Annotated in this window: 53 protein-coding genes, 2 pseudogenes and 1 riboswitch (1 of these 56 cut by a window edge); of the genes and pseudogenes, 18 read left to right on the top strand and 37 right to left on the bottom strand. The window is 71.7% G+C overall.

Translation table 11 applies throughout. The features are described 5' to 3' along the window. The 3 genes from ABD329_RS27940 to ABD329_RS27930 all read right to left on the bottom strand — a co-directional run. Window positions 1–245 carry the 5' portion of a (2Fe-2S)-binding protein gene (locus tag ABD329_RS27940; RefSeq protein WP_198278597.1) on the bottom strand. 19 nt of this gene lie to the left of the window's left edge, so the window shows 245 of its 264 coding nt (coding positions 1–245); the start codon lies at window positions 243–245; its stop codon lies off the left edge, out of view. 164 nt (window positions 246–409) lie between these two features. Further along, a complete protein-coding gene (locus tag ABD329_RS27935; RefSeq protein ID WP_198278598.1) occupies window positions 410–1,759 on the bottom strand; it encodes a class II 3-deoxy-7-phosphoheptulonate synthase in 1,350 nt (449 codons plus the stop codon). 65 nt (window positions 1,760–1,824) lie between these two features. Next, window positions 1,825–1,983, bottom strand: a complete 159-nt coding sequence (locus tag ABD329_RS27930) for an ATP-binding protein (RefSeq protein WP_198278599.1) — start codon at window positions 1,981–1,983, stop codon at window positions 1,825–1,827. A gap of 29 nt (window positions 1,984–2,012) precedes the next feature. Between ABD329_RS27930 and ABD329_RS27925 the strand changes: the two genes are divergently transcribed. From ABD329_RS27925 to ABD329_RS27915, 4 genes are all read left to right on the top strand, one after another. Further along, window positions 2,013–2,600, top strand: coding sequence for a Uma2 family endonuclease (locus tag ABD329_RS27925; protein WP_198278600.1), 588 nt, complete (start codon window positions 2,013–2,015; stop codon window positions 2,598–2,600). Window positions 2,601–2,775: 175 nt separating this feature from the next. Next, window positions 2,776–3,312, top strand: coding sequence for a hypothetical protein (locus ABD329_RS27920; protein WP_198278601.1), 537 nt, complete (start codon window positions 2,776–2,778; stop codon window positions 3,310–3,312). A gap of 15 nt (window positions 3,313–3,327) precedes the next feature. Beyond that, entirely contained in the window at window positions 3,328–3,384 is a 57-nt protein-coding gene (locus ABD329_RS48315) for a trp operon leader peptide (protein WP_198268090.1), read from the top strand. A 93-nt stretch (window positions 3,385–3,477) separates the two neighbouring features. After that, window positions 3,478–5,409, top strand: a complete 1,932-nt coding sequence (locus ABD329_RS27915) for an anthranilate synthase family protein (protein WP_198278602.1) — start codon at window positions 3,478–3,480, stop codon at window positions 5,407–5,409. 151 nt (window positions 5,410–5,560) lie between these two features. On the opposite strand, the gene ABD329_RS27910 is transcribed toward ABD329_RS27915, so the two are convergent. The 4 genes from ABD329_RS27910 to ABD329_RS27895 form a co-directional block, all read right to left on the bottom strand. Continuing rightward, window positions 5,561–6,589 carry a 6-phosphofructokinase gene (locus ABD329_RS27910; RefSeq protein ID WP_198278603.1) on the bottom strand — a complete coding sequence of 343 codons (1,029 nt, stop codon included), beginning with the start codon at window positions 6,587–6,589 and terminating at the stop codon, window positions 5,561–5,563. Between the two features lie 181 nt (window positions 6,590–6,770). Continuing rightward, window positions 6,771–7,451 (bottom strand): response regulator, encoded by a 681-nt coding sequence (locus ABD329_RS27905; RefSeq protein ID WP_344317083.1) that lies wholly within the window; start codon window positions 7,449–7,451, stop codon window positions 6,771–6,773. Then, window positions 7,448–8,692, bottom strand: coding sequence for a MacS family sensor histidine kinase (gene macS, locus ABD329_RS27900; RefSeq protein ID WP_425574391.1), 1,245 nt, complete (start codon window positions 8,690–8,692; stop codon window positions 7,448–7,450). The genes ABD329_RS27905 and macS overlap by 4 nt, the downstream gene beginning before the upstream one ends. Before the next feature lie 91 nt (window positions 8,693–8,783). Beyond that, a complete protein-coding gene (locus ABD329_RS27895) occupies window positions 8,784–9,524 on the bottom strand; it encodes a lysophospholipid acyltransferase family protein (RefSeq protein WP_344317091.1) in 741 nt (246 codons plus the stop codon). A gap of 125 nt (window positions 9,525–9,649) precedes the next feature. On the opposite strand from ABD329_RS27895, the gene ABD329_RS27890 reads away from it, so the two are divergent. Next, a complete protein-coding gene (locus ABD329_RS27890; protein WP_344317082.1) occupies window positions 9,650–10,468 on the top strand; it encodes an alpha/beta hydrolase in 819 nt (272 codons plus the stop codon). Continuing rightward, window positions 10,461–11,084, top strand: a complete 624-nt coding sequence (locus ABD329_RS27885; protein ID WP_344317081.1) for a hypothetical protein — start codon at window positions 10,461–10,463, stop codon at window positions 11,082–11,084. Before ABD329_RS27890 ends, ABD329_RS27885 begins: the two co-directional genes overlap by 8 nt. 47 nt (window positions 11,085–11,131) lie before the next feature. Here the strand turns inward: ABD329_RS27885 and ABD329_RS27880 are convergent, their stop codons facing one another. From ABD329_RS27880 to ABD329_RS27855, 7 genes and pseudogenes are all read right to left on the bottom strand, one after another. Further along, complete coding sequence (locus ABD329_RS27880) at window positions 11,132–11,965, bottom strand: endonuclease/exonuclease/phosphatase family protein (protein ID WP_344317080.1); 834 nt, start codon at window positions 11,963–11,965, stop codon at window positions 11,132–11,134. Window positions 11,966–11,981: 16 nt separating this feature from the next. After that, window positions 11,982–12,923 carry an ROK family glucokinase gene (locus ABD329_RS27875; RefSeq protein ID WP_020872028.1) on the bottom strand — a complete coding sequence of 314 codons (942 nt, stop codon included), beginning with the start codon at window positions 12,921–12,923 and terminating at the stop codon, window positions 11,982–11,984. A gap of 57 nt (window positions 12,924–12,980) precedes the next feature. Further along, complete coding sequence (locus ABD329_RS27870) at window positions 12,981–13,448, bottom strand: DUF5304 family protein (protein ID WP_344317079.1); 468 nt, start codon at window positions 13,446–13,448, stop codon at window positions 12,981–12,983. A gap of 121 nt (window positions 13,449–13,569) precedes the next feature. After that, window positions 13,570–13,767, bottom strand: a pseudogene (locus ABD329_RS48310) (ArsA family ATPase); the annotation flags it as partial. Between the two features lie 360 nt (window positions 13,768–14,127). Beyond that, window positions 14,128–14,973: pseudogene (locus tag ABD329_RS48305) on the bottom strand (ArsA family ATPase); the annotation flags it as partial. 125 nt (window positions 14,974–15,098) lie between these two features. After that, window positions 15,099–15,539 carry an SRPBCC family protein gene (locus ABD329_RS27860; protein ID WP_198281446.1) on the bottom strand — a complete coding sequence of 147 codons (441 nt, stop codon included), beginning with the start codon at window positions 15,537–15,539 and terminating at the stop codon, window positions 15,099–15,101. A gap of 66 nt (window positions 15,540–15,605) precedes the next feature. After that, window positions 15,606–16,367 (bottom strand): metallophosphoesterase family protein, encoded by a 762-nt coding sequence (locus ABD329_RS27855; RefSeq protein ID WP_198281447.1) that lies wholly within the window; start codon window positions 16,365–16,367, stop codon window positions 15,606–15,608. 252 nt (window positions 16,368–16,619) lie between these two features. On the opposite strand from ABD329_RS27855, the gene ABD329_RS27850 reads away from it, so the two are divergent. Further along, on the top strand, window positions 16,620–18,416 hold the full coding sequence (locus tag ABD329_RS27850) for an AMP-dependent synthetase/ligase (protein ID WP_198281448.1): 1,797 nt from the start codon (window positions 16,620–16,622) through the stop codon (window positions 18,414–18,416). Between the two features lie 241 nt (window positions 18,417–18,657). On the opposite strand, the gene ABD329_RS27845 is transcribed toward ABD329_RS27850, so the two are convergent. The 6 genes from ABD329_RS27845 to ABD329_RS27820 form a co-directional block, all read right to left on the bottom strand. Then, window positions 18,658–19,800, bottom strand: coding sequence for a glycosyltransferase family 4 protein (locus tag ABD329_RS27845; protein ID WP_198281906.1), 1,143 nt, complete (start codon window positions 19,798–19,800; stop codon window positions 18,658–18,660). Between the two features lie 448 nt (window positions 19,801–20,248). Continuing rightward, window positions 20,249–21,523 carry a hypothetical protein gene (locus tag ABD329_RS27840; protein ID WP_425574386.1) on the bottom strand — a complete coding sequence of 425 codons (1,275 nt, stop codon included), beginning with the start codon at window positions 21,521–21,523 and terminating at the stop codon, window positions 20,249–20,251. A 31-nt stretch (window positions 21,524–21,554) separates the two neighbouring features. Then, the gene (locus tag ABD329_RS27835) at window positions 21,555–22,718 is read right to left on the bottom strand and encodes a C40 family peptidase (protein ID WP_344317076.1); all 1,164 of its coding nucleotides are present in this window, start codon (window positions 22,716–22,718) and stop codon (window positions 21,555–21,557) included. Window positions 22,719–22,938: 220 nt separating this feature from the next. Further along, on the bottom strand, window positions 22,939–23,970 hold the full coding sequence (locus ABD329_RS27830) for a C40 family peptidase (protein WP_344317075.1): 1,032 nt from the start codon (window positions 23,968–23,970) through the stop codon (window positions 22,939–22,941). Between the two features lie 457 nt (window positions 23,971–24,427). Next, window positions 24,428–25,789, bottom strand: coding sequence for an NYN domain-containing protein (locus tag ABD329_RS27825; RefSeq protein ID WP_344317073.1), 1,362 nt, complete (start codon window positions 25,787–25,789; stop codon window positions 24,428–24,430). Window positions 25,790–25,806: 17 nt separating this feature from the next. After that, window positions 25,807–26,052, bottom strand: a complete 246-nt coding sequence (locus ABD329_RS27820) for a hypothetical protein (protein WP_344317072.1) — start codon at window positions 26,050–26,052, stop codon at window positions 25,807–25,809. 153 nt (window positions 26,053–26,205) lie between these two features. Here ABD329_RS27820 and ABD329_RS27815 point away from each other — a divergent pair, with 153 nt between their 5' ends. Both ABD329_RS27815 and ABD329_RS27810 read left to right on the top strand, forming a co-directional pair. Beyond that, complete coding sequence (locus ABD329_RS27815; RefSeq protein ID WP_344317071.1) at window positions 26,206–26,940, top strand: rhomboid family intramembrane serine protease; 735 nt, start codon at window positions 26,206–26,208, stop codon at window positions 26,938–26,940. Then, the gene (locus ABD329_RS27810; RefSeq protein ID WP_020872014.1) at window positions 26,937–27,218 is read left to right on the top strand and encodes an Lrp/AsnC ligand binding domain-containing protein; all 282 of its coding nucleotides are present in this window, start codon (window positions 26,937–26,939) and stop codon (window positions 27,216–27,218) included. The genes ABD329_RS27815 and ABD329_RS27810 overlap by 4 nt, the downstream gene beginning before the upstream one ends. A 625-nt stretch (window positions 27,219–27,843) precedes the next feature. Here the strand turns inward: ABD329_RS27810 and ABD329_RS27805 are convergent. From ABD329_RS27805 to ctaE, 6 genes are all read right to left on the bottom strand, one after another. After that, on the bottom strand, window positions 27,844–29,244 hold the full coding sequence (locus ABD329_RS27805) for an aminotransferase class V-fold PLP-dependent enzyme (protein ID WP_198277323.1): 1,401 nt from the start codon (window positions 29,242–29,244) through the stop codon (window positions 27,844–27,846). A gap of 205 nt (window positions 29,245–29,449) precedes the next feature. Then, a riboswitch (SAM riboswitch) is annotated at window positions 29,450–29,568 on the bottom strand. A 226-nt stretch (window positions 29,569–29,794) separates the two neighbouring features. Next, entirely contained in the window at window positions 29,795–30,868 is a 1,074-nt protein-coding gene (trpD, locus tag ABD329_RS27800; RefSeq protein WP_198277322.1) for an anthranilate phosphoribosyltransferase, read from the bottom strand. Between the two features lie 186 nt (window positions 30,869–31,054). Continuing rightward, window positions 31,055–32,692 (bottom strand): cytochrome bc1 complex cytochrome b subunit, encoded by a 1,638-nt coding sequence (qcrB, locus tag ABD329_RS27795; protein ID WP_198277321.1) that lies wholly within the window; start codon window positions 32,690–32,692, stop codon window positions 31,055–31,057. Beyond that, a complete protein-coding gene (qcrA, locus tag ABD329_RS27790) occupies window positions 32,689–33,744 on the bottom strand; it encodes a cytochrome bc1 complex Rieske iron-sulfur subunit (protein WP_198277320.1) in 1,056 nt (351 codons plus the stop codon). Before qcrA ends, qcrB begins: the two co-directional genes overlap by 4 nt. Then, window positions 33,741–34,550 carry a cytochrome bc1 complex diheme cytochrome c subunit gene (gene qcrC / locus ABD329_RS27785; protein WP_191067294.1) on the bottom strand — a complete coding sequence of 270 codons (810 nt, stop codon included), beginning with the start codon at window positions 34,548–34,550 and terminating at the stop codon, window positions 33,741–33,743. Before qcrC ends, qcrA begins: the two co-directional genes overlap by 4 nt. Before the next feature lie 69 nt (window positions 34,551–34,619). Next, entirely contained in the window at window positions 34,620–35,240 is a 621-nt protein-coding gene (gene ctaE, locus ABD329_RS27780) for an aa3-type cytochrome oxidase subunit III (RefSeq protein WP_020872008.1), read from the bottom strand. A 211-nt stretch (window positions 35,241–35,451) separates the two neighbouring features. Here ctaE and ABD329_RS27775 point away from each other — a divergent pair, with 211 nt between their 5' ends. Continuing rightward, on the top strand, window positions 35,452–35,853 hold the full coding sequence (locus tag ABD329_RS27775; RefSeq protein ID WP_198277319.1) for a hypothetical protein: 402 nt from the start codon (window positions 35,452–35,454) through the stop codon (window positions 35,851–35,853). Window positions 35,854–35,884: 31 nt separating this feature from the next. Here the strand turns inward: ABD329_RS27775 and ABD329_RS27770 are convergent, their stop codons facing one another. From ABD329_RS27770 to ctaC, 4 genes are all read right to left on the bottom strand, one after another. Next, window positions 35,885–37,132 carry a L,D-transpeptidase gene (locus ABD329_RS27770; RefSeq protein WP_198277318.1) on the bottom strand — a complete coding sequence of 416 codons (1,248 nt, stop codon included), beginning with the start codon at window positions 37,130–37,132 and terminating at the stop codon, window positions 35,885–35,887. Between the two features lie 176 nt (window positions 37,133–37,308). Next, a complete protein-coding gene (locus tag ABD329_RS27765; RefSeq protein WP_086884099.1) occupies window positions 37,309–37,707 on the bottom strand; it encodes a cytochrome c oxidase subunit 4 in 399 nt (132 codons plus the stop codon). Further along, window positions 37,704–39,443 (bottom strand): aa3-type cytochrome oxidase subunit I, encoded by a 1,740-nt coding sequence (gene ctaD, locus ABD329_RS27760; RefSeq protein ID WP_182468899.1) that lies wholly within the window; start codon window positions 39,441–39,443, stop codon window positions 37,704–37,706. The genes ABD329_RS27765 and ctaD overlap by 4 nt, the downstream gene beginning before the upstream one ends. Next, window positions 39,440–40,402 carry an aa3-type cytochrome oxidase subunit II gene (gene ctaC, locus ABD329_RS27755; protein ID WP_198277317.1) on the bottom strand — a complete coding sequence of 321 codons (963 nt, stop codon included), beginning with the start codon at window positions 40,400–40,402 and terminating at the stop codon, window positions 39,440–39,442. The genes ctaD and ctaC overlap by 4 nt, the downstream gene beginning before the upstream one ends. Window positions 40,403–40,925: 523 nt before the next feature. Here ctaC and ABD329_RS27750 point away from each other — a divergent pair. Then, on the top strand, window positions 40,926–42,350 hold the full coding sequence (locus ABD329_RS27750; protein WP_198277316.1) for a cysteine desulfurase/sulfurtransferase TusA family protein: 1,425 nt from the start codon (window positions 40,926–40,928) through the stop codon (window positions 42,348–42,350). Window positions 42,351–42,526: 176 nt separating this feature from the next. Here the strand turns inward: ABD329_RS27750 and ABD329_RS27745 are convergent, their stop codons facing one another. Beyond that, window positions 42,527–43,501, bottom strand: coding sequence for a carbohydrate kinase family protein (locus ABD329_RS27745; RefSeq protein ID WP_198277315.1), 975 nt, complete (start codon window positions 43,499–43,501; stop codon window positions 42,527–42,529). 171 nt (window positions 43,502–43,672) lie between these two features. On the opposite strand from ABD329_RS27745, the gene ABD329_RS27740 reads away from it, so the two are divergent. Further along, on the top strand, window positions 43,673–43,900 hold the full coding sequence (locus ABD329_RS27740) for a hypothetical protein (RefSeq protein ID WP_198277314.1): 228 nt from the start codon (window positions 43,673–43,675) through the stop codon (window positions 43,898–43,900). A gap of 91 nt (window positions 43,901–43,991) precedes the next feature. Beyond that, window positions 43,992–45,464, top strand: a complete 1,473-nt coding sequence (locus tag ABD329_RS27735) for a hypothetical protein (RefSeq protein ID WP_198277313.1) — start codon at window positions 43,992–43,994, stop codon at window positions 45,462–45,464. A gap of 87 nt (window positions 45,465–45,551) precedes the next feature. Here ABD329_RS27735 and ABD329_RS27730 read toward each other — a convergent pair whose 3' ends face one another. Next, window positions 45,552–45,905, bottom strand: a complete 354-nt coding sequence (locus ABD329_RS27730) for a HesB/IscA family protein (protein WP_020871998.1) — start codon at window positions 45,903–45,905, stop codon at window positions 45,552–45,554. A 228-nt stretch (window positions 45,906–46,133) separates the two neighbouring features. On the opposite strand from ABD329_RS27730, the gene nadA reads away from it, so the two are divergent. Next, window positions 46,134–47,321, top strand: coding sequence for a quinolinate synthase NadA (gene nadA, locus ABD329_RS27725; RefSeq protein WP_198277312.1), 1,188 nt, complete (start codon window positions 46,134–46,136; stop codon window positions 47,319–47,321). Between the two features lie 120 nt (window positions 47,322–47,441). On the opposite strand, the gene ABD329_RS27720 is transcribed toward nadA, so the two are convergent. The 4 genes from ABD329_RS27720 to ABD329_RS27705 form a co-directional block, all read right to left on the bottom strand. Further along, window positions 47,442–48,119: a response regulator transcription factor gene (locus ABD329_RS27720; RefSeq protein WP_198282444.1), complete on the bottom strand. Its 678-nt coding sequence runs from the start codon at window positions 48,117–48,119 to the stop codon at window positions 47,442–47,444. Beyond that, complete coding sequence (locus tag ABD329_RS27715) at window positions 48,116–49,411, bottom strand: sensor histidine kinase (RefSeq protein ID WP_425574385.1); 1,296 nt, start codon at window positions 49,409–49,411, stop codon at window positions 48,116–48,118. The genes ABD329_RS27720 and ABD329_RS27715 overlap by 4 nt, the downstream gene beginning before the upstream one ends. Window positions 49,412–49,515: 104 nt before the next feature. Beyond that, the gene (gene pspAA, locus ABD329_RS27710; RefSeq protein WP_020871994.1) at window positions 49,516–49,794 is read right to left on the bottom strand and encodes a PspA-associated protein PspAA; all 279 of its coding nucleotides are present in this window, start codon (window positions 49,792–49,794) and stop codon (window positions 49,516–49,518) included. A gap of 40 nt (window positions 49,795–49,834) precedes the next feature. Continuing rightward, complete coding sequence (locus tag ABD329_RS27705; RefSeq protein WP_185058022.1) at window positions 49,835–50,620, bottom strand: PspA/IM30 family protein; 786 nt, start codon at window positions 50,618–50,620, stop codon at window positions 49,835–49,837. A gap of 249 nt (window positions 50,621–50,869) precedes the next feature. On the opposite strand from ABD329_RS27705, the gene ABD329_RS27700 reads away from it, so the two are divergent. Then, window positions 50,870–51,466, top strand: coding sequence for a DUF3043 domain-containing protein (locus tag ABD329_RS27700; protein ID WP_198281138.1), 597 nt, complete (start codon window positions 50,870–50,872; stop codon window positions 51,464–51,466). Window positions 51,467–51,525: 59 nt separating this feature from the next. Next, entirely contained in the window at window positions 51,526–52,260 is a 735-nt protein-coding gene (locus tag ABD329_RS27695) for a methyltransferase domain-containing protein (RefSeq protein WP_198281140.1), read from the top strand. Window positions 52,261–52,339: 79 nt separating this feature from the next. On the opposite strand, the gene ABD329_RS27690 is transcribed toward ABD329_RS27695, so the two are convergent. Then, the gene (locus tag ABD329_RS27690) at window positions 52,340–52,543 is read right to left on the bottom strand and encodes a hypothetical protein (protein WP_046084445.1); all 204 of its coding nucleotides are present in this window, start codon (window positions 52,541–52,543) and stop codon (window positions 52,340–52,342) included. A gap of 140 nt (window positions 52,544–52,683) precedes the next feature. Between ABD329_RS27690 and ABD329_RS27685 the strand changes: the two genes are divergently transcribed. Together ABD329_RS27685 and cobT are read left to right on the top strand one after the other, a co-directional pair. After that, entirely contained in the window at window positions 52,684–53,883 is a 1,200-nt protein-coding gene (locus ABD329_RS27685; RefSeq protein ID WP_198281139.1) for a bifunctional adenosylcobinamide kinase/adenosylcobinamide-phosphate guanylyltransferase, read from the top strand. Between the two features lie 815 nt (window positions 53,884–54,698). Then, on the top strand, window positions 54,699–55,748 hold the full coding sequence (cobT, locus tag ABD329_RS27680) for a nicotinate-nucleotide--dimethylbenzimidazole phosphoribosyltransferase (protein WP_198280321.1): 1,050 nt from the start codon (window positions 54,699–54,701) through the stop codon (window positions 55,746–55,748). Window positions 55,749–56,200: the final 452 nt, after the last annotated feature.

Here is a 56,200-nt window from a genome sequence, read left to right as displayed (position 1 = left end):
GTCGACCCCGGGAGCGAAGCGGCGGCGGACGCCGTCGTCACGGCCGTGGTCAGGACGACCGGGTCCAGCGCCTCGCGCCGGGGGCAGGCTCCGCGGCCCAGCAGCGCCTGGATCTTCCGCACGCACGATCCGCAGTCCGTGCCCGCCTTGCAGGCACCGGCGATCTGGCGCGGGGTGCACGCGCCCGTTTCCGCGTGCTGACGCACCTGCTGCTCGGTGATCCCGAAGCATGAGCAGACGTACACGGACTCTCCAGCGGTGGCGTCGACGATGGCCTTGATCAGTGAGGTAACCCTTACCTTACCTGCCGCGCCTGACCCCCACAACGCACAGTGGGCGCGGATCCATGTGATCCGCGCCCCACCCGCGTCTTTATGATCTCTGCTGGCCAGGCTCTACTGGCCGGTCCCTACTGGTCCCGGTACATCTCCGCCACCAGGAACGCCAGGTCCAGCGACTGGCTGCGGTTGAGCCGCGGGTCGCACGCCGTCTCGTAGCGCTGGTGCAGATCGTCGACGAAGATCTCGTCGCCGCCGCCCACGCACTCCGTGACATCGTCGCCGGTCAGCTCCACATGGATGCCGCCCGGATGGGTGCCGAGCTCCTTGTGGACCTCGAAGAAGCCCTTGACCTCGTCCAGCACGTCGTCGAAGCGGCGGGTCTTGTGTCCGGAGGCCGCCTCGAAGGTGTTGCCGTGCATCGGGTCGCAGACCCAGGCGACCTGCGCACCCGAGGCGGTCACCTTCTCCACCAGGTTGGGCAGCTTCTCGCGGATCTTGTCCGCGCCCATCCGGGTGATGAAGGTCAGCCGGCCCGGCTCGCGGTCCGGGTCGATCCGCTCGATCAGCGACAGCGCCTCTTCCGGCGTGGTCGTCGGGCCCAGCTTCACGCCCACCGGGTTGCGGACCTTGGAGGCGAACTCGATATGCGCCCCGTCCAGCTGCCGGGTGCGCTCGCCGATCCAGACCATGTGGCCGGAGACGTCGTACAGCTCACCGGTGCGCGAGTCGGTGCGGGTCATCGCCGTCTCGTAGTCCAGGACCAGCGCCTCGTGCGAGGAGAAGAACTCGACCGTCTTGAACTCCTCCGGGTCCACCCCGCAGGCGTTCATGAAGGCCAGCGCCCGGTCGATCTCGCGCGCCAGCGCCTCGTAGCGCTGACCCGAGGGCGAGGACTTCACGAAGTCCTGGTTCCAGGCGTGCACCTGCCGCAGGTCCGCGTAGCCGCCGGTGGTGAAGGCGCGCACCAGGTTCAGCGTCGAGGCCGACGCCTGGTACATCCGCTTCAGCCGCTGCGGGTCCGGGATCCGCGCCTCGGGGGTGAACTCGAACCCGTTGACGGAGTCGCCACGGTAAGTGGGCAGGGTCACCCCGTCCCGGGTCTCGGTCGGCTTGGAGCGCGGCTTGCTGTACTGCCCGGCGATCCGGCCCACCTTCACCACCGGGACGGACCCGGCGTAGGTCAGCACGGCGCCCATCTGGAGGAGCGTCTTGAGCTTGTTCCGGATCTGGTCGGCGCCCACGCCGTCGAATGCCTCGGCGCAGTCACCGCCCTGGAGCAGAAACGCCTCGCCCCGCGCCACGGCCCCCAGGCGGTGCCGCAGCGCGTCGCACTCGCCCGCGAAGACGAGCGGCGGATAGGACTCGAGCTCAGCGATCACATCGCGCAGAGCCGCTCGGTCCGGCCAGTCGGGCTGCTGCGCCGCGGGAAGAGACTGCCAGGTGTGGCCACCGGCGTGGGTTTCAGCGTTCACGGTCACCCGCACAAGGTTACGGGGTCTCCACGGCCGTCCAGCCCGCTGCCCACGGTGTGAGACGGCGCCCCTCACGCTTTGAGCTCGAACCACACCTTCCTGCCAGGTGCGCCCTCGGCGCGGTCGATGCCCCAGGCGTCCGCGATCAGCTCCACCATCGCGAGCCCTCGTCCGCTCTCGCCCCACGACTGAACGACCGTGACCGCCCGCCCTCGCGGACGGGCGGTCACGACACCGATTCCCGCGTACGCTGTCCCCCATGAGCGCCGCGCCGCTGCCGGACTGGGTGATCCCACCTCCCGGCGGATTCACCGCCGAGGATCTCCTGCGGCTGCCCGAACTTCCCCCGCACACCGAGCTCATCGACGGGAGCCTCGTCTTCGTGAGCCCGCAGGAAAAATGGCACAGCCGGGTGATCAATCTGCTGGTCGCGGAGCTGGACCGGCAGGCCCCGGACGGACTGCGGGCCGACCGGGAGATGACCGTACGACTCGCGAAGCGCCAGGCCCCCGAGCCGGACGTGGTCGTGGTGACCAGCGAGGCGTACGACCGCGACGAGCCGTCCACGTACTACGTCCCCGAAGACGTCGTGCTGGCCGTCGAGGCCGTGTCGCCGGACTCGGAGGAGCGGGACCGCGACACCAAGCCCCGGAAGTACGCGAAGGCGGGCATCCGGCACTACTGGCGGGTGGAGAACGACGCGGGGCGGACCGTGGTCTACGTCTACGAACGCGACCCGGCCAACGAGTGCTTCGCCTTGACCGGTATCCACCACAACCAGCTCAAGTGCACGACGCCGTTCACCATCGACATCGACCTCACCTCCGTGGGCAAGCGCTCCGCGTGACGAAGGTCCGCACCAAGCACACGCAGGACGCGTCGCGCAAGAACGGGCGTCCGGGCATCCTCTGGCCGTTTACGGTCATGTCGTGAAGATGTCGTGATGGAACCGTGCATTCCTCGGACGCTGTTCGGGTGACCGGCCCACCCCCGTGGCCGGTCCTCATCCGAAGGAGTGCCCCATGAGGAAGTTGCTCCGCCGCGGTGCCGCCGCCTTCGCGGCCGCCGCCTCGCTCGTACTGATATCGCTGGGCGCCACCCCCGCCCAGGCGGACTCGTCGGCCATCCCGTCGGGGATGACCTGGACCGTGCTCGCGAAGGGGACCGACGGCACGCTCAGGGTGGGCGCGGACTCCGCGACCGACGCGTACAACGGTGACACCGCCGCCACGGCGACACTCCCCATGCTGTGCCTGAGAGTCAATGGCAGCGCCGTGCCCAGTGGGATCACCCCGGACTTCTACGCGGGCTGGGCACGCGGCACCGTGGCCGCGACGCCGCCCGTACTGGGCAAGTCGCTGACCAGCCGGGCCGCGGCGGACGCGATCTGTGCGCGGTACTACGGTGCGGACTGGCGGGAGGCCGAGTTCCACGACGGCCGGTACGGCGCCAACCTGGAGGCGAGCGGTGGCTGGTCCTTCTGGGCGTACGGCTATGTCCCGGACGGCACCCGCTTCTGGACCGCGATCGACGACCAGCCCGCCAACCCCTGGAACTGAGGTAGAGTCCACGGCATGCACGCGCGACTGACCATGACCTGGTGGTGGACCGCTCATCCGGCGGCCCACTGAATCGCGCACTCCCAAGATCTCGCGAAGGCCGCCCGAGGGGCGGCCTTCGGCGTTTCCGCGGGTCGTTCCTCATTCCGGAAGGAACCACCCGCCATGCAGAACCCCCATGCCCAGGCCGTCGTCGCACGGCTGCTCTCCGAGGACGCGCCGCCCTTCGCCCTGCTGCACCGCCGCACCCCCGGCCGGACGCCCGACACCGTCGAGGTGCTGCTCGGACCGGTCGGCGAGGTGGCGCGGCTGACCGACATCCCGCTGCCCACCGGGGCCCCGCGGGACGGCGCCCCGGTGGCGGACGCCCTCGCGCTGGTGCCGTTCCGGCAGATCCATGAGCGCGGGTTCGAGGTGCGCGACGACGGCACACCGCTGGCCGTGCTGCGCCCGGAGGAGCGCTACGAGCTGCCGCTCGCCGAGGCACTGGAGGCGCTGCCCGGGCATCCGGTGCGGGTCGAGGACGGGGCGTTCGACGTGGCCGACGACGCGTACGCGGAGATCGTGAACCGGGTCATCGAGGACGAGATCGGCACCGGGGAGGGCGCCAACTTCGTCATCCGGCGGACCTTCCGGGGCGAGATCCCGGGGTTCGCGAGTACCGACGCGCTCGCGCTCTTCCGGCGGCTGCTGGCCGGGGAGCGGGGCGCGTACTGGACCTATGTCGTGCGGCTGGCGGACGGGCGGACGCTGGTGGGGGCCAGTCCGGAGGTGCATGTGCGGATGTCCGGGGGCACGGTGGTGATGAACCCGATCAGCGGGACGTACCGCTACCCCGAGGGCGGGCCGAGCGCCGAGGGGCTGCTGGAGTTCCTGCACGACCGCAAGGAGGTGGAGGAGCTGTCCATGGTCGTGGACGAGGAGCTGAAGATGATGTGCACCGTCGGCGACATGGGCGGCACCGTGATCGGGCCCCGGCTCAAGGAGATGGCGCACCTCGCGCACACCGAGTACGAGCTGCGCGGCCGCTCCTCGCTCGACGTCCGCGAGGTGCTCCGCGAGACGATGTTCGCGGCGACCGTCACCGGCTCCCCGGTGCAGAACGCGTGCCGGGTGATCGAGCGGTACGAGCCCGGCGGCCGCGGCTACTACGCCGGGGCGCTCGCGCTGATCGGCCGGGACGGCGGCGGTGCCCAGACCCTGGACTCGCCGATCCTGATCCGCACCGCCGACATCGACGCCGGGGGATCGCTGAAGGTGGCCGTCGGCGCCACGCTGGTCCGCCACTCGGATCCGCGCGGCGAAGTGGCCGAGACCCATGCGAAGGCGGCCGGGGTGCTGACCGCGCTGGGCGTGCGGCCCGCGCCCGTACGGCCCGAGGCGGAGGGCCCACGGCCGCGGCTCACGGACGATCCGCGGGTAAGGGCGGCGCTGGACGCGCGGCGGGCGGACCTGGCGCCGTTCTGGCTGCGGATGCAGGCCCCCGAGGAGCCCCAGGCCGGGGGGTTGTCCGGGCATGCCCTGGTGATCGACGCCGAGGACACCTTCACCGCGATGCTGGCGCATCTGCTGCGCAACTCGGGGCTGACCGTGACCGTGCGGCGGTACGACGAGCCGGGGGTACGGGAGGCGGCGCTGGCACACCAGGGGCCCGTGGTGCTCGGCCCGGGTCCCGGCGACCCGGGCGACCGGGCCGACCCGAAGATGCGGTTCCTGCGGGCGCTGGCCGCCGAGCTGGTGGCCGGGCACCGCCACGGGCTGCTGGGGGTGTGCCTGGGGAACGAGCTGATCGCGGCCGAGCTGGGGCTGGAGATCGTGCGCAAGGACGTGCCGTTCCAGGGCGCCCAGGAGCGGATCGACTTCTTCGGGCGCGCGGAGACCGTCGGCTTCTACAACACCTTCACGGCGCGCTGTGACGAGGCGGCGGAGACGGAGCTGGCGATGCACCGCGTGGAGCTGAGCCGGGATCCGGCGACCGGCGATGTGCACGCGCTGCGCGGGCCGGGCTTCGCCGGGGTGCAGTTCCACCCGGAGTCGGTGCTGTCGCGGGACGGGGCGGCGCTGGTGGCGGAGCTGCTGGCGGCCGTCACGGTCTGAAGGGGCGGCGGGCCCGAGGGGCGAGCTGCTCCGAAGGCCCCCGCCCGAGGGTCCGCTGGTTCGACGGGCCCACCGGCCCGGAGGGCGGCGTGACGATGGGCCGGGCGCGGTTTCCGCGCCCGGCCCATCGCCGTACTGCACCCAGACGGCCTCAGCCGAAGAAGACCTCGGCCTCGGCGTAGAGCGAGGGATCGACCGTCTTGAGCCGTGCGGTCGCCTCGGCAAGCGGTACCCGGATGATGTCGGTGCCGCGCAGCGCGACCATCTTTCCGAAGTCCTCGTCCCGGACCGCGTCGATGGCGTGCAGCCCGAAGCGGGTGGCGAGCCAGCGGTCGAAGGCGCTGGGCGTGCCCCCGCGCTGGACATGGCCGAGGACGGTGGTGCGGGCCTCCTTGCCGGTGCGCTTCTCGATCTCCTTGGCCAGCCACTCGCCGACCCCGGAGAGCCGGACATGGCCGAAGGAGTCCAGCGTGTCGTCCTTGAGGACGGCGTCGCCGTCCCTGGGCATCGCGCCCTCGGCGATGACCACGATCGGGGCGTAGCGGATCTTGAAACGGGACTCGACCCAGGCGCAGACCTGGTCGACGTCGAAGCGCTGTTCGGGGAGGAGGATGACATTGGCACCGCCGGCCAGCCCCGAGTGCAGGGCGATCCACCCGGCGTGACGGCCCATCACCTCGACGACGAGCACGCGCATATGCGATTCGGCGGTGGTGTGGAGCCGGTCGATGGCCTCGGTGGCGATGTTGACGGCGGTGTCGAAGCCGAAGGTGTAGTCGGTGGCGGACAGATCGTTGTCGATGGTCTTGGGGACGCCGACACAGCGGATGCCGTAGTCGCCGGAGAGCCGGGCGGCGACGCCGAGCGTGTCCTCGCCGCCGATCGCGATCAGCGCGTCGACCTCCTGCTTGGCCAGGGTCTCCTTGACCCGGCGGATGCCGTCCTCGCTCTTGAGCGGGTTGGTGCGGGAGGAGCCGAGGATGGTGCCGCCGCGCGGCAGGATGCCGCGCACCGCGCGGATGTCGAGGGGAACGGTGTCGTTCTCGAGAGGGCCGCGCCAGCCGTCCCGGAAGCCGATGAAGTCATAGCCGTATTCCTGTACGCCCTTGCGCACGACGGCGCGGATGACCGCGTTGAGCCCGGGGCAGTCACCGCCGCCGGTCAGCACTCCGACCCGCATCGTTTCTTCCCTTCTCCCGTGGAATCCCGTGATTGGGCCCGGTACGGAGAGCCACGCTAACGGTGATCCAGGTCACACGGGATGGGGCGTCGGACGATTCCCGTGCGGATCAGGGGAGTTGGTTTTGAACTTCACCCGTACGAGGGGGTGACGCGCTGTCACCGGACGCGGCCGGACGGCGTCAGGCGTCGTCCAGGCCGCGCTCGATGGCGTAGCGGACCAGCTCCACGCGATTGTGCAGCTGGAGCTTGCCGAGGGTGTTCTGGACGTGGTTCTGCACCGTGCGGTGCGAGATGACCAGCCGCTCGGCGATCTGCTTGTACGAAAGCCCCTTGGCCACCAGCCGCAGCACCTCCGTCTCACGCTCGGTGAGCTGCGGGGCGGCGGGCCGGTCGGCGGCGGTGGGGGTGGGCTCGCCCGCGAGCCGCCGGTACTCACCGAGCACCAGGCCCGCGAGGCCGGGGGTGAACACCGGGTCGCCGGCCGCCGTGCGGCCCACCGCGTCCAGCAGCTCCTCGGTGCTGGCCGACTTCAGCAGATAGCCGGTGGCCCCGGACTTGACCGCCTCCAGGACGTCCGCGTGCTCACCGCTCGCGGAGAGCACCAGCACCCGCAGTTCGGGGCGGTCGGCGAGGACCTCCTTGCACACCTCGACCCCGGGCAGCCCGGGCAGGTTGAGGTCGAGCACCAGGACGTCGGGCCCCGCGGCCTTGGCCCGGCGGACCGCCTGCGGTCCGTCCCCGGCCGTGGCCACCACGTCGAACCCGGCCTCGGCCAGGTCCCGGGCCACCGCGTCACGCCACATCGGATGGTCGTCGACCACCATCACCGTCACCGGGCGGCCGTCGTGCTGAGCGGTCATCGTGCCGCTTCCCCCTTCTGCTTCGCCTTCTTCGCCGACGCCTTCGGAACCGTCAACTCCACCTCGGTGCCCTGCCCCGGCGCCGAGATCCACTCGGCGGTGCCGCCGAGGTCGCGCAGCCGCCCCCGGATCGACAGGGCCACCCCCAGCCGCCCCTCCGCCTCGGCGTCCGCCAGCCGCCCCTCGGGGATGCCGGGGCCGTCGTCCCGTACGGTCACCATCACCGCGTCCGGCTCGTCCTCCAGCAGGATCCAGGCGTGGGCGTCCTCCCCGGCGTGGACCCGCACGTTGTCCAGGGAGGCGCCGACGGCGGCGGCCAACTCCCCGGCGACGCCCGCCGGGAGGAGCACCGGGGCGCCCGGCTCGGAGAAGGTGACCCGGGAGCCCGCGTGCGGGGCCAGCAGGGCCCGCAGATCGCAGGGGCCGCCGTCGGAGCGCTCGGGGTCGGGCGGGCAGGGCGCGACCGGCGGGTCGTCGGCGTCCGGGAGGGCGCCCGGGTCGGCCGCGGCCTCCGTCCCGTCCCCCGTACGCGGCCGGGTCACCAGACCGGTGGAGACCAGGGTGCGCAGCGCGATCTCCTGCTCCCCCGCCATCCGGCCGAGTTCGGCCGCCTCGCCGCCGATCGCGGCGCCGCGCCGCTGCACCATGGCGAGCACCTGGAGCACGCTGTCGTGGATGTCGCGGGCCAGCCGCTCCCGCTCCCGGGTGGCCGCCTCGATGCGCAGCGCGCGGGCGAGGGTGCGCTCACTGGCGCGGGCCACCTCGACCACATAGCCGATGCCCACGCTCGCCACCCACACCAACGCCAGCATGTGGACGGTGTCCTGGGCGAATCCGCCGCGCTCGATCACATTGGCGGCGCAGACCACGGTGGAGGCCGAGGCGCCCCAGCGCCAGCCGCCCTTGATGGCGAAGCCGAGGACCGCGCCCATCGTCCATATGGAAGGCAGCGTGGGCGTGCCCTCGGCGATCCGGTCGTGGCTGTCCACGAGCGGGGTGAGCAGAATGCCGGTCACCGCGATGCCGAGGTCGCCGACGAGGAACCGCCGGGTGCAGCGCTCGGCGGAGGTGACCATCCGGAAGGTGAGCGCCGTCCACAGCGTCAGCACCGCCATGTAGACGACGGCGCCGATCGGATGGTCGTAGTCGTCGAAGGAGTAGACGCACAGGCCGAGCGCGTAGAGCAGGGTGAGTACCCGGTAGGCGGTCAACGCCTGCCACAGCGGCTGTTCGACGGACATCCGCACCACGCGCTCGCCCCCGGCGCGCTCCCGTCCGGACCGCTCCCTGGACCGCTCCGTCAACGTCCCCCACCCCCGGTGCCGACGCGGCTCAAGCGCCGGACTTGTGTTTGTCCTTCTCCTTCTCGGCCTGCTTCTTCTCGGCCTGCTTCCGGGCCGTCTCCGCCTCCGCGATCTGCCGCTTGGCGGCGGTGGCGTAGACGTCCACGTACTCCTGGCCGGAGAGCTTCATGATCTCGTACATGACCTCGTCGGTCACCGAGCGCAGGATGAAGCGGTCGCCGTCCATGCCGTGGTAGCGGCTGAAGTCCAGCGGCTTGCCGATCCGGATGCCGGGCCGCATCAGCTTCGGCATGACCTTGCCGGGAGGCTGGATCTTCTCGGTGTCGATCATCGCAACCGGGATCACCGGGGCGCCGGTCGCGAGCGCGACCCTGGCCAGACCGCCCGGCTTGCCCCGGTAGAGCCGGCCGTCGGGCGAGCGGGTGCCCTCGGGGTAGATGCCGAAGAGCTCACCCCGCTTGATCACATCGATGCCCGCCTTGATGGCGGCCTCACCGGCGCCGCGCGAGCCCGAGCGGTCCACCGGGAGTTGCCCGACGCCCTTGAAGAAGGCCGCGGTGAGCCGCCCCTTGACCCCGGGGGTGGTGAAGTACTCCTGCTTGGCGATGAAGGTGACCTTGCGGTCGAGCACCGCGGGCAGGAAGAAGGAGTCGGAGAAGGAGAGGTGGTTGCTCGCGAGGATGGCCGGACCCTCGGCGGGGACGTGCTCCAGCCCCTCCACCCAGGGCCGGAAGGTGAGCTTCAAGGCGCCACCCACCGACAGCTTCATTGCGCTGTAGAACAACCGGGACCTCCTGTATCCGACGAGGAGACCTTAACCTGCCTACCCCGTATGCGGCGCGCCGCGTACGCTGAGGACGTCGAGCCCGCTTCCCCAGCGAACGGAGATCCGTGGTGCCGCTCCTGCCCGGAGCCGAGCCGTTCCGCCACGACGGCGGAGAGATCGGCGTCCTCGTCTGTCACGGATTCACCGGCTCCCCACAGTCCGTCCGGCCCTGGGCCGACCATCTCGCAGCACGTGGTCTGACCGTCTCGCTGCCGCTGCTTCCCGGCCATGGCACGCGCTGGCAGGATCTCGCCGTCACCGGCTGGCAGGACTGGTACGCGGAGGTGGACCGCGAGCTGACCAGGCTCTCCCGGTCCTGTGAGCGGGTGTTCGTCTGCGGGCTCTCGATGGGCGGGGCGCTGGCGCTCCGGCTGGCGGCCCAGCACGGCGCGGCGATCAGCGGCGTGGCCGTGGTGAATCCGGCCAACCGCATCCACGATCCGCTGGCCGTGGCCCTTCCGGTGCTGCGTCATCTGGTGCCGTCGGTGAAGGGCATCGTGAGCGACATCGCCAAGCCGGGGGCGCGGGAGTCCGGCTACGAGCGGATGCCGCTGCACGCCGTGCACTCGATGCGCCGCTTCTACCGGGTGGTCGACGCCGAACTGCCGCAGGTGACCCAGCCGCTGCTGGTGATGCACAGCCCGCAGGACCATGTGGTGCCGCCGGCCGACTCCGAGCGCATCCTGAGTCAGGTGTCCTCGCGGGACGTCACCGAGCGGCTGCTGGAGCGCAGCTACCACGTGGCGACGCTGGACCACGACGCCGAGTTCATCTTCGAGGAGACGGACACGTTCATCACCCGGCTGACGGCGGGTATGGGTGAGGACACCACCCGGACCGGGCTCGGGAAGGGCAGTGGAAAGGAGGGGGCGGCGGCCAGTGGCTGAGCGCGACTCGAATGAGAACGAGGCGGACGCGCGGCGGGACGACGACGCCGCCTTCGCCGCGATCGTCGCCGCGTACGGGGAGGAGCCGCCGGACCCGCCGGGCGCCGAGCGATGGCCCGCCGCCGAGAACCTCAACGAGGACCGGGACCGGGACCGGGACCGCCGGTCCGCGGCGGACGGCGACACCGACACCGACACCGACGCCGAGGCCGACGGGTCCGGTGGCGGCGAGGCGGCCACGGGCGGGCTGACCAAGCCCGACAAGACCGGGAAGCCGGGCGGCTTCATCGTCTACGCCCCGGGGGTGGGCCCCCGCGACTGGGAGCCCGAGGAGCCGTCCGAGGACGACTTCGACGAGACCGACGAGGGCCACTTCGTCCCGCCCGAGCCGCCCCCGCTGCCCGAGTCCGACACCACCTCCCGCTTCGCCTGGCTCGGAGTGCTGGGCGGGCCGCTGCTGCTGCTCGGAGTGGTGCTGTTCCAGGTGGAGATGGTCTGGTGGATCGCCACGCTGGGCGTCGGCGGATTCCTGGGCGGCTTCGTCACACTGGTGCTGCGGATGAAGGACGACGACGAGGACGAGGACGAGGACCCGGGGCGCGGCGCCGTCGTCTGACCGCTCCGGAGCCGGGCGCGCCCCGGCTCCGGTTCACACCCGGCCGCTCAGACCGGGGACACCCGGGGCAGTCTGAGCGCGGCCAGCACCGGAAGGTGGTCCGTGGCCGCGCGGAGGTCCGCGTCGGTGACGCCCGGCAGCCCGGCCGGGACCCCACAGCCGATGATCTCGATGCCCTCCGAGGCGAAGATCCCGTCGATGCGCTGGTGCGGGTCCGTGGGGGAGAAGGTGGCCTCGCTCCCCCAGGGCTCGGTGGCCCAGCCGTCCCGCAGCTTCCCCGCGATCCGGCGGAAGGCGCGGCCGTCCGGTCGGTCGTTGATGTCACCGGCCGCGAGGGCGTACGGGACGTCCAGCCCGGTCAGATGGTCCAGCAGCATCCCGGCCTGTTCGTAGCGCTCGGCCTCGGCGAGGCTCAGATGGCAGCTGACCACGCCGAGCCGGACGCCGTTGCCACCCCCGTTCTCCGGGCGGCCGCTGTCGCGGAGGCCAATGTCGCGCAGGCCGGTGTCGCGGTGGCCGCCGCCGAAGCGCAGCACGGCGGTGGCGAAACCGCGGCGGTGCAGTCCGGGGACGCGCGGCAGCAGGGTGTCCTCGGCGCGCTCCACATGGGCGCGCAGCGAGGTGAGGATCATCGGGCCGGCGGCGGTGGCCCCGCCCGTGGTGTAGACGAGGCCGGTCTCCCGGGCCAGCCAGGCGGCGGCCTTGCGCCAGCGGAAGAAGCGCGGCGCCTCCTGGACGCAGACGACATCGGGGGCACAGGCCCGGATCACCCGGGCCAGCGCCTCGCGGTCGTCCCGCATCGAGCGGATGTTGTAGCTGAGCACCCGCACCACCGCCGCTTCCGGGCCGGTGGTGGATCCGGGCAGGTCCGCGAGCGGCACGTTCCCCCCTCGCGTCTCAGCCCTGGCGAGCCAGGTCGGCGGCGCCGACGAGCCCGGCCTTGCCGCCGAGCTGGGCGGCGAGCACCTGGGCGTGCGGACGCCACTGATTGCCCACCAGCCAGCGCCGGAAGGACTTGCGGATCGGCTCCAGGACGAGATCGCCCTCGTCGGAGACCCCGCCGCCGACGATGAACGCCGAGGGGTCGAAGAGCGAGGCGAGGTCGGCGAGCCCGGCCCCGGCCCAGCGGGCCAGCTCGCGGAAGGAGTCGATGGCGACGGGGTCGCCCTGGCGGGCGGCGTCGCTGATGTGCTTGCCCTCGATGCCCTCGGAGGTGCCGTCGCCGAGGCCGAGCAGGACCGTGGCGTTCTCCGGGGTGGCGGCGGCGCGCTGCTTGGCGTAGCGGACCAGGGCGCGGCCGGAGGCGTACTGCTCCCAGCAGCCCTGGCTGCCGCAGCCGCACAGCAGTCCGTCCGGGACGACCCTTATGTGGCCGAACTCGGCCGCGACGCCGAACCGGCCGCGGTGCAGCTTGCCGCCGATGATGATGCCGCCGCCGAGGCCGGTGCCGAGGGTGATGCACACGACGTCGTCATGGCCGACCCCGGCGCCGAAGCGGTACTCGCCCCAGGCCGCGGCGTTCGCGTCGTTCTCCACCACGACGGGCAGGCCGACGCGCTGCTCGACCTTGTCCTTGAGCGCCTCGTGCCGCCAGTTGATGTTGGGCGCGAAGAGCACCGTGGCGCGCTTGTCGTCCACATAGCCGGCCGCGCCGATGCCGACGGCCTCGATCTCATGCCCCTCGCTGACGATGCGCACCGCGTCCGCGATGGCGTCGACGACTCCCTCGGGAGTGTGCGGGGTCGAAACCTGGCTCGTCTCGAGAATCGAGCCCTCTTCGTCGACCACGCCGGCCGCGATCTTCGTGCCGCCGATGTCGACGCCGATGGTGAGTCCCATGAGTCCCTCAGTTATTTGGTCGAACCCCGCCGAGGCTAACGGTACCGGAGGTGTCGCTCAGTCGAGGTCGATGTGTTCACTACTCGAACTCTCGGATTTCTCGCCGTCGCCCTTGGGGTCACCCTCCGTGCCCTGGGTCCAGCGTCGCTCCTGGCCGGTAACGGCGGCGCGATAGGCGGCGAGCAGCTCGGATCCGGCGCTGGCGAGATGTTCGAAAACCTCTGGATTGCGCTCTATGACCGGTTCTACGCCGGCTTTCGCCTGTGCGATCAATTGTTGTACGGCCCCCTGAACTGCCGTCCCGGCGATCGGCGTCTGGGCGACCTTCTCGGCGAGCGCGTCGGCCAGCTTGAGGAACTCCTCGGCCACGCTTCCCGGCTCCTCGGTGGTCTGCCGGGCCCGCTGCCTGGCCCGCTCGGCCGCGAGGTCCTCCTCACAGGCCCGCTCCCAGGCGTCGGGATCGATCTCGGTGACCGGCACTTCGGTGACCGGGGGCTCCGGGGGGCGCTCGGTGGCATCGCTCATGGCGAACTCCTGCGGCGGGGATGCGGGCTGCCCGGTGACGTTCATCCGGGCTTGTGACCGACGTTACCCGAAGGAGGGGGGTGGGGTCAGAGCCGGAGACCGGCCGTCGTGGACGCGGGTGTCAGAGCCGCTTCGGCCACAGGTCCAGGTCGGGGGTGAAGCGCACCTGGAGCCATCCGTCGCGCAGCCCGGCGCCGGACACGGTGCAGCGGCGCAGCGCGGACGGCAGCGGCAGCACCCGGTGGAACGGCGCGACGGTGACGATCAGTTCGTCGCCCCGGCGCACCAGGGAGAGCCCGTCGCGGCCGGCGCCGGGCAGCGGCAGCCGCCACAGCAGCACCCCGGCCTCGGCCAGCCGGTCCTCGACGGTCCAGGGGTCGGGGGCGGGGCGGTCGGGCCGCGCCCCGGGGGCCCCGACGGCCCCGGCGAGGTCGGCGAGCCCGGCCGGGGCACGCCGGACGCCGTCGCCGGGGTGCGGCTCGGCGGAGTACGGCTCGGCGGAGTACGGCTCGGCGGAGTACGGCTCGGCGGAGTACGGCTCGGCGGAGTACGGCTCGGCGGAGTACGGCTCGACCGAGTGCGGCTCGGCGGGCCGCGGGTCGCCGAGGCCGTGCGGATCGCGGCCCAGATGCGGCAGCTCACGGACCGGGATGGCCGGGGCCCACTGCTCGTACAGCTCCTTGAGCGCGTCCTGCTGCTGGCCCGACAGCGCGGCGAGCCACGGGTCGGAGGTGCCGGTCGGCAGCAGCCGGTTGGCGATCACCGCCTCCACCCGGCAGCCGTGCAGCGCCAGCCCGGCGCGGGCGGTGCGCACCGCCCGGTCGGCGAGCGGCCCGGGCTCCACGACCAGCCGTACGGTGGTCGCCTCGGACTCGATCACACCCTGGACGGCGGCCAGCTCCCGCTCCCAGCGCTCGGCCGTCTCGTACAGCTTCTGCGCGGGCATCGGCACCCCCGCCAGCTGGGCCAGCATCGGCCGCAGCGCACGGGCCGCCTGCCGCTCGGCGGGCAGCAGCCGCCGCAGATAGCGCCGCAGCTGCTCGGGCAGCGCCAGCAGCGCGACGGTGTCCGGCGCGGGTGGCATGTCGACGACGAGGACGTCCCAGCCGGTGCCGGGCGGGGCGGTCTGGGCGGCGCGCAGGGCGCGCAGCAGCGCGATGGCCTCCACCCCGGGCAGCGCGGTCAGCTCCTCGCCGTCCAGCGGGGTGGCGCCGAGCAGGTCGAACAGGCCGTGGCCGCGGTCCTGGAGGGCGGTCAGCTCACCGCGGAACCACTCGTCCGTGACGATCCGCGCGGCCCACAGCCCCGGCGCCGGCTCGACGGGCACGGACCACGGCAGCCGGTCCGCCGGACGCCCGGGTACGGCCCGCGGCGCGCCGATGCCGAGCAGCGCCTCGGGGGTGCCGTCGGAGTCGGCGGTGAGCAGCAGGGTCCGCTGCCCCTCGCGGGCGGCGGCGAGGGCGGTCGCGGCGGCCACGGTGGTGCGCCCCGCGCCGCCGGTACCGGTGACGAGGACCGTACGCATGTGGAGAGCCTCCGGCAGGGGGGTCGGTGTGCGCGGCGCGGGTCCGGTGATCCGCACCCGCCGGAGCGTACCCCGCGCCGTGGAGCACCCCGGGCACCGTCGGCGCCCGGGGTGGTCCGGGCGGGTCAGGCGCCCTCGACGCGCTTCTTCAGCCCCGCGAGCGCGCGGTCGATGATGACCTTCTCGGCCTTGCGCTTGATCATGCCCAGCATGGGGATCTTGACGTCGACCGTGAGCTGGTACGTCACCTCGGTGCTCTTGCCGCCGTCGCGCGCCGAGAGCCGGTAGGAGCCGTCAAGGGTGCGCAGCATCTGGGACTTGACCAGGGACCAGTTGACCTGGTCGTCCCCGGTCCAGCTGTACTGGAGGGTGTAGTCGTCCTTGATCGCGCCGGCGTCGAGCAGCATCCGCACCTGCTCGGCGCGCCCCCGTGCGTCCTTGGTGAGGATGTCGGCCTCCTTCACCTCACCGGACCACTCCGGGTAACGGTCGAAGTCGGCGATCACCTCCATCACGTCGGCCGGGGCCGCCTCGATCGTGATGCTCGAGCTGGTGTGTTCCGCCATCGCCGTGGCTCCTCCGTACCGGTCCGCCGCATGGGTCCTCTGCGGCTGAAGGCTACCGCGCGCGGGTCACCACTCCAGGGTCCAGGGGGTGCCGGAGGAGGCGAAGTGTCCGACATTGACGCACTCGGTGGCCCCGATCCGCATACGGCGGGCGAGCGGCTGATGGACATGGCCGAAGAGGGAGTACTTGGGACGGACGGTGTGGATCGCCTCCAGCAGGGCGGCGCTGCCGCGCTCGAAGCGGCGGGCGACGGTGTCGTAGCAGAGGTCGGGCACCTCCGGCGGGATGTGGGTGCAGATCACGTCCACCTCGCCGAGCGCCGCGATCTTCGCCGCGTAGGTCTCGTCATCGATCTCATAGGGGGTGCGCATCGGCGTGCGCAGCCCGCCGCCCACGAAGCCGAAGACCAGCCCGCCGATCTCGACGCGCTCACCGTCCAGGACGGTGGTGCCGGACTGGGCGTACTCCGGCCACAGTGACGGCATATCGACATTTCCGTAGGTGGCATACGTCGGGGTGGGGAACGCGGCGAAGAGCTCGGCGTATTGGCGGCGGATCCCGGCCTCTATCGCCGCGTGGCGATCGAGCCCCTCCCACAGCCGGTTGCCGAGCGCCCGGGCCTCCTCGAAGCGGCGGGCGGTGCGCAGTTCGACCAGCCGGTCGGCGTTCTCGACCCCGAAGAGATCGGGGAAGATGCCACGTGAGTGGTCGGCGTAGTCGAGGAAGAGAACGAGGTCACCGAGGCAGATCAGAGCGTCCGCACCGTCACCGGCCTTCTCGAGGTCCTCACTGTTGCCGTGCACGTCACTCACCACGTGGACTCGCATGCGTGTCACCCTAAGACGTAAGGGCCCGCGCCCGTAAGGTGTTCTGGCCGCACCGCCCCGCGTCTACCTGCGGTTCCTTAGCGGACGCGGCGCCCGTCGACTAGTCTGCGGGCAGCACGAAGGCGGTGTGTGACGCATCAAACATCTGGGCAGGAACCCCTATCCCGGAAGCGTACCGATGGGTAACGTCCGGGCCGTCCACCACCCCCCATGCCCTGTAGCGGCGCCGGCGCCCCACGAGGAGCAGCAGTCTTGCGCGAGTTCAGCCTTCCGGCCCTGTACGAGGTTCCGGCCGACGGCAATCTGACGGATCTCATCCGCCGCAATGCCGCACAGCATCCCGATGTCGCCGTGGTCGGCCGCAAGGTCGACGACCGATGGGAGGACGTGACCGCGACCGCGTTCCTGGCGGAGGTGCGCGCCGCCGCCAAGGGACTGATCGCGGCCGGAGTGGAGCCGGGCGACCGGGTCGGCCTGATGTCCAGAACCCGCTACGAGTGGACGCTGCTCGACTTCGCCATCTGGAGCGCGGGCGGGGTCACCGTGCCGGTGTACGAGACGAGTTCACCGGAGCAGGTCCAGTGGATCCTCAGCGATTCGGGCGCGGTGGCCGCACTGGTCGAGACCGGTGTCCACGAGGCCGCCGTCGAGGCCGTCCGGGACACCCTGCCCGACCTGAAGCACGTCTGGCGGATCGAGGGCGACGCCATCGGGACGCTGCGGAAGCTGGGCGAGCACGTGGCCGAGGAGAAGGTGGACGAGCGCTCCTCGATCGCCAACGCCGACTCCCCCGCCACCATCGTCTACACCTCGGGCACCACCGGCCGCCCCAAGGGCTGTGTGCTCTCCCACCGCAGCTTCTTCGCCGAGTGCGGCAACGCGGTGGCCCGGCTCAAGCCAATCTTCGACACCGGTGAGTCGTCGGTGCTGCTGTTCCTCCCCGAGGCCCATGTCTTCGGGCGGCTGGTGGAGGTCGCGGCGGTGCTGGCGCCGATCAAGCTCGGCCATGTGCCGGATGTGAAGTCCCTGACCGATGAACTCGCCGCGTTCCGGCCCACCTTGGTGCTGGGTGTGCCGCGCGTCTTCGAGAAGGTCTACAACTCGGCGCGGGCGAAGGCCCAGTCCGAGGGCAAGGGCAAGATCTTCGACAAGGCGGCCGACACCGCCATCGAGTACAGCAAGGCGCTGGACGCCCCGGGCGGCCCGTCCTTCGGGCTCCGCTTCAAGCACAAGGTCTTCGACCGGCTGGTCTACAGCAAGCTGCGGGCGGTGCTGGGCGGCCGGGCCACCCACGCCATCTCCGGCGGGGCGCCGCTGGGCGAGCGGCTGGGCCACTTCTACCGGGGCATCGGCTTCACGGTGCTGGAGGGGTACGGCCTGACGGAGTCCTGCGCGGCGACCACCTTCAACCCCTGGGACCGGCAGAAGATCGGCTCGGTCGGGCAGCCGATGCCGGGCACGGTGGTGCGCATCGCCGACGACGGCGAGGTGCTGCTGCACGGTGAGCACCTCTTCACCGAGTACTGGAACAACGAGACGGCCACGGCCGAGGCGCTGTCGGACGGCTGGTTCCACACCGGGGACGTGGGCACGCTCGACGAGGACGGCTACCTCACCATCACCGGCCGCAAGAAGGAGATCATCATCACCGCGGGCGGCAAGAACGTCGCCCCGGCGGTGATAGAGGACCGGATCCGGGCCCATGCCCTGGTGGCCGAGTGCATGGTCGTCGGCGACGGCCGTCCCTTCGTGGGCGCGCTGGTCACCGTGGACGAGGAGTTCCTGCCGCGCTGGGCGGCCGAGCACGGCAAGCCCGAGGGCGTGACGGTGGCTGAGCTGCGGGAGGACCCGGACCTGCTGGCGGAGATCCAGCAGGCGGTGGACGACGGTAACGCGGCGGTGTCCAAGGCGGAGTCGATCCGGAAGTTCCGGATCCTGGCGACGCAGTTCACCGAGGACTCCGGGCATGTGACGCCCTCGCTGAAGCTGAAGCGGAACGTGGTGGCGAAGGACTTCGCCTCGGAGATCGACGCCATCTACCGCGGCTGACGGCCGCCAGGTCATCGGCTCGGGCCCGGGGCTCGCCCCGGGCCCTGCCGGGCGTCCGGCGGACCACGCGGCGGAGCCGCATATCGATGCTTCCCCCTCCCTGCCCCCTACGCCTGCGGCGGGCTGCTCCCCTCCCCGCCTCTTCCCGAAACTGGGGCTTCGCCCCAGACCCCGGGGCCAGGGGCGAAGCCCCTGGTAACGGGATCCCGATCCGCCGGACACCCTCTGAGCCCCTGAGCCGTCACAGCAGCGACGTGAGGCGATCGGCCAGCAGATCCCAGCGCCAGCGCTCCTCCACCCAGGCGCGGCCCCGCTCGCCCATGCGGCGGCGCAGCTCGGCGTCCTCCAGCAGGGTCACGACGCGCTCGGCGCTCTGCTCGGCGGAATCGCCCCGTACGACCCATCCGGTCTCGCCGTCCAGCACCGCGTCCGGCGCGCCGCCCGAGTCCCCCGCGACCACCGGCAGACCGGTCGCGGACGCCTCCAGGTAGACGATGCCGAGTCCCTCGACGTCCAGCCCGCCACGACGGGTGCGGCAGGGCATGGCGAAGACGTCGCCCGCGCCGTAGTGGGCGGGCAGCTCCTCCCAGGGGACGGGGCCGGTGAACCGCACCGACCCGGCCACGCCCGTGGTCTCCGCGAGGCGGCGCAGGTCCTTCGCGTACGGCCCGCCTCCGACGATCAGCAGCACCGCGTCCGGCACCCGCCGGAGGATCCTCGGCATGGCCCGGATCAGGGTGTCCTGCCCCTTGCGCGGCACCAGCCGGGAGACGCAGACCACGACGGGGCGCCCGGCCAGGCCCAGCCGGGCCCGGATCTCGTCGCCGCCCGAGCCGGGGTGGAAGGTCTTCTCGTCCACCCCGGGCGGGAGTTGGACCATCCGGGCGGCGTCCCGGGGGTCGAGCGCGGCGGCGATACGGGAGCGGGTGTACTCACCGAGATAGGTGAGGGTGTCCGTGGCCCCGCCGATCCGCCGCAGCAGCTGCCGTGAGGCGGGCAGCTGCGCCCAGGCGGCCTCGTGGCCGTGCGTCGTGGCCACCAGCCGCCGCGCCCCGGCCGCGCGCAGCGCGGGGGCCATCAGCCCGAGCGGCGCGGCGGCGCCGAACCACACCGAGGTGCAGCCGTGCTCGCGCAGCAGCGCGGTCGCGCGGCGGGTGACGCGCGGGGTGGGCAGCAGCATGGTCGTGCGGTCCCGGACGACCGGGTACGGCTGCTCGGCGTCGAAACGGGCGGTGGCCTCGCCGCCCTCCCGGCCGCGCTTCCAGGTGGAGGCGTAGACGACGATCCGGTCCGGGTCCAGGCGCAGCGCGATGTTGTGCAGAAACGCCTGGATGCCACCGGGGCGGGGCGGAAAGTCGTTGGTCACGAGCAGGGTCTTGTCCATCGTGGCCGACAGTACCGGGTACGGCGGCGAGCCCGCTCCGCCGCGTCCGGGCCGGGGGCCCGGGGCGGTGCGGCCCGGCTCGGTCGCCACGCACGGCGGCGGCGCCCGGCTCGGCTCGGCCGCCACACACTGGGCCGGGCCGGGCCCCGGGGCGGCGCTCAGCCCAGCTCGGTCGCCAGGTACTGGGGCGGGCCGGGCCCGGGGCGGCGCTCGGCTCAGCTCGCCCGCCACGTAACGGCGCCCGGCTCGGCTCGGCCGCCACACACTGGGCCGGGGCCGGGGCCCCGGGGCGGGACTCAGCCCAGCTCGCCCGCCACGTAACGGCGCCCAGCTCGGCTCGGCCGCCACACACTGGGCCGGGGCCCCGGGGCGGCGCTCAGCCCAGTCCGGTCCCCACGCACGGGCACACTGCTCAACCCAGCCCGCCCGCCACGCACGGGCACAGTGCTCAGCCCAGCTCGGTCGCCACGTACTTCCGCCACCGCGCCGTGAACTCCCCCATGCTCACCCCGAGCACCTTCCGCAGCGCCGACTCCACCGCGCCCGAGCGCTCATGCGCCCGGCCCACCGCGCGGTAGAAGTCGACCAGCTTCCTCTCGCCCCAGGTGTCGGCGATCAGGCGGCAGGCCAGCCAGCCCTGTTCATAGGCGCGGGAGAGGCGGTCGGGGTCGCTGCCGAACCGGAAGTCGTCGTCGCGCGGGAGCGCGGTGGGCAGCTGCCCCGCGGTGACGGCCTCGGTGAGCTCGGGGGCGATCTGGCGGGGGGTGCGGCCCGGGGTGCGGTACCCCACCCAGTCGGCGAAGCCCTCGGAGAGCCAGAGCGGGGTGGCGGCGCTGGTGGCGGCGCGGGTGGCCACGTGCGCCGTCTCATGGGTGATCACGACGCGTCGGCCGAAGTCGCCGAGTACCTGGTACGCCTCGGGGTTGACGATCACACGGTCGGCGGGCGTCTCGTCACCTGCCCCGCCGACCTCGCCCGTGGTGACGGCGGCGATCCCCCGGTAGCCGTCCGCCGAGGCGCCGAGCAGGGCGGCCATCCGGCTCAGCGAGGCGGGCACCTCGACCACGACGCGCCCGGCCCACTCATGGGGCCAGACCTTGCCCAGGACGGGCACCGCCCGGTCCGCGGTGTCGGCGACCGCGCGCAGCACCCGCCGGTCCTGCCCGACGCCCAGCACGAGGCTGTGGGCGCCGCGCACGACGTCGACCGTGCCCTGGTCCCACAACTGCTCCATACCGCGCTTGCCGTCCACCACACCGTCGTCGGAGGCCACGTACCACTGCCCGCCGCGCCGGGCGAGGGTGAGGTACTGGGCGGAGACGACCGGCGCGGTGTCGTACCCCTTCAGCCGGTACCGGAGTTCGACCTGTGCGGCGAGGCTGCGGCCGCCGACCCGCGCGGGGTCGAAGCCGCCGGTGCGCACCAGGCGGTAGGTCCAGGAGCGCAGCGGTACGGCGGACATCTGCCGGAACACCCGTCGCTGCTCGGCCAGATACCCGGCCGAGCCGCGGTCGACGGTGGCGAGGAAGGCGTCCGCGTCCCGCTCCCGGACCGCGGCCGCCCGCTGGTCCAGCATGCGCTGCACGGCCCGGCCGTCGCGTCCCTCGGGGTCGTCGGGCGCGGGGACCGGTCCGCAGCCGCTCAGCGCGGTCAGGGAGAACGCGCCCACCAGGGGCAGGCACAGCAGCGCCCGCCATCCGCCCGATCTCCACCGACCCGCCACGTCTTAGATCGTACGAGCCCGCGCGCCGGCTTCAGACGCGAGTGATGGAAGAGATCGGCAGCATGCCCACGGGGTCGTAGCGGACCCGCGCCCCGGGGTAAGGGGCGTGGATCACCTGCCCGTTGCCCGCGTACATGGCCACATGGCTGGCGTCGGAGCGGTAGACCACCAGATCGCCGGGGCGGGCCTGGGACAGCGGCACCGGCTGCCCGGCGTGCGCCTGGGCCTGTGAGGTGCGCGGAATGGCCACCCCGGCGTGGGCGTAGGCCCATTGCATCAGCCCGGAGCAGTCGAAGGCGGTGGGACCTGCCTGGCCCCATGCGTACGGCAGCCCCAGGGCCGCCCGTGCCGCGCCGAACGCCGCGGCGGCCCGCCCCGAGGACGGTAGGGCGTGCGGCCCGCCAGGGAGCTCCCCGGAGCCGTAACCGGAATCGGAACCGGAACCGGAACCGGAGCCGGAATCGGGACCGGAAGGGGAGCGGCCGCCGGGCAGGGCGCCCGGCACCAGCCCGGCGAGGGCGGCCCGCTCCCGCCCGCCCGCCCGCGAGGCGCGGCGCGCGTAGCTCTCCCACTCCCCCGGCGGCAGCGCGTTCACCAGCCGCCGCGCCGTGGCCAGCCGGTGCTGGACCGCCCGCTTGTGGCGGGCCACCTCCTTACGGCTGTGCTCCAGCTTCACCAGCTTGGCCGCGGCCTCCGCGCGCTCCTGCCGCAGCGTCCGCTGGGCGCTCTGGAACACCCGCAGCTGGGCGGTCTGACGGCTGGTGATCCGGTCCAGGGTGGCGGCCCGGTCGAGGTACTGGGCGGGGTCCCCGGACAGCAGCAGGGCGAGGCCCGGGTCGATCCCTCCGGTGCGGTACTGCCCGCCCGCGAGGGCGCCGAGCGCCGTCCGCATCCGGTTGACCCGCCCCTGGCCGCGGGCGACCCGGTCCTGGATCCGGCCGACCTGGCGGCGCAGGGCCCGGGCGCGCGTCTCCGCCGCGTTGTAGCGCTCGGTGGCCCGCTCGGCCTGGGCGTAGAGCGTGGCGATCCGGTCGCCGGTGGACCGGGCGGACGGACGGCCCGCCGGGTCGTGCGGCTCGGCACCGGCCGGCACGGCGGACAGCGCGGCGGCGGAGGCCACCGCGGCCGCCGAGGCGGCGGTCCAGACGGTGGCCCGGCCGGACCGGGGTTTCGCGACGCGGCGACAGGACGCCATGGGAAGCCGCACTCCCTTCCGCAGTGTCGGGCTGAGAACTGCGGGCAGACAGTAGCCGCGGCGCTGGTCACGGTCCAACGGCCGTGGTGTGCGGACACACTGACGCCCCGCCGACTGACGCAGGTCACCGGCGGGGCGGGGGATCAGCGAGGGCGCTGGAGATTCGCCCGAAAGGATGGCAGTTGAGGCGGTTTGAAACCTGGTTCGCGGGACTTCCGGATCAGACCCGGACGCCGAACTGGAACGGCATGTTGTCCATCGACTCATAGCGCACACCGGCACCGGGCTTGGGCGCGTGCAGCACCTGGCCGTTGCCCGCGTAGAGACCTATGTGGTGCAGGTCGCCGTAGAAGAGCACCAGGTCGCCCGGCTTGAGCTCACCGCGGCTGATGCGGGTGCCGGCGTTCGCCTGGTCCTGGGAGATGCGCGGCAGCTGCACCCCGGCCTGCTGGTAGGCCCAGCCGGTGAGTCCGGAGCAGTCGAAGGAGGACGGACCGGTCGCGCCCCAGACGTACGGGAGGCCGATCTTCGTCTTGGCGGCGGCCAGCGCGGCGGCGGCGCGCCCCGACTCGGGCACCTCGTTGCCGAGGTCGACGCGCTCGCTGGAGCGGTTGGCGCGCTCGGCGTCCTGGGCCGCCAGCTTGGCGCGCTCCTTGGCGGTCAGGGTGTTGAGGAGGTTCCGGGCCTTGGACAGCTTGCCCTGGATCTCGTCCTTCTTCTTGCCGAGCGCCTTACGGGTGTCGGCAAGGTCCTGGAGCTTGGTGGACGCCTCCTCGCGCTGCTGCTTGAGGGTGCGCTGCTTGTCGGCGATCTTCCGCAGGGACTCGGCCTGCTTGCCGCTCAACTGGCTGAGGGTGGACGCCTTCTCGAGGTAGGTGTCCGGGTCGGAGGAGAGGAGCAGCTGCACCGAGGGGTCGATCCCGCCGGAGCGGTACTGCGCGGTGGCCATCGAACCCAGGCCGTTGCGCAGCTTGTTCAGGTCCTCCTGGCCGCGTGCCACCTTGTCCTGGAGATCGCCGACCTGCTTCTCCAGCTTCTGCTGCTTCTCCTTGGCGCCGTTGTACTTCTCGGTCGCCTGCTCCGCCTCTTCGTAGAGCTTGTCGACCTGCTCCTTGACGTCCTTCTTGTCCTGCTTCGGAGCGGCCTGGGCGGCCTGGGAAGTGAGCGCGACGGCGGCGGCCGCGGTCGCGGTCGCGGTGAGGACGGTTACCCGAGTGCGGCTCGGCTGCTTGGGTCGACGGTGGGACGCCACGAAGGCGAGCTCCTTCTTCCTCCAGCCGCCTACCGGGAGTTGGGGGGTTGTGAAGCCCCGGCTCCGCGACAGGGCGCGGACTCGGCGGTACCTCCGCTGTCACCCCGGATGGGTGATCAACCGCGCGAAGGTTCGAGCTGACGATAGTGACCCCGCCGTGATCCGTTCAAATCCCGACGGCAAAAAAGTCGGTCCACGGAGGCATCTTTTACAAATATCGTACAGGCAGTGATGACCGATGACGCTCCGCTGACACCACAAGTGCCCCGGGTCAGACTTGTGAAGCCATTCGAAGTGATTCGGGCAGTTCGGCCGTGGAACGGAGAAACGGGGCAACCGGGGCGCGGGGCCGGGCGGTTCGGGGCACGTCGGCTCAGGTTCGAGCTACGTCGGCTCAGGTTCGAGCTACGTCGGCTCAGGTTCGAGCTACGTCGGCTCAGGTTCGAGCTACGTCGGCTCAGGAACGGGCAAGCCGCTTCAGCAGCAATGCCGATGCCACGGGGCGCGCTCCGGCGCGTGCCACCCCGTCGGCCACCTCGCGGTCGGTGGACACCACCACCACCGGACGACCCGGCGGCTCGGCCCGCACCAGCTGCCGGATCAACTCGTCGGCCGTCACACCCGGCTTGCTGAACAGCACCCGTACCCCGCGCGGCGGCGCGAGCAGCACCGGAGCGGCCAGCTCCGCCCCGTCGAAGACACAGGTCATCTCCGCGCCCGTCTGGGCCGCGAGCACCGCCAGACCGCCCAGCAGCCGCAGCCGCTGCTTCTCCAACGGCATGGTGGGATAGCCGGTCTTGGTGACGTTGTAGCCGTCCACCACCAGATGCGCCTGGGGCAGCGCGAGCAGCTGGTCCAGCAGCGCCGGGTCCATCTCCGACAGCGCCCTGGTCGCTATGTCCTTCGGCGTCATCTTCCCCGGCTCCACGGCGTCCACCGTGTCCGCCGGGCGCATCGACGCGGGCGGCAGGGCGAGTTCGCGCCGCAGCCCCTGCGCCGCGTCCAGCACCGTGTCCAGCAGCAGCCGCAGCCGCATGTCCTCCACGCTGCGGCCCTCGCGCACCGCCCGCCGGCTGGCCTCCAGCGCCGACTCCGCCTCCGAGAGCCGGGCCCGCAGCCGCCGTGCCTCGCTGTCCGCGGTGGCCTGACGGGCCGCCGCCTCCGACCGCACGGACTCCAGCTCCGCCTCGATCTTGCGCAGCGCGGCCGCGCCCCGCTTCACATCGCTCTGCGCGCTGCGCAGCTTGCGCTGGAGCACGTCGTTCTCCTTGCGGGCCGACTCCAGCTCGGTGCGCGTCCGCTCCGTCTCGTGCCGGGTGGCCGCCTTGGCCTCCGCGAGCTCGTCGCGCAGCCGCTGGAGCTCGCGCGCCGCCTCCTCACCGGCCCGTTCGGCGGAGGCCCGCTGGGCCTCCTCGCCCGCCGCCTCGACCAGCTTGACCCAGCCCACCGGGCGCAGCACATACGCCACCGCCGCGACATCCACCGGATCGGCCGCGGCGGGCGGCGACCCGCCCTCGATCGCCTCGGCCAGCTCCCGCTGGGTCTCCCGCAGCCGTCCCGCGATCCGCTGCCGGAAGACGGGGTCGCTCTCCACCGCGGCGGCCATCGCGTTGCCCGCGAACTTGGCGCGGCGGGTCGGGGTGAAACGGGCGTACTGCCGCAGCTGGGTGGGCAGCTCGGTGACCGTCAGCCCGCCGAAGGCATCCGCGACCAGCGCCACCACGCGCCGTCGCACCCCTTCCGGCAGGGGGCGGTCCAGCGCCTCGGGGACGCCCTCGGCGTCACCGGCCGCCCCGGGGTCACCGGTCCGCTCCACCACCTGTCACCGCTCCGTTCTCAGGCGCTCTGGCCGGTGCTCGGACGATCCACGAGTTCGACCTGGTCGACCGCGTTGCACCAGCGACAACGCACTGACTCAATGGTCTCACCGAGCACCTCGCGTTCCTCGACTCTGGGTTCCCCCGCCAAGTCGAGATGCACATACTCCACGGCTCTGGTCGAGCGGGTCACATCGAACCGGGTGAGATTGCCGCACAGTGTGCAACGCCAGCGGGTCTGGTCGGTCGGCAGGGGCACGGCCATGGTTGCGGGTCCTCGCTTCTCGGCTCGTCGGCGGCGTCCTGTAACCCTACGGCCTGAGCCCTGGCCCGTGCCGGGCCCGTCCGCCCCCCATGACCCGGCGGAGCGCGGCGAGGCGCTCTGTGGAGGTTGTGTCCGGTACGGAATGATCTGCCCATGATCGAGACGTCGTCGGGGCGCCACCGCCCCTGGATGGCGGGGCCCGGCCGCCCCTGGATGACGTACGGCCTGATCGTCAGCTGCTGCCTGATCTTCGTCCTCGGGCCGGCCTCGGGGCTCAACCCCGGCTACGGCTCGGGCGGGCGGCTGATGGAGGCCCAGTCCACGTACTTCGAGCGCTGGGGGGTGGTGCCCACCGCGCTGTGGAGCGGCGACCCCGATCAGCCGCTCGCCCCGCTGACCGCGCTGTTCGTGCACGGCAACTGGCTGCATCTGCTCGGCAACATGCTGTTCCTCTATGTCTTCGGGGCGATGACCGAGGAGCGGATGGGCCGTCTCCAGTTCGCCGTCTTCTACCTCGCCACCGGCTATCTGGCGCTGCTCGGCTACGCCGCCGCGCACGCCGACTCCGCCCAGTCCCTGGTGGGCGCCTCCGGGGCCATCTCCGGGGTGCTCGGCGCCTTTCTGTGGCTGTTTCCCCGGGCCCGGGTGACCAGCCTCTTCCCGTTCCTGCTCTTCCTCCCGCTGCGGTTTCCCGCCTGGGCGGTGCTGATCTTCTGGGTGGCCCTCCAGTGGCTGGCCGCCCGGCAGGCCGACGACCGCCCCGGCGTCGCCTATCTCGCCCATCTCGTGGGCTTCACGCTCGGCTTTCTCTACGCGTGGGCCCGGTTCGGGCGGACGGCTAGAGTGGGCGGCGCAGCCCGGCCCAGTGAGGGAGAAAGCCAGCCGTGATCACTTCGATCGTGCTCATCAAGACCAACGTGGACCAGATCCCGGAGACCGCCGAGAAGATCGCCGCGCTGGAGGGTGTGAGCGAGGTCTACTCGGTCACCGGCGCGCACGATCTGATCGCGATGGTGCGGGTGGCCCGGCACGACGACCTCGCGGACATCATCACGGGCCAGATCAGCAAGCTGCCGGGGGTCGCGTCGACCGAGACCCATATCGCGTTCCGGACGTACTCGCAGCACGACCTGGAGGCGGCGTTCGCGATCGGGCTGGACGGCTGACGGCTGTCAGGCGGCGCGTGGCGCCTGCGGCGGGCCACGCGGCGGAGCCGCATATCGGTGCTTCCCCCCTCCCCGCCCCTTCCCACTACTGGGGCTCCGCCCCAGACCCCAGCCGGACCCTCTGGATGCGCGCGGACGCCCGCGCCACCCACGACAGCGACGACCACCTCCTCACCCCCGCGGAAACCGGGGCTCGCCCCCAGGCCCCGGCCGGGCGACCCGAAGGCGCGCGGGCGCCCGCGCTGACGAACCGACCACGATCAGCCCACCGCCGCCGACACCCACAACAGCGACGACCGCCCCCTCACCCCCGCGGAACCGGGGCTCCGCCCCAGGTCCCGGCCGGGCCGACCCGGCTGCGGTCATCCGCCACGTAGGCCGCAGACGCGGCCAGCCCGCCGGTGCGGGCATTCGCGCCCTCACCGCCCGCCCCGCAGGCACCCTGGCCCCTGCCCTCGCAGGGCGGTCAGCTGATCGCGGGGTCCAGGGGCGGAGCCCCTGGTTGCGGGAAGGGGCGGGGAGGGGAAAGAACCCCCGGACACCCCCGCAGGGCCCGGCGCTCCCGAACGCTTGGCCCAGGGCCCAGGGGCCCAGGGGCCCAGGGGCCCACGAGGCCCGTTGGGTCTCAGCCGCGGTCGGGGACGCAGCGGCCGTCCTCCGTGCGGTAGGTCCACCGGGCGCCGTCGCGCACCAGCTCCTTCACGGCGCCCACGAACCGCTCCACATGCTCGTCCGGAGTGCCCGCCCCAAAGCTGACCCGGATCGCGTTCAGCGACCGCTCCCCCGGCGCGGCCTCGGGCGCGCCGCACTCGCCCGGCTCGTCGGGCTCGCTGTCCAGCAGGGTGCGGACCAGCGGATGGGCGCAGAACAGACCGTCGCGTACGCCGATGCCGTACTCCGCGGAGAGCGCCGCCGCGAAGTGGGAGCTGTTCCAGCCCTCCACCACGAACGACAGCACGCCGACCCGGGGCGCGTCGTCGCCGAACAGCGAGAGCACCCGCACCTCGGGCACCGCGGCCAGCCCCGCCCGCACCTTCTCGATCAGCTGCCGCTCACGGGCGACCAGGCCCTCGAAACCGGCCTCGGTCAGCGCCTTGCACGCCGACGCGATCGCGTAGACCCCGATGACGTTCGGCGAGCCCGCCTCGTGCCGGGCGGCGGTGGTGTGCCACTCGACGTCGACGCCGCCGTCCTCCCTGCGCGTGACCTTACGGCTGGCGCCGCCGCCCGCCAGATACGGCCGGGCCTCCCGCAGCCAGTCCGCCCGCCCGGCCAGCACCCCGGCCCCGAAGGGCGCGTACAGCTTGTGCCCGGAGAAGGCCACCCAGTCCACGTCCGCCTCGGCGATGTCCACGGGGTGGTGCGGGGCCAGCTGCGCGGCGTCCAGGACGATACGGGCGCCGTGGGCGTGCGCGGCCGCGGCCAGCTCCCGCACCGGCCACAGCTCGCCGGTCACATTGGACGCGCCGGTCACGCACACCAGCGCCGGGCCCCCGGCGCGCCCCGCGAGCGCCTTCTCCAGCGTCTCCACCGCCTGCCGCGGGGAGCGCGGGGCGCTGAGGTAGCGGACGGTGACGTCCTCCCGCTGCTCCCACGGCAGCAGCGAGGCGTGGTGCTCGGTCTCGAAGACGAAGACCTCGGTGCCCCGGGGCGCCACGGCGGCCAGGAGGTTGAGCGAATCGGTGGTGGAGCGGGTGAAGACGACCTGGTCGTCCTCGCGGCAGCCCAGGAAGGCCGCGACGTCCTTACGGCTGTTCTCGAACAGGTCGGTGGACAGCTGCGAGAGGTAGCCCGCCCCGCGGTGCACGCTGCCGTAGTACGGCGCGTAGGCGGCGATGTCGTCCCAGACCCGCCGCAGCGCGGGGGCGCTGGCGGCGTAGTCGAGCGCCGCGTAGGTCACCTCGCCGCCCGTGACCAGGGGCACCAGGACGTCGCCGCCCAGCACGGGCAGCGGCTCACAGGCGGCGGCAGCGGAGGTGGTGGCAGTGGCGGTGGCAGTGGCGGTGGCGGCAGGGCGTGCGGACATGGCGAAGTCTCCCGAAGGGGTTGAAGGAATGCGTGACGCGCCGGAAACGGCGGCGGCGGCGAGCCGGCCGTAAGGGCGCGGAAAATCGCTCGACGCACGGCCATACCGCGCGGAGCACATTGAGGAGAGACGGGGCCGCTCGGCCCTAACGCATTCGCTGCATCACGGAAGAACTCCCTCGACCACCAGGACCCCTAGTGCGAGGGGTCCGCGCTTGCCGCCGGCCTCGCTGCCTGGCGGCCTGGTCATCACCCGGGGCACCCCGCCACGGACGGAGGGTTGCCGGACAGCGGGCCGGGGCCGTAGTCGCTGTCGCTCGTGACCTGGGCAGGAGTATGCCATGCCGTAGGCCGGCGCCCATGGTCTGTCCGCATCCCGGACAGACCATGGGCGCCGTAAGGAGTTCGGCGGCGCCCTGAAGGGGCGCGAGGCTGTGTCGATGTGCGGCTCCGCCGCGGCTGTATCGACATGCGGCTCCGCCGCGTGGGCGACCAGCCACGACGGCGCCGCAGACCGTCGACGGCATATCAGTCCACTTTCAGCGGAGCGTTTACGCGTGGGTGGCCCGCACCCATCGCTCCAGAACGTCCCGTGCCGCGCCCGAGTCGATCGACTCGGCGGCCCGCGCCACACCCGCCCCGATCCGGTCCGTCAGGGGCTTGTCCCCCGGGTCCGCCTCGAGGGCCACCAGCGCCGCCGCCGAGTTCAGCAGCACCGCGTCCCGCACCGGGCCCCGCTCGCCCGCCAGCAGCCGACGGGCCACATCGGCGTTGTACGAGGCGTCAGCGCCCCGCAGAGCCTCCACGGGGGCCCGTTCGACGCCCACGTCCCGGGGGTCGAAGGTCTCCTGGCGCACGGCGCCGTCCCGGACCTCCCACACCTGGGAGGTCGTGGTCACGGTCAGCTCGTCCAGCCCGTCGTCGCCCCGGACGACCAGCGCGGAGGAGCCGCGCTCGGCCAGCACCCCGGCGATGATGGGCGCCATACGGGCGTCGGCGACCCCGGTCGCCTGACAGGTGACCTTCGCCGGGTTGGTCAGCGGGCCGAGCAGGTTGAACGGGGTGGCGACACCCAGCTCGCGGCGGGCCGAGGCGACATGGCGCAGCGACGGGTGGAACTTCACCGCGAAGCAGAAGGTGATCCCCGCCTCCTCCGCGACCTCGACCACCCGCTCGGGGGTGATGTCCAGATTGACGCCGAGCTTCTCCAGCACGTCGGAGGCGCCGCTGGCGGAGGACGCGGCGCGGTTGCCGTGCTTGACCACCCGCGCGCCGGTACCGGCGACGACCAGCGCGGACATGGTGGAGATGTTGACGGTCTTGGCGCGGTCGCCGCCGGTGCCCACGATGTCCACGGTCGCCCCGGGCACCTCGATCACCCGGGCGTGCTCGTACATGGCCCGCACCAGACCGGCCACCTCGGAGACCGTCTCGCCCTTGGCGCGCAGCGCGATCGCGAAACCGGCGATCTGGGCGTCGGTGGCCTCGCCCCGCATGATCCGGTCCATGGCCCAGGCGGTGTCGTCGGCATCGAGGTCCCGGCCGGCGATCAGCGACGTCAGTACGTCCGGCCAGGTGCGGGCCGTCGCGGTGCTGTCGCCTCCGGCGGGGGTCACAACGTCCATGGTCCGCTCCTGGATCCGTGGGGGTGGGCAGGGAAGGGGTCCGCGCACTTCAGCGGCCCGCCGCAAGCCTATCGGCCGCACGGCCAGGGCCCCGGCCGGACCGTGTGGTCCGGGCCGGGGCCCTGGTCTGTGGCGTCGCTGTATGTCGCTGTATGCGGAAACCGGTCGCTGCGGGTTACCGGGAGATCAGTGGTGGCCGTGGCCGCTGGTGATCTCGTGGTACTCCTCGCGGGTCGGCTTCGGAATGACGTTGTCCCCGCCGTAGTAGCCCTTGGAGAGCTTCGAACGGAGCTTCTGGGAACGCTTTATCTTCCGCTTGACCCCGTTCTCGTCGACCTCCGGGCCGATCTCGTAGGGCTCGGGCTGCTCGTGCTGGGTGAGCGTGTGCAGCTGCTCCTGCGCGAGCGGCTCGTGGACCTCGATGAACTCACCGTGCGGCAGCCGCTTGATGATGCCGGTCTCACGGCCGTGCAGCACCTTGTCCTTGTCGCGCCGCTGGAGGCCGAGGCAGATCCGCTTGGTGGCGATGAACGCCAGGACCGGGCCGACGAAGAAGGCGATCCGCACGAACCACGTGATCGAGTTGATCGACAGGTGGAAGTGGGTGGCCCACAGGTCATTACCGCCACCGACCAGCATCACGAAGTACGCGGTGATCCAGGCGACACCGAACGCGGTACGGGTCGGGGCGTTGCGCGGGCGGTCCAGGATGTGGTGCTCGCGCTTGTCGCCGGTGATCCAGGACTCGATGAACGGGTAGAGCCCGATCGCGAACAGGACCAGCGGGAAGAGCACGATCGGGATGAACACGCCCAGCACGAGCGTGTGGCCCCAGGCGGTGATCTCCCAGCCGGGCATCACACGGACCAGACCCTCGGCGAAGCCCATGTACCAGTCGGGCTGGGCGCCGGTGGAAACCTGGTCGGGCCGGTAGGGGCCGATGGTCCAGATGGGGTTGATGGTCGCGACCGCGGAAAGGGCCGCGATCACACCGAAGACCAGGAAGAAGAAGCCGCCCGCCTTGGCCATGTAGACCGGCAGCAGAGGCATGCCGACGACGTTCTTCTCGGTCTTTCCGGCCCCGGGGTACTGCGTGTGCTTGTGGTAGAAGACCAGGATCAGGTGCGCCACCAGCAGGCCGAGCATGATGCCCGGCAGCAGCAGGACATGGACCGGGTAGAGCCTCGCGATGAGGTCCGTACCGGGGAACTCGCCGCCGAAGACGAACATCGAGATGTAGGTGCCGACCACCGGGATCGACAGGAACACACCCTCGATGAACCGCAGACCGGTGCCGGAGAGCAGGTCGTCCGGGAGCGAGTAGCCGGTGAAGCCGGTCAGCATGCCGAGGAAGAACAGCAGGAAGCCGAACAGCCAGTTGATCTCACGCGGCTTGCGGAACGCACCGGTGAAGAACACGCGCATCATGTGCGTGAACATGCCGGCCAGGAAGACCAGCGCGGCCCAGTGGTGGATCTGCCGGATCAGCAGACCGCCGCGCACCTCGAAGCTGATGTCGAGGGTCGACTGGAACGCCTCGGACATCCGCACGCCCTGCATCGGGACGTACGGGCCCTCGTAGACGACCTCGGACATGCTGGGGTGGAAGAACAGCGTCAGGTACACACCCGTGAGGATGATGACGATGAAGCTGTAGAGGCAGACCTCGCCCAGCATGAAGGACCAGTGGTCCGGGAAGATCTTGCGCATATTGGCCTTGGCCAGGCTGTAGATGCCCAGCCGGCCATCGGCCCAGTCCGCGACGCGCTCACCCGCGGGCGCTTTGCCCCGGCGCTGCGCGGCGCTGTCGCTTGTAGTACTCATCCGCGCTCCCAGTAAGCAGGACCGACGGGCTCCGAGAAGTCGCCCATGGCTTCGAGGTACCCCTGGTCGTTGGCCCTGATCCGCAGCTGCGGCAGCGCGTGACCGGCCGGACCGAAGATCACTCGGCCACCGTCGGAGAGGTCGAAGGTCGACTGGTGGCAGGGGCACAGGACGTGGTGGGTCTGCTGCTCATAGAGGTTGATCGGGCAGCCGACGTGGGTGCAGATCTTGGAGAACGCGACGATGCCCTCGTGCGACCAGTCCAGTTCGCGCTTGTCCTTGATGTTCTCCGGCTGGAGCCGGACCAGCATCAGGGCGGCCTTGGCGATCTCCGTCTGGAAGTCGTGCTGCTCCTCGCTCATGCCCTCGGGCATGGCGAAGGTGAGCGAACCGACGGCGATGTCCTCGGGGCGCAGCGGCTGCATGGTGTTGTAGTTCATCAGCCGCTTGCCCTTGGCCCACTTGGTGTGCCGGAGCTTGGTGCCCGGCATCGGACCGAGGTCCCGCAGCAGCACGATGCCGGAGAGCGGCACCAGCGCGAGCGCGCCGAAGAGGGTGTTGCGGGCCAGCTTGCGCCGGCCGAAGCCGGACTCCTTGGCGCCGGCGGCGAAGTCCTCGAGGACCTTCGACTTGACCTCGGGGCTGGCCTCGATGGGGTGGCGCTCGTCGGCGATCTCCACATCGGACATCAGGGTGCGGGCCCAGTGGACCGCGCCCGCGCCGATGGCGAACAGCGCGATGCCGAGCGTCAGCCCCAGCGCGAAGTTCAGCGCGCTGATGTGCCCGATCGGGAAGACGTAGATGTACTTGTCGACCGGGAGTGCCACATACGCGGCGATGAAGGCGATCGTGGCCAGCATCGAGACCGTGAAGAGCAGGGCGACGGTGCGCTCGGAGCGCTTCGCGGCCCGCTCGTCGATGTCCTGCTTGCGGTGCTCGTGCGGGGGCAGCCCCGGGTCGGCGAACGGGTCCTCGGTCGGCCTTACGGCGCTCCCGGCCCCCCGCCCTTCCGGCAGCTTGTCTTCTGCTTCTGAAATCTCGTGGCTACTCATGACTTCTTGGCCTTTGCGGTCCGGGCGGCGACCCAGATGGTGAGGACGATCATCGCGCCCATGCCGAAGACCCAGCCGAACAGACCCTCGCTCACCGGGCCGAGCCCGCCGAGCTCAAGACCACCCGGGGTCTTGCTCTTGTCGCTGTTGACCGTGTCGAGGTAGGCGATGATGTCCTGCTTGTTCTTCTCCGGCATCACGGTGTCGGGGAAGGAGGGCATGTTCTGCGGGCCGGTCTGCATGGCCTCGTAGAGATGCTTGGGGCTGACTCCGTCGAGAGCCGGCGCGAACTTGCCGTTGGTGAGGGCACCACCCTTACCGGCGAAGTTGTGGCACTGCGCGCAGTTCGTACGGAAGAGCTCCCCGCCCTTCGCGACGTCCGCGCCGTCCGGGCTGTACTGGCTCTTGGTGGGCGTCACCGGACCCGCACCGAGCGACGCGATGTAGGCCGCGAGCTGCTCGATCTCGGCGTCCGAGTAGATCTTCTTCTTCTTCGGCACCTGGGCGCCCGGCTGCTGCGCGGGCATGCGGCCGGTGCCGACCTGGAAGTCCACGGCGGCGGAGCCGACGCCGACCAGGCTCGGGCCGTCAGAGGTCCCCTGACCGCCCGTGCCGTGGCAGCTGGCGCAGCCGACGGCATAGAGCTTCTTGCCCTCCTCGATGGCGAGGGACTGGGCGGAGCTGTCGTCGGCCTTCGCCTCGCTCGGCGAAAACGCGGCGTACAGCCCCCCAGTGACCGCCAGCGCGAAGAGTAGGACGACGAGCGCAGCCAGCGGATGGCGCCGTCGTGCGGAGAGCTTTTTCACGGATTACCCCGGTGTCAGGATCTTCTGCGTCGATGCTGTTAAGGACGTGGTTCCGGTGCGGTGACCGGCTTACTTGATCATGTAGATCGTGGCGAAGAGGCCGATCCAGACGACATCGACGAAGTGCCAGTAATAGGACACGACGATGGCCGCCGTCGCCTGCTGGTGGGTGAACCTCTTGGCCGCGTACGTCCTGCCCAGGACAAGCAGGAAGGCGATCAGGCCGCCCGTCACATGCATGCCGTGGAAGCCGGTGGTCAGGTAGAACACCGAGCCGTAGGGGTCGGAGGAGAGCGAAAGCCCGTCCTTCTTGACCAGCTCGGTGTATTCGAAGATCTGACCGCCGATGAAGATCGCGCCCATGATGAAGGTGATCACGAACCAGGAGCGCAGCTTCTTCACGTCGCCGCGCTCGGCGGCGAAGACGCCGAGCTGGCAGGTGAGGGAGGAGAGCACCAGGATCGTGGTGTTCGTCGCCGAGAACGGGAAGTTCAGCGAGGACGCCATTTCCTTCCAGTGCTCGGCTCCGGTCACCGATCGCAGGGTGAAGTACATCGCGAAGAGGGCCGCGAAGAACATCAGCTCGGAACTCAGCCAGATGATGGTTCCGACGCTGGTGAGGTTCGGCCGGTTGACCGACGGGTGCGCGTGCCCGGTTTCTACTGCTGTTGCTGTCGCCACGACCGACATTATGTCGGTCGCTTATCCAGCGCTCACTCCCGGGGGTCCCGTTCGGAGTGTCAAGGGCCGCGTCAAGGACATCGAGCCTGCTCGTCGGGGCTGTTCCGGACAGTCCCTCGAAGGAGGGAGAGATCCGTACGCCCCCTCCTCCGGACGGCTGTACGGGAGTAGCATCCGCCTCAGGAGCCCGGCAGATCACTTACTTCGTCCGGAGGTCAGGATGCGGCCCACCGCAACGGTGCTGGTCTACAGCGATGACGTGAGCACCCGCGAGCAGGTGCGCCTGGCGGCCGGGCGCCGGCCCGCCGCCGATGTGCCCCCGGTGGAGTTCCTGGAGTGTGCCACCCTCCCGGCCGTTCTCACGGCGCTGGAGGAGGGCGGCATCGACGCCTGTGTGCTGGACGGCGAGTCGGCGCCCGCGGGCGGGATGGGCGTCTGCCGGCAGATCAAGGACGAGATCTTCCAGTGCCCGCCGGTGCTGCTGCTCATCGGCCGCCCGCAGGACGCCTGGCTGGCCACCTGGAGCCGCGCGGAGGCCGCGGTCACGCATCCGGTGGACCCGGTGGCCCTGGCGGACGCGCTGGCCGGGCTGCTCCGCAAGCGGCTCGCCGTGGGCGCCTGACCTCACCGTCCGCACCGTCCGCACCGCCCGCTCAGGCCTGGGGGCGGAGCCGGGCGGAGTCGGCGGGGGTGGCGTCGGACTGGCCGGAGGCGACGGCGCTGCCCTTGCGCCAGTCCGCCCAGGCCATGTTCCAGTCGCCGTAGCCGTTGTCGAACGTCGCCATGTCCTCTCCGTTGCTGTGCACCACCTGGACGATGTCCCCGAGGCGCACGGTGTTGAAGAACCACTGGGCGTTCGCGGTGCTCATGCCCGTGCAGCCGTGGCTGACGTTGGCGTAGCCCTGCGAACCGGTGGACCAGGGCGCGGCATGGACGTATTCACCGCTCTTGGTGACCCGGGCGGCCCAGTAGACCATCAGGTCGTAGGAGCCCGCGCCGAGCCCGATGCTGGCGCCCGTCATCCGTACGGCGGATTCCTTGGCCAGGATGACCTTGATGCCGTTCCGGGTGTCGAATCCGGGCATACCGGTGGTGATCGGGATGGTCCGGATCGGCACTCCATTGCGCTTCACCGTCATCTGGTGGGTTCCGGAGTCGGTGAGGGCCTCGAGGCGGTCGCCGGTGGTCAGCCGCAGCGACTTGGCCTCGCCGCCGTAGAGCCCGCCGCCGATCCGGATGCCCTTGAGGTTGGAGTGCACCGTGATGGTGGCGTGGGCGGGCCAGTACTCCTGCGGGCGGTAGTGCAGGTTCCGGCTGTCCACCCAGTGCCAGACGCCCTCCACCGCGGGCCGTGCGTCCACCTTCAGGGCGCGCTCGATCACGGCGCGGGCCGAGGGGTCCTTGACGGGCCGGCTCAGCTTGGCCGTGATGGGCTGCCCCACCCCGTACTCCCCCGCCTTGGGGCCGAAGGTGACCTTCAGCAGCCGGTGGGCGGAGCTGGTGGTGAAGTCGACCGTACGGCGGCCCGGAGCGCCGTTGGAATCCTCCGTGGACACCTTCAGCGTGTAGTGGGCACCCGCGGCCAGCGGCACCGTGCTGCGCCAGCGCCTGCCGTCGTCGGTCAGCTCACCCCGGACGTAGCGGCCCGCGGCGTCGGTGGCCGTGACATCGGTGATCCGGCTGTCGTCGTCCTTGGCCGTCACTTCGAGCGGCTTGTCCGGATTGGCCTTACGGCCGTCGCCGTCACCGCTGAACGAGATCTGATCGGCGGCGTCGTACGGCTTGGCGGACAGGGGGTCGGGGGATCCCCCGCATCCGCTCAGACCCGCTATCAGCGGCGCCACCAGCAGGGCGCAGGTCAGCACCGCCCGGCTTCTGAGTGATCGAGGTGTGTGGCTCATGGAGCCAACGTAAGAACGGGGTCCGGGAACGGCGCGCGGAGTGAGGCACCGGAGTGAACCGGCGGCGCCCGGTGGGGCCTGGACGGGCCGGGCGGGGCGGTCCGGGCCCGTAACGCCGAGCGGGGCCCGGATACCTGGGGAGGTGTCCGGGCCCCGCTCGTATCAGCCGGTCAGGGCTACTGGTTGGCGTTCTCGCCGCGGTAGTACTCGAAGACCCAGCCGAAGAGACCGACCATGATGACCGGGGCCGAGAAGAAGAGCAGCCACCAGCCGAAGATCACGCCCAGGAACGCCATGGCGCCGCCGACGCCGAGGGAGAGCGGCTGCCAGCTGTGCGGGGAGAAGAATCCCAGCTCGCCGGCGTCGTCCGCGACATCCGCGTCCTTGTTGTCCTGCGCACCGACATCCACCCGGCGGGCCGTGAAGGCCAGGTAGTAGCCGATCATGATGCTCAGCCCGAAGGCCAGGAAGAGCGCCGTGGTGCCGGCCGGCTCCTTCGACCACACGCCATAGACGATCGCCATGACGAGGATGAAGACGGCCAGCCAGATGAACATCCGGCCTTGGACCTTCACTTGCCGGCCTCCTTACCACCCGCGAGGGCCTTGTCATCGTCAGGCGCACCGTGGTTCTCGAGCTGGTCGAGCGCCGCGATCTCCGGGTGGTGCAGGTCGAACGCCGGGGATTCGGAGCGGATCCGCGGCAGGGTGAGGAAGTTGTGCCGCGGGGGCGGGCAGGAGGTCGCCCACTCCAGCGAACGGCCGTAGCCCCAGGGGTCGTCGACCTCGACCTTCTTGCCGTACTTGGCGGTCTTCCAGACGTTGTAGAGGAACGGCAGGATCGACAGGCCCAGCAGGAAGGAGCTGATGGTCGAGATGGTGTTCAGCGTGGTGATGCCGTCGGCCGCCAGGTAGTCGGCGTACCGGCGGGGCATGCCCTCGGCGCCCAGCCAGTGCTGCACCAGGAACGTGCCGTGGAAGCCCACGAACAGCGTCCAGAAGGTGATCTTGCCGAGCCGCTCGTCCAGCATCTTGCCGGTGAACTTGGGCCACCAGAAGTGGAATCCGGCGAACATCGCGAAGACCACGGTGCCGAAGACCACGTAGTGGAAGTGGGCCACCACGAAGTACGAGTCGGAGACGTGGAAGTCCATCGGCGGCGACGCCAGGATCACACCGGTCAGACCACCGAAGGTGAAGGTGATCAGGAAGCCGATCGCCCAGAGCATCGGGGTCTCGAAGCTCAGCGACCCCTTCCACATCGTGCCGATCCAGTTGAAGAACTTGATACCGGTCGGCACCGCGATGAGGAACGTCATGAACGAGAAGAACGGCAGGAGCACTCCGCCGGTGACATACATGTGGTGGGCCCACACCGTCACCGAGAGACCGGCGATCGAAATGGTCGCGGCGATCAGGGAGATGTAACCGAACATCGGCTTCCGGGAGAAGACCGGAATGACCTCGGAGATGATGCCGAAGAACGGCAGCGCGATGATGTACACCTCTGGATGGCCGAAGAACCAGAAGAGGTGTTGCCAGAGCAACGCTCCGCCATTGGCCGCGTCGAAGACATGCGCCCCGAATTTACGGTCCGCCTCCAGGGCGAACAGCGCGGCGGCCAGCACCGGGAAGGCGAGCAGGACCAGCACCGCGGTCAGCAGCACGTTCCAGGTGAAGATCGGCATCCGGAACATCGTCATGCCCGGAGCGCGCATGCAGATGATCGTGGTGATGAAGTTGACCGCACCGAGGATCGTGCCGAAGCCGGAGAGGGCCAGACCCATGATCCACATGTCCGCGCCGATACCCGGCGAACGGACCGCGTCCGACAGCGGGGAGTAGGCGAACCAGCCGAAGTCGGCCGCGCCCTGCGGGGTCAGGAACCCGCCCACCGCGATCAGCGAGCCGAAGAGGTACAGCCAGTACGCGAACATGTTCAGCCGCGGGAACGCCACATCGGGCGCACCGATCTGGAGCGGCATGATCCAGTTCGTGAAGCCCGCGAACAGCGGGGTGGCGAACATCAGCAGCATGATCGTGCCATGCATGGTGAACGCCTGGTTGAACTGCTCGTTCGACATGATCTGCGTACCCGGACGGGCCAGCTCGGCGCGCATGAAGAGCGCCATCAGGCCGCCGATGCAGAAGAACGCGAACGACGTGACGAGGTAGAGCGTGCCGATCGTCTTGTGGTCCGTGGTGGTCAGCCACTTGACGACGACATTGCCCGGCTGCTTCCGACGTACCGGCGCTTGCCGCTCTTGCGAGGCGGCGGTGCCGGCACCCTGGGGTTCGTTGAGGATGCTCACGATGTCCTGGTCTCCGCGTTCTTGGCGGCGTCCGTCTGCTCAATGCCCGCCGGGATGTAGCCGGTCTGGCCCTTCTTCGCCAGCTCCTTGAGGTGCTGCTGGTAACGCTCCGGCGACACGACCTTGACGTTGAAGAGCATCCGGGAGTGGTCGACGCCGCACAGCTCGGCGCACTTGCCCTTGAAGGTGCCCTCGCGGTTCGGAGTGACCTCGAAGCGGTTGGTGTGACCCGGGATGACGTCCATCTTCATCAGGAAGGGGACCACCCAGAACGAGTGGATGACATCGCGGGACGTCAGGATGAACTGGACCGACTCGCCCTTCGGCAGCCACAGGGTCGGGCCCGGGTTGCCGGTCTGCGGGTTCCGCTCACCGGGGGTACCCGCCTCGTAGACGCCCTCGGCGCCCTTGGGGACCGCCTTCAGCATGCGCTTGGGGATCGCGGAGATCTCCTTGGCTTCCTGCTTGGGCGTGGCGGTGGAACCGTCCACGTTCTCCATGTAGTTGAAGCCCCAGCTCCACTGGTAGCCCACCACGTTGACCACGTGGTCGGGCTTCTTGGAGGTCTTGAGGAGCGCGTTCTCATCGCGCGCGGTGAAGTAGAACAACACCGAGACGATGATGATCGGGACCACGGTGTACAGCGCCTCGATCGGCATGTTGTACCGGGTCTGCGCGGGAACCTCGATCTTGGTCCTGCTGCGGCGGTGGAAGATGACCGCCCAGATGATCAGGCCCCAGACCAGGACGCCCGTGGCGAGCGCCGCCGCCCACGAGCCCTGCCACAGGGAGAGGATCCGCGGCGCCTCCTCCGTGACGGGGGTAGGCATTCCGAGGCGGGGGAAGTCCTTGGATGTGCAACCGGTGGCGGTCGCCAGGACCAAGCCCGCGGCCAGCGCCTGCAGCAGCTTCCGCCGCACCGGGCGCCGCGACGAGCGGTCGGAGCCGTTGGGACTCACGTAGCGCCTTCCCGAGAGTCTCGCCCGCGCGGTCGGCCGCGGCCGTCTGTCTGGTCGGTCGCCGGCCCGGTGCGGGCAGGGGTTTGGATGTTTATGCGGACCAAACCCTACTGGACGCCATTTGGGGTCGCGCGGGGAGGGTGCCCAACGCGCCGGGGCGCTCCTCGAAGGGGTGGAATCCCGGGCTCCGGCGGGCTTTTCCGGCCGGGCGCGACCCGGGTTCCGGCGGCGGTCCGGCCGGGGTTCCGGCCTCGGTCCGACCCCGGCTCCGGCTCCGGTCCGCCCCCGGTCCGACCCCGGCTCCGGGCGGGTGCGACCCTGGTTCCGGAGGCGGTGCGATCCCGGCTCCGGTCCCGGTGCGGTTCGGTTGCGCCCCGAAGGGGCGCGGGGCCGTGTCGACGTGCGGCTCCGCCGCGGCTGTGTCGATATGCGGCTCCGCCGCGTGGGCGACCAGCCACGACGCAGCCGAGGACGAACGACCGCACCTCGCGCCACTCCCCCCGGAACGCTTAGCGTTCCTTACGTGCCCTACTTCGACGCGGCCTCATCCGCCCCTCTGCACCCCGTCGCCCGGCAGGCGCTCCTCGCCGCACTCGACGAGGGGTGGGCCGACCCGTCGCGACTGTACCGGGAGGGGCGGCGGGCCCGGCTGCTGCTGGACGCGGCGCGGGAGGCGGCCGCCGAGGCCGTGGGGTGCCGCCCGGACGAGCTCGTCTTCACCCCTTCGGGGACCCGCGCGGTGCACGACGGCGTCGCGGGGGCGCTCGCGGGGCGGCGGCGCGCCGGTCGCCATCTGATCGTCTCCGCCGTGGAGCACTCCTCGGTGCTGCACGCGGCGGCCGCGCACGAGGCGGACGGCGGCACGGTCGCCGAGGTCCCGGTGGACCGTACGGGACGAATCGCGCCGGGTGCGTACGCGGCGGCCCTGCGGGAGGCCCCGGGCGGGGTGGCGCTGGCCTGTCTACAGTCCGCCAACCATGAGGTCGGCACGGTGCAGCCGGTGGCCGAGGCCGCCGAGGAGTGCGCGGCGGCGGACGTACCGCTGCTGGTGGACGCGGCGCAGTCGCTCGGCTGGGGCCCCGTGGAGGGCAATTGGTCGCTTCTGACCGCAAGCGCCCATAAATGGGGCGGTCCTGCCGGGGTGGGACTGCTCGCGGTGCGCAAGGGGGTGCGCTTCCGTACGGTTCAGCCCGCCGATGAACGGGAGTCGGGCCGCTCGCCCGGGTTCGAGAACCTCCCCGCCATCGTCGCCGCGGCCGCCTCGCTGCGGGCCGTCCGGGCCGAGGCAGCGGAGACCGCCGCCGAGGCGGAGCGGCTGCGGGGACTGGTGGAGCGGATCCGGACGCGGGTGCCGGAGCTGGTGCCGGACGTCGAGGTGGTCGGCGACCCGGAGCGGCGACTGCCGCATCTGGTGACCTTCTCCTGTCTCTATGTCGACGGAGAGGCGCTCCTCCACGAGCTGGACCGCGCGGAGTTCTCGGTCTCCTCCGGCTCCTCCTGCACCTCCTCCACGCTGACCCCGAGCCATGTGCTGCGGGCCATGGGGGTGCTGTCCGAGGGCAATGTGCGGGTCTCACTCCCGCGCGGTACGGCCGAGGCGGACGTGGACCGGTTCCTGGAGGCGCTGCCGGGGGTGGTGGCGGGCGTACGGGAGCGCCTGGGCGCCCCGAAGCCGGCCGAACCGGTCGAAGCCGCCGACCCGGCCCCCGAGCCGGAACCCGAGCCCGAGCTGGTGGTCGACTCGCTGGGCAAGCGGTGCCCGATCCCGGTGATCGAGCTGGCCAAGGTGATCGGCGAGGTACCGGTGGGCGGGGTGGTCACGGTCCTGGCCGACGACGAGGCGGCCCGGCTGGACATCCCGGCCTGGTGCGAGATGCGCGGCCAGACCTACGAGGGCGAGCGCCCGGCCGACCGGGGAGTGGCGTACCGGGTGCGCCGCCGCGCCTAGGGGTGTCCGGCGGATGTCGATCGTCTGCGGCGCCGCCGTGGCTGGTCGCGCAGTTCCCCGCGCCCCTTCAGGGCGCCACCGGACCGCGGCCGTCTTCCGCCGCTCCGCCGGGAGACCGGCGGGGCCCAGGGGCGGCGGGACCCAGGGGGCGATGGCCCCCTGGGCGTCCCACGGGTTCAGGGGAGGTGGGCCGCGATCTCGCCCGCCGCGTCATGGCCGTACGCCTTGGCGAGGCGCTCCATGAAGTGGCCGCGGCGCAGCTCGTACTCCTGGGTGCCGACCGTCTCGATGACCAGCGTCGCCAGCATGCAGCCCACCTGGGCGGCCCGCTCCAGCGAGAGGTTCCAGGACAGACCGGAGAGGAAGCCCGCGCGGAAGGCGTCGCCGACGCCGGTCGGGTCGGCCTTCTGCTCCTCCTCCGGGCAGCCGACGACCACGGGCTCCTCGCCCTCGCGGTCGATCCGCACGCCCTGCGCGCCGAGCGTGGTGACGCGGGTGCCGACCTTGGCGAGGATCTGGTCCGCGGTCCAGCCGGTCTTGGTCTCGATCAGCGCGGCCTCGTACTCATTGGTGAAGAGGTACTCCGCGCCGCCGATCAGCAGCCGGATGTCCTCCCCTTCCATGCGGGCGAGCTGCTGGGAGGGGTCGGCGGCGAAGGGGATGCCGCGCGAGCGGCACTCCTCGGTGTGGCGGACCATGGCCTCCGGGTCGTCCGCGCTGATCAGCACCAGGTCGAGGCCGCCGACGCGCTCCGCGACCGGCTGGAGCTCGATCTGGCGGGCCTCGCTCATGGCGCCGGTGTAGAAGGACGCGATCTGGTTGTGGTCGGCGTCGGTGGTGCACACGAAGCGCGCGGTGTGCTGGACCTCGGAGATCCGCACGGACGCGGTGTCCACACCGTGCCGGTCCAGCCAGGCGCGGTAGTCGGCGAAGTCCTCGCCGGCCGCGCCGACCAGGATCGGGCGCAGGCCGAGCACGCCCATGCCGAAACAGATGTTGGGGCCGACTCCGCCGCGGCGGACATCGAGGGTGTCGACCAGGAAGGAGAGGGAGACCGTATGCAGCTGATCGGCGACCAGCTGATCGGCGAAACGGCCGGGGAAGGACATCAGATGGTCGGTGGCGATGGAGCCGGTTACGGCGATACGCACTGAGTCGCTCCTGCGGGGCGGAGAGATCGGACGCTTCACGCTATCTGCTCGGCCCGGTCCATACGAACGGAAGAAACTACCCAATAGTAGGCCTTTTTTCACCGACACCCGCTGAATACGGTGCGTGGATACGGGGGACGCGTCGGCGATACCCAAGGACCGGGAGGCATCATGCCCCAGCACCTCACCCCCGCGTTTCCCGCCACCGGGGCCATCGAGCCCGAATATCTGGAGGAGCTGCGCGGCGACGGCGCACGGATGGCGCCGCACTGGACGGTCACCGTAGCGGCCGCTCCCACCAGGCCCGTTTCCCCGGTCGCCGCCTCCCGGATCCGGGGTATCACGGTGCCCGCCACATCGGCCGATCTGCTGGCCGGCATGTCCGATTACGGCGATTGAAGGAACCGGCCGCGCCCCGGCGCCGTCTCATCGGCATCTCCTCGCGAGGGATGGGACCGTAGAACGTGAGCGGAGCCGAAGGAGCGAAACGGTGAGCACCGAGGACACCGACACCCCGCAGACCCCCGACGACGACACTTCCCGTCCGCGTCGGCGCTCGCCGCTGGCCGTCGTTTCGGTGGCGGCAGCGGTGCTGGTCGCCGGTGGTGGTGGCGCCTACTGGGCCTCCACCGCGGCGGACGGCGGCACCCGGGGTCCGGGCGCGTCGGGCGAGAACGGATCGCCGAAACCCCTCGCACTGGACGCCTACGCCTTCCCGGGCGGAGAGCGGGACGGGAACGAGGGCATCGCGCCCGGTGAGCCCGACCCGCACGGCGGCCGCTATGTGGTGACGGGCAAGCTGCCGGACGGGCCCGACAAGGCCCCGGTGTATCTGACCGGCCCGAAGGTCACCAAGGCCGATGTGGCGCGGCTGGCGAAGGCCCTGGACGTCTCCGGCAGCCCCCGTGCCGACCACGGGTACTGGAAGGTGGGCGGCACCCCGGACGCGAGCGGCCCGACGCTGCGGGTGAGCCGGACCGGGCCGGGCAGCTGGTCGTACTCCCGCTACGGGGCGCCGGGCGACACCTCCTGCGTCCACCCGGACGGGAAGAAGGCGCCCCAGAGCACCCGGACCGACAAGGGCGACGGGGCGGCCAAGGTCGACAAGAGCTGCCCCACCTACCGCGACGGCGACAAGCGCGGTGACAACGGCGCCGCCGAGGGCCGCGACAAGGCCGTCTCCGAGGAGAAGGCCCAGAGCGCCGCCGAGCCGGTGCTCAAGGCGCTCGGACTGTCGGACGCCGAGCTGGACGCGAGCGGCCTCTACGGCGCCGTGCGGATGGTGAACGCGGACCCCAAGGTGGGTGATCTGCCCACCTACGGCTGGGGCACCAATCTCCAGGTCGGGGCCGACGGCCAGCTGGTCGGCGGCAGCGGGACGCTGTCGAAGCCCAAGGAGGACGACAGCTATCCGGTGCTCAGCGCGGAGCAGGCGCTCCAGCGGCTGAACTCGACGTCGGGCAGGAGCGACGGCCCCTCGGGCAAGGTGAGCGTGCGCAAGGTGACGTTCGGCCTCGCCTCGCACATGGTGGACGGCCGGCGGGCGCTGGTGCCGTCGTGGATCTTCGAGACCAAGCCGACCGGGACCAACCGGGTGGCGGTCACCCTCCCCTACCCCGCGGTGAAGCCGGAGTTCATCAAGAAGGCGAAGGAGCCGGGCCACTCCCCCTCACCGGGCAAGGGGGACAGCACCTCCAAGCCGGATCACCTCACCTCGTACAGCGTGGACGGCAAGACCCTGACGCTGCGCTTCTGGGGCGGGGTCTGCAACACCTACTCGGTCTCCGCGAAGGAGACCTCCGACAAGGTGACGCTGGACCTCAAGAGCGAGCCGAAGCATCCGGGGCGGGCCTGCATCCTCATCGCCAAGCAGCTGGAGCGGAAGGTGACACTGAAGGAGCCGCTGGACGGCCGGAAGGTCGTGGACGGGTCCACGGGTGAGACGGTGCCACTGCGGAAGTGAGCGAACGGCTCAGGACGGCCGGAAGGGGGCGGGCCCATCGGGCCCGCCCCCTTCCGTCGTGCTGTTTACTCCGCCGCGCCCGGGGGCTCAGCTGAAGGAGTCGCCGCAGGCGCAGGAGCCCGTGGCGTTCGGGTTGTCGATGGTGAAGCCCTGCTTCTCGATGGTGTCGACGAAGTCGATCGAGGCACCGCCCAGGTACGGGGCGCTCATGCGGTCGGTCACGACCTTCACGCCGCCGAAGTCCTTGACGACGTCGCCGTCGAGCGAGCGCTCGTCGAAGAAGAGCTGGTAGCGCAGGCCGGAGCAGCCGCCGGGCTGGACGGCGACGCGCAGCGCGAGGTCGTCGCGGCCCTCCTGCTCCAGCAGGCTCTTGACCTTCGACGCGGCGGCGTCGGACAGGATGATGCCCTCGCTCGCGGTGGTCTCGTCCTGAACGGTCATCTGCTTCTCTCCCGGGTCGTACGGACTGCTTGCCGTTGGCACAAACCAACGGCGTCCCGGATTCATTCCGGGCCCAAGCGCCTATCTCCTACTGCCCTTCATGCTCGCATACGGGCGGACACACCGGAATGCGTCACATCGACACAATGCCTCTCGTCAACGTGACGTGAAGCAGCTATGATAGATAGCGTCATTCTGACGATTAGGGTTCCCAGCGAAGAAAGAAGGGTGCGTGACGTGACCACCGCCCAACCCCTCGACGTGCAGCCGACCCCGCTCGCTCTGCTGCTTCTCGGCCGGGAGGCCGACCCCCGGAGCGAGCGCGGTGTGGAGTGCCCGGGAGACCTCCCGGCGCCCTCCGACCCGGATCTGGTGGCCCGCGCCCGCGCGGCCAAGGAGAAGCTCGGGGACAAGGTCTTCGTGCTCGGCCACCACTACCAGCGCGACGAGGTCATCGAGTTCGCTGATGTCACCGGAGACTCCTTCAAGCTCGCCCGGGACGCGGCCGCGCGGCCGGACGCCGAGTACATCGTCTTCTGCGGTGTGCACTTCATGGCCGAGTCCGCCGACATCCTCACCACCGACGCCCAGCAGGTCGTCCTCCCCGATCTGGCGGCCGGCTGCTCGATGGCCGACATGGCCACGGCCGAGCAGGTCGCCGAGTGCTGGGAGGTGCTCACCGAGGCCGGTGTGGCGGATGTGACGGTGCCCGTCTCGTATATGAACTCCTCCGCCGACATCAAGGCGTTCACCGGTCGCCACGGCGGCACGATCTGCACCTCCTCCAATGCCCAGCGGGCGCTGGAGTGGGCGTTCCAGCAGGGCCAGAAGGTGCTGTTCCTGCCCGATCAGCACCTGGGGCGCAATACGGCGGTCCGCGACATGGGCATGTCGCTGGAGGACTGCGTCGTCTACAACCCGCACAAGCCGAACGGCGGGCTCACCCCCGAGGAGCTGCGCGCCGCCACGATGATCCTGTGGCGCGGACACTGCTCGGTGCACGGCCGCTTCTCGCTGGACTCGGTCAACGATGTGCGCGAGCGCATACCGGGTGTGAACGTGCTGGTGCACCCCGAGTGCAAGCACGAGGTCGTGGCGGCGGCGGACTACGTGGGCTCGACCGAGTACATCATCAAGGCCCTGGAGGCCGCCCCGGCCGGTTCGAAGTGGGCGATCGGCACCGAGCTGAACCTCGTACGGCGCCTGGCCAATCGTTTCGCCGACCAGGGCAAGGAGATCGTCTTCCTCGACAAGACGGTCTGCTTCTGCTCGACCATGAACCGGATCGATCTGCCGCATCTGGTGTGGGCGCTGGAGTCGCTGGTAGCCGGCAAGGTGGTCAACCGCATCCAGGTCGACGAGGAGACCGAGCACTTCGCCAAGGTGGCGCTGGAGCGGATGCTGGCGCTGCCGTAGGCGGCGTTGTCTCCCCTCCCCGCCCCTTCCCACAACTGGGGCTCCGCCCCGGCCCGGGGGCTGGGGCGGAGGCTCGGTTTTGGGAAGGGGCGGGGAGGGGAAAGGTCCGCCGGACGCCCGCTACGCGCCCGCGCGGACCAGCCCCGTCTCGTAGGCGATCACCACCAGCTGGGCGCGGTCGCGGGCGCTCAGCTTGGCCATCGCGCGGTTGACATGCGTCTTGACCGTGAGCGGGCTGACCTCCAGCCGGGCGGCGATCTCGTCGTTGGACAGCCCGCCGCCCACCTGGACCAGGACCTCCCGCTCGCGCACGGTCAGGGCGTCCAGCCGTGAGGAGTCATAGGCGTCCTCGCCGCCGCTTCCGTCGCCCTGGGCCAGAAAGCGGGCGATCAGCCCCTTGGTCGCGGCCGGGGACAGCAGCGCCTCGCCCGCCGCCGCGATACGGATCGCCGCGAGCAGCTCATCGGGTTCGGCGCCCTTGCCGAGGAAGCCGCTGGCCCCCGCCCGCAGCGAGTCCACCACGTACTCGTCCACCTCGAAGGTCGTCAGCATGACCACCCGTACGTCCTTGAGCTGCGGATCTTCGGTGATCATGCGAGTGGCGGCCAGCCCGTCCGTACCGGGCATCCGGATGTCCATCAGGACGACGTCGGCGCCCCGGGCCCGGGCGATCTCCACCGCCTCCGCCCCGTCGGACGCCTCGCCCACCACCTCCATGTCCGGCTCGGAGGCCACCAGGACGCGGAACGCGCTGCGCAGCAGCGCCTGATCGTCCGCCAGCAGCACCTTGATCGTCATGAGTCCCCTCCCCTACGCGGCTGCATAGGAAGTCTCACCCGCACCCGGAAACCGCCCTCGGGCAGGGGTCCCGCCTCGCAACTGCCGCGCAGCGCGGTCACCCGCTCGCGCATCCCCAGCAGGCCGTGTCCGCCGCCACCGGTCGACGTACCGTCCGCCCCGGGTGCCCCGGATCCGCCCGCGCCGTCCGGCGCCTCCTCGGGACCCTCGGTCCGCGCCCCCGCCCCGTCGTCCTCGATCGTGACCTCCAGCTCGTCCGCGACCCTGGCGATACGGATCTCGGCCGTGGCCCCGGGCCCGGCGTGCTTGTGCACATTGGTCAGCGCCTCCTGGACGACCCGGTAGGCCGTGAGGTCCACCGAACCCGGCAGCGGGCCCAGCTTCTCCGGCGGTTCCGCCCGCACCCGGACCCGCATCCCGGCCCGTACGAAGCCGTCCACGAGCTGGTCCAGCACGGCGATGCCGGGGGCCGGTTCGGTGGGGGCGGCGGGGTCGCCGTACTGCCGCAGCAGGCCGACCGTGGCCCGCAGCTCCTCCAGCGCCGAGCGGCTCGCCTGCCGTACGTGCGCGAGCGCCTCCTTGGCCTGGTCCGGGCGGTTGTCCATGACATGGGACGCGACCCCGGCCTGGACGTTGACCAGCGCGATGTGATGCGCCACGACATCGTGCAGCTCACGGGCGATCCGCAGCCGCTCCTCGGCGACCCGGCGGCGCGCCTCCTCCTCACGGGTGCGCTCGGCGCGGACCGCCCGCTCCTCGATGGCGGCGATATAGGCGCGCCGACTGCGCACCGCGTCACCGGCGGCCGCGGCCAGCCCGGTCCAGGCGAACAGGCCCCAGTTCTCCTGTGAGTACCAGGGGTTGAGCGCGAAGAGCATCGCGGCGCCGGTGAGCAGTACGGCCGTGGCGGCGCCGACCCGCCAGGTGGTGGGGCGGTCGGTGCGGGCCGCCACGGTGTAGAGCGCCACCACCACCCCGAACACGATCGAGGTGCGTGGCGGGCCCACGTCATTGGTGACGAGCTCGGTGAGGGTGAGGGCGACGTTGAAGGCGAGCACCCCGCGGGGCAGATCGCGGCGGACCACCAGCGAGGCGGCCGCGAGCACGGCCAGCAGCACGAAGAGGGCGCCCAGCGACTGGTGGCGCATGCGCGGACCGGCCACCGCGCCGATCAGGATCAGCGCGAGGACCGCCAGCGCCACCAGGGTGTCCAGGGCACGGGGGTGGGCGCACAGCCAGCGGTGCGGACGGGCCAGGCCCGGCCCGACGGCGAGGGGAGTCACGGAATCCAACGGTAAGGGCCGCGGCGGGCCGCCCGGCTTCGTGGGCGGCCCGTACCCGACCGGTGCGGGGAGGTACGACCTGTGCTGGAGTGTGGATCCGGGAGCGCGCCGCACTAGCCCGGAATGAGGCCGTCGTCCTTGAGCATCGCCTTGACTTCCTCGAGGGTCGCGTCGGCGGCGGGGAGGATCAGCTCGGACGGCTGGAGCGCGTCGTCGGGCAGGGGCTCACCGGCCGAGCGCACCGCGTCCAGCAGCGCGCCCAGGGTCCTCCGGAAGCCCTCGTGATCGCCGCCCTCGATCTCCGCGAGCAGCTCGTCGTCCAGCCTGTTCAGTCCGGGCAGATGGCTCTCGGCCACCAGCACCTGGCCCTCCCCCATGATCCGTACGATCACGACGACCTCCTTGGAGACCTCGCCCAGGCGGGGGCGCGGGCTACTGCTTGTCGAACTTGTGCTGGGTCCGGGACTGCTGCGACTCGTCCGTCTTGCCGCCCTCGATCGCCTGCTGCGGGCTGCCGCCGGCCAACTCCGCCTTCATCCGCTGAAGCTCCAGCTCCACGTCCGTACCGCCGGAGATCCGGTCCAGCTCGGCCGCGATGTCGTCCTTGGCCATACCGGACTGGTCGTCCAGGGCGCCGGAGGCCAGCAGCTCGTCGATCGCGCCCGCGCGCGCCTGGAGCTGCGCCGTCTTGTCCTCGGCACGCTGGATCGCCATGCCGACGTCGCCCATCTCCTCGGAGATGCCGGAGAACGCCTCGCCGATGCGGGTCTGGGCCTGGGCCGCGGTGTAGGTGGCCTTGATGGTCTCCTTGCGCGTACGGAAGGCGTCGACCTTGGCCTGGAGCCGCTGGGCGGCCAGGGTCAGCTTCTCCTCCTCGCCCTGGAGCGTCTGGTGCTGGGTCTCCAGGTCGGTGACCTGCTGCTGCAACGCGGCGCGGCGGGACAGCGCCTCGCGGGCCAGGTCCTCCCGGCCGAGCGCGAGCGCCTTGCGGCCCTGGTCCTCCAGCTTGGTGGACTGGCCCTGCAACTGGTTGAGCTGAAGCTCCAGGCGCTTGCGCGAGGTCGCCACGTCGGCGACACCGCGGCGCACCTTCTGGAGCAGCTCCAGCTGCTTCTGGTACGAGTAGTCAAGGGTTTCGCGCGGGTCCTCGGCCCGGTCCAGGGCCTTGTTGGCCTTCGCGCGGAAGATCATCCCCATACGCTTCATGACACCGCTCATGGGCCTCGCGCGCCCCCTTCTGACGGACGTGTGACTCCGGCACTCCAACAGACCCAGCCTACGGGCCCTGCTTCCATTACCGCACTGTTCGAGCCCGCTCGCGCTCCTCCGCAGGGACGATCAGACGGTGGGAGCCTCCGGCGCAAGGAGGAGTGCGCCCCCTGTGTCCCGATTAGGACGGGACTCCGTTGCCTGATCGTTCCCCCAGAGGCTGGGGCGCACACCCCGCAACCCGTACCCTTGGGCTTTGTGTTCCGAAGCCGTTCCAAGGATGAGCAGGCCGCTACCACCAAGGTGACCGCGGACCAGCCGCAGCAGACCCGTGACCCGCAGGCGCCCAAGGGCCGCCCCACTCCCAAGCGGAGCGAGGCCCAGACGCAGCGCCGCAGCCTGGCGAAGACGCCGGCCAACCGTAAGGACGCCACGAAGCGTGCGCGCGAGGCCCGCCGCGCCGATCTGGCCCGGCAGCGCCAGGCGCTGGCCGGGGGCGACGAGCGGTATCTGCCGGCCCGCGACAAGGGCCCGGTGCGGCGGTTCGCCCGCGACTACGTGGACTCGCGGTTCTCCGTCGCCGAGTACTTCCTGCCGCTCGCGGTGGTCATCCTGGTGCTGAGCATGGTCCGGGCCGGCGCCATGCAGAGCTATGTGCTGCTGGCGTGGATGGTGGTGATCGTCCTCATCGTGATCAACTCCCTCGTCCTCGGCGTCCAGCTCAAGCGGCAGCTGCGCAAGCGCTTCCCCGACGAGAATCTGCGCGGCGCGGTGGCGTACGCACTGATGCGCACCCTCCAGATGCGCCGACTGCGGCTGCCCAAGCCGCAGGTCAAGCGCGGGGAGCGGCCCTGAGCGGCCCATCCTCCGGCTTCGCCGGCGGAGCGGCCGGCTGGCTGAGCCACCTAGGGGGCCTGCGGAACACCGTCCGGCAGGCACTGGTCGCCCACCAGCTCGATGAGCAGATCACCGCACGCTTCCCGGTGGGGCAGCGGCTGCGGATGCTCGACGTGGGCGTCGGCCAGGGCACCCAGGCCCTGCGGCTGGCCCGCGCGGGCCATGTGGTGACCGGTCTTGAGTCCGACGCCACCATGCTGGAGGCGGCCCGCGCCGCGCTCGCCGAGGAGCCCGAGGGCATCCGGGGACGGGTGCGGCTGCTCGAGGGCGACGGCCGGGAGACCGGGGCACACTTCCTGCCGGGCACCTTCGATGTGGTGCTGTGCCACGGCGTGCTGATGTACGTGTCCGAACCCGATCCGCTGCTCGCCGGACTGGCCCGGGTGCTGGCCCCCGGCGGTCTGCTCTCGCTGTTGGTGCGCAACGGTGACGCGCTGGCGATGCGGCCCGGTCTTGCCGGGGACTTCGACACCGCGCTGGCCGCCTTCGACTCCCCCTCGTACACCAACCGGATCGGGCTGCCGGTGCGCGCCGACCGGCGCGAGGAGCTGGCCGAGACCCTCACCGCGATCGGCGCGCCGCTGCATGCCTGGTACGGCGTGCGGGTCTTCACCGACCTCGCCCCGGACGACGCGGAACCGCCGGGCTCCCCTGAGTGGGAGCGGCTGTTGACGGCCGAGGAGCGGGCCGGTCGCACGGATCCCTACCGGGCGGTGGCGGCGCTGCTGCATCTGTGCGGAGTGCGCGGCTGAACCGGGCGGCCGGGCGGCGGGTGGGGTGGCGGTCAGGACCGCCACCCCATGCCTTCGCCCATTCGGCGTCTATTCGGCGCTATTCGGCGCGCAGGCTCATCGGGCCGTAGATCTTCTTCCCGTCCTCGAAGAGGGTCACCTGCTCCGCGCCTCCCTCGAGGAGCTCCCGCCACTCCTCACCGATCCACGACTCCGCGTCCCCCTGGGTCGGGAACTCCTCCGGCTGCACCGCGGGCTTCGTCTCCGTCCCGTCGGACTTCTCGAACCGCCATGTCCACGCCATTCCAGCCTCCTCCATCCCGCCGACCCACGGGTGATACCCGCCGGTCCACAGCTGATGTCTGCCCGCAGCCTAGGTGACTGATCACTCCGTACGGGGTGACCCCGCGCGACCCGTGGGAACGGACGCGAGACGATCGGGGCGTGGAACTCACTCTTCTGGGCACCGGGGCCCCCGACGGGCTGCCGCGCCACGGCTGCCCCTGCGCCGCCTGTGCCGCCGCCGTCGGCGAGGAGGCGCGGGCCGCCACCTCGCTGCTGATCGACGGCGCGCTGCTGATCGATCTCACCCCGGGGGCCGCCTTCGCCGCCGCGCGGGCCGGGTACTCGCTGGTGGGCGTCCGCCAGGTGCTGCTCTCCCATCCGCACGCGGGGCCGGCCGTCGAGTTCCCGGCCGGGCTGCCGGCGCCGGGCCGGGTGCCGGACGGCCGCACCCTGTCCCTGATCAGCGGCCACCGGGTGCGGGCGGTCGCGCTGGACACCCCCGGCACCGGCTACGAGGTCGCCGGGCCCGACGGCACCCGGCTGCTGTACCTCCCGCCGGGCGCGGCCGCCGCCGGGCTCCCGAACCCGGCCGAGCCGTACGACATGGTGCTGCTCGACGTGCTGGGCCGCCCAGACGCGCTGGCCGCCCTCCGCGCTTCGGGCGCCGTGGGCGCCACCACCGATGTGCTGGCCGTCCACCTCGACCACACCACCCCGCCCGGCCGGGAGCTGCACCGCCGCCTCGCCACGGCGGGGGCGCGGGCGGTGCCGGACGGGCAGACGCTGATCGTCGGCGAGTACCACGCGGTGCCGGACCTGCCGCGCCGCACGCTGGTGCTGGGCGGCGCCCGGTCCGGCAAGTCCCTCGAGGCGGAACGGCGGCTGGCCGCGTTCCCCGACGTCCTGTACGTCGCGACGAGCGGCACCCGCGAGGGCGACCCCGAGTGGGCCGCCCGCGTCGCCGCCCACCGCGACCGCCGCCCCGGATCCTGGCGCACCACCGAGACCTGCGACCTGCCTCCGCTGCTCGCCGAGGACGGGCCACCGCTGCTCATCGACTGCCTGGCGCTGTGGCTCACCGACGCGATGGACTCCGTGAGCGCCTGGGACGACGAGAAGTGGGCGCACGGCGGCGAACGCGCCCTCCACGAACGCGTCTCCGCCCTCGTCGCGGCGGTCCGTGCCACGACCCGTACGGTCGTCGCGGTGAGCAACGAGGTCGGCTCGGGTGTCGTGCCCGCGACCGCCTCCGGCCGCCGCTTCCGTGACGAACTGGGCCGTCTGAACGCGGCGTTCGCCGAGGAGTGTGAGCAGGTGCTGTTGGTGGTGGCGGGTCAGCCCTTGCCGCTGCGCGGCTGATCGCGCGTCGGGGTCCTGGGTGCGGGGGCTGCGGGGTGCTAGGTGCGAGGCTGGTGGGCGCGGGGTCCTGGGCTCGGGGCCGCTCGGCGCGGGGCTGCTCGGCGCGGGGCTACTGGGCGCGAGGCTGCTCGGCTCGGGGCTACTCGGCTCGGTTGGGTGCTCGGCTCGGGGCTACTCGGCTCGGGGCTACTGGGCGCGAGGCTACTGGGCGCGAGGCTGCTCGGCGCGAGGCTACTCGGCGCGGTTGGGTGCTCGGCTCGGGGCCGCTCGGCTCGGTTGGGTGCTCGGCTCGGTTGGGTGCGGCTTTCGTCTCGCGCCTTCGGCGCAGTTGAGCAGCGGGGCAGGGGGTGGGGGGCGCGGCGCCGCCGCCGGGCGCCGGGCCGGTGGGGCTGGGCGCCGGTGGCGGCCTCCCGCTTCGACGGCCGACGCCCCTCCGGACTGCGGGCCGGTGGTCCCGACGGCGGGTCCTCCGGGTACCCCTCTCGAAAACACTTGATCTGGCGCAACTAATTTGTCAAACGTTTTCGGAGGGGGTACCCCGGCAGTCCGGCAACGGGCCCAGCCCCCGTGGGCCCGAGCCGCCACGGTCCCCGCGCCCCACCGGCCCGGCGCCCGGCGACGCGGCCCGCGCCCCACCTCCTGCCCCGCTGCTCAATTGCGCCGAAGGCGCGAGACGGCGGCGCGGCCGACCGAGCCGAGTAGGCCGACGCGGACCCCGGCCTGTGCCCGGCCCGTTGACCCCCGGGCGGGGGCCGCGCGGGGATCAACGGGCGGACGCCGTACCGGTTCCCGGGGCGCCCGGTAGGGTTCGCCAGGTGAGTGCTCTCAATCTCGATGACTTCGTCGACCTGATCGAGCGCCCCGACGGGGGCATCCGGCGTGACGCCGAGGAGCGCCGCGAGCGGCTCGCGTTGCCGCCGGGTGCGCTCGGGCGGCTGGACGAACTGGGCGAGTGGCTGGCCGCCGCTCAGCAGCGGGTGCCGGTCAAGCCCATCGAGCAGCCCCGCGTGGTCCTCTTCGCCGGCGACCACGGCGTCTCCGACCTCGGTGTCTCCGCCCGCCCCGCCAGGAGCGCCCACCGTCTGGTCCGCGCCGTGCTCGACGGCGAGAGCCCGGCCGCCGTCCTCGCCGCCCGTCTCGGCGCGCCCGTCCGCGTCATCGACATGGCCCTGGACTGCGACCCCGAGGACCTTCCCGAAGACGTCACCCGCCACCGCGTACGCCGGGCGTCGGGCCGGATCGACCTCGAGGACGCGCTCACCCTGGACGAGGCCGAGCGGGCCTTCCGCGCCGGGATGGCCATCGCCGACGAGGAGGCGGACTCCGGCACGGACCTCCTCGTCCTCGGTGACCTCAGCGTCGGCGGCACGACCGCCGCGGCCACGCTGATCGCCGCGCTGTGCGGTACGGACGCGTCCGTGGTCACCGGCCGTGGCGGGGCCGCCATCGACGACCTCGCCTGGATGCGCAAGTGCGCCGCCATCCGTGACGGGCTGCGCCGCGCCCGCCCGGTGCTCGGCGATCAGCTCCAGTTGCTGGCCACCGTCGGCGGTGCCGACCTCGCCGCGATCACCGGCTTCCTGCTCCAGAGCGCCGTACGCCGCACCCCCGTGATCCTCGACGGCGTTGTCTCGGCGGCCTGCGCGCTGGTCGCCCAGCGGGTGGCGTTCCGCGCCCCGGACTGGTGGCTGGCCGGTCAGGCCAGCGGCGAGCCGGGGCAGGAGAAGGCCCTCGACCGCATCGCCCTCACCCCGCTGCTCGACCACGGGGTCACGGTCGGCGAGGGCACGGGCGCGCTGCTCGCCCTGCCGCTCGTGCAGGCGGCCGCGGCCCTGCACGCGGAGCTCCCGGAGCGCGACGGCTAGGGACCGGACCCACGGGTGTCCGCCACGTGGCCAGGGCTCCGCCCACCCCTGGACCCCGGGGCCTGGGGCGAAGCCCCGCCTTCCAGCCCCTCCGGCACCTGAGGAGCAGGGCCTGGCACAGAGCCCCGCCTTCCAGCCCCTCCGGCACCTGAGGAGCAGGGCCTGGCACAGAGCCCCGCCTTCCAGCCCCTCCGGCACCTGAGGAGCAGGGCCTGGCACAGAGCCCCGCCTTCCAGCCCCTCCGGCACCTGAGGAGCAGGGCCTGGGACAGGGCCCCGCCTTCCAGCCCCTCCGGCGTTTGAGGAGCGGGGGCTGGGGCGGAGCCCCAGTTGCGGGAAGGGGCGGGTAGGGGAACGGCGGTTTCTAGGAGTCGTCGCAACACGTGGTTGTGTTGATCAGGCTGCGAGCAGTTTATGCAGGCGCTCGGCTGGGGTTTCCCAGCCGAGCGTTTT

The sequence above is a fragment of the Streptomyces javensis genome, assembly GCF_039525925.1.
GTDB lineage: Bacteria > Actinomycetota > Actinomycetes > Streptomycetales > Streptomycetaceae > Streptomyces > Streptomyces asiaticus.
This window is presented reverse-complemented; position numbering and strand designations above follow the sequence as displayed.

Coding starts and splice junctions, on each gene's coding strand:
- ABD329_RS27705 (WP_185058022.1), bottom strand. CDS start 50,620: ATGAGCGGTGTCATGAAGCGTATGGGGATGATCTTCCGCGCGAAGGCC.
- ABD329_RS27875 (WP_020872028.1), bottom strand. CDS start 12,923: ATGGGACTCACCATCGGCGTCGACATCGGCGGCACGAAGATCGCGGCC.
- ABD329_RS27770 (WP_198277318.1), bottom strand. CDS start 37,132: ATGAGCCACACACCTCGATCACTCAGAAGCCGGGCGGTGCTGACCTGC.
- ABD329_RS27915 (WP_198278602.1), top strand. CDS start 3,478: ATGCAGAACCCCCATGCCCAGGCCGTCGTCGCACGGCTGCTCTCCGAG.
- macS (WP_425574391.1), bottom strand. CDS start 8,692: ATGTCCGTCGAACAGCCGCTGTGGCAGGCGTTGACCGCCTACCGGGTA.
- ABD329_RS27690 (WP_046084445.1), bottom strand. CDS start 52,543: ATGGCGTGGACATGGCGGTTCGAGAAGTCCGACGGGACGGAGACGAAG.
- ABD329_RS27775 (WP_198277319.1), top strand. CDS start 35,452: ATGCGGCCCACCGCAACGGTGCTGGTCTACAGCGATGACGTGAGCACC.
- trpD (WP_198277322.1), bottom strand. CDS start 30,868: ATGGACGTTGTGACCCCCGCCGGAGGCGACAGCACCGCGACGGCCCGC.
- ABD329_RS27835 (WP_344317076.1), bottom strand. CDS start 22,718: ATGGCGTCCTGTCGCCGCGTCGCGAAACCCCGGTCCGGCCGGGCCACC.
- ABD329_RS27740 (WP_198277314.1), top strand. CDS start 43,673: ATGCCCCAGCACCTCACCCCCGCGTTTCCCGCCACCGGGGCCATCGAG.
- ABD329_RS27905 (WP_344317083.1), bottom strand. CDS start 7,451: ATGACCGCTCAGCACGACGGCCGCCCGGTGACGGTGATGGTGGTCGAC.
- ABD329_RS27820 (WP_344317072.1), bottom strand. CDS start 26,052: ATGGCCGTGCCCCTGCCGACCGACCAGACCCGCTGGCGTTGCACACTG.
- ABD329_RS27925 (WP_198278600.1), top strand. CDS start 2,013: ATGAGCGCCGCGCCGCTGCCGGACTGGGTGATCCCACCTCCCGGCGGA.
- ABD329_RS27860 (WP_198281446.1), bottom strand. CDS start 15,539: ATGGCGGAACACACCAGCTCGAGCATCACGATCGAGGCGGCCCCGGCC.
- qcrA (WP_198277320.1), bottom strand. CDS start 33,744: ATGAGTAGCCACGAGATTTCAGAAGCAGAAGACAAGCTGCCGGAAGGG.
- ABD329_RS27815 (WP_344317071.1), top strand. CDS start 26,206: ATGATCGAGACGTCGTCGGGGCGCCACCGCCCCTGGATGGCGGGGCCC.
- ctaE (WP_020872008.1), bottom strand. CDS start 35,240: ATGTCGGTCGTGGCGACAGCAACAGCAGTAGAAACCGGGCACGCGCAC.
- ABD329_RS27920 (WP_198278601.1), top strand. CDS start 2,776: ATGAGGAAGTTGCTCCGCCGCGGTGCCGCCGCCTTCGCGGCCGCCGCC.
- ABD329_RS27845 (WP_198281906.1), bottom strand. CDS start 19,800: ATGGACAAGACCCTGCTCGTGACCAACGACTTTCCGCCCCGCCCCGGT.
- ABD329_RS27910 (WP_198278603.1), bottom strand. CDS start 6,589: ATGCGGGTCGGAGTGCTGACCGGCGGCGGTGACTGCCCCGGGCTCAAC.
- ABD329_RS27805 (WP_198277323.1), bottom strand. CDS start 29,244: ATGTCCGCACGCCCTGCCGCCACCGCCACTGCCACCGCCACTGCCACC.
- qcrB (WP_198277321.1), bottom strand. CDS start 32,692: ATGAGTACTACAAGCGACAGCGCCGCGCAGCGCCGGGGCAAAGCGCCC.
- ABD329_RS27895 (WP_344317091.1), bottom strand. CDS start 9,524: ATGAAGCTGTCGGTGGGTGGCGCCTTGAAGCTCACCTTCCGGCCCTGG.
- ABD329_RS27855 (WP_198281447.1), bottom strand. CDS start 16,367: ATGCGAGTCCACGTGGTGAGTGACGTGCACGGCAACAGTGAGGACCTC.
- ABD329_RS27870 (WP_344317079.1), bottom strand. CDS start 13,448: ATGAGCGATGCCACCGAGCGCCCCCCGGAGCCCCCGGTCACCGAAGTG.
- ABD329_RS27730 (WP_020871998.1), bottom strand. CDS start 45,905: ATGACCGTTCAGGACGAGACCACCGCGAGCGAGGGCATCATCCTGTCC.
- ABD329_RS27720 (WP_198282444.1), bottom strand. CDS start 48,119: ATGACGATCAAGGTGCTGCTGGCGGACGATCAGGCGCTGCTGCGCAGC.